The 56,691-nt window shown below is 68.6% G+C and carries 53 protein-coding genes, 1 tRNA gene and 1 pseudogene (2 of these 55 running past the window's edge); 36 read left to right on the top strand and 19 right to left on the bottom strand.

Annotated features, from left to right (window positions below; translation table 11 throughout):
• Positions 1-430, bottom strand: partial view of a hypothetical protein gene (locus A3CU_RS54415; RefSeq protein ID WP_052371683.1) — the 5' portion only. Its footprint begins 35 nt before the window's first position; 430 of the gene's 465 nt are visible here — the first part of the coding sequence; the start codon lies at positions 428-430; its stop codon lies off the left edge, out of view.
• A gap of 233 nt (positions 431-663) precedes the next feature.
• Entirely contained in the window at positions 664-1,212 is a 549-nt protein-coding gene (locus A3CU_RS0113030) for a TetR/AcrR family transcriptional regulator (RefSeq protein ID WP_043840997.1), read from the bottom strand.
• Between the two features lie 135 nt (positions 1,213-1,347).
• Between A3CU_RS0113030 and A3CU_RS44640 the strand changes: the two genes are divergently transcribed.
• Complete coding sequence (locus tag A3CU_RS44640) at positions 1,348-2,865, top strand: flavin-containing monooxygenase (RefSeq protein ID WP_052371684.1); 1,518 nt, start codon at positions 1,348-1,350, stop codon at positions 2,863-2,865.
• On the opposite strand, the gene A3CU_RS0113040 is transcribed toward A3CU_RS44640, so the two are convergent.
• Both A3CU_RS0113040 and A3CU_RS0113045 read right to left on the bottom strand, forming a co-directional pair.
• On the bottom strand, positions 2,843-3,307 hold the full coding sequence (locus A3CU_RS0113040; protein ID WP_027942661.1) for a helix-turn-helix domain-containing protein: 465 nt from the start codon (positions 3,305-3,307) through the stop codon (positions 2,843-2,845). The two genes, A3CU_RS44640 and A3CU_RS0113040, sit on opposite strands and share 23 nt — an antisense overlap.
• 173 nt (positions 3,308-3,480) lie before the next feature.
• Positions 3,481-5,055 (bottom strand): LCP family protein, encoded by a 1,575-nt coding sequence (locus tag A3CU_RS0113045; protein WP_027942662.1) that lies wholly within the window; start codon positions 5,053-5,055, stop codon positions 3,481-3,483.
• Positions 5,056-5,200: 145 nt separating this feature from the next.
• Here A3CU_RS0113045 and A3CU_RS52380 point away from each other — a divergent pair, with 145 nt between their 5' ends.
• Positions 5,201-5,422 carry a hypothetical protein gene (locus tag A3CU_RS52380; protein ID WP_027942663.1) on the top strand — a complete coding sequence of 74 codons (222 nt, stop codon included), beginning with the start codon at positions 5,201-5,203 and terminating at the stop codon, positions 5,420-5,422.
• Between the two features lie 12 nt (positions 5,423-5,434).
• Here A3CU_RS52380 and A3CU_RS0113055 read toward each other — a convergent pair whose 3' ends face one another.
• Positions 5,435-6,850, bottom strand: a complete 1,416-nt coding sequence (locus tag A3CU_RS0113055; RefSeq protein ID WP_425388236.1) for a GGDEF domain-containing protein — start codon at positions 6,848-6,850, stop codon at positions 5,435-5,437.
• Positions 6,851-7,371: 521 nt separating this feature from the next.
• On the bottom strand, positions 7,372-8,559 hold the full coding sequence (locus tag A3CU_RS0113060; RefSeq protein WP_027942665.1) for an MFS transporter: 1,188 nt from the start codon (positions 8,557-8,559) through the stop codon (positions 7,372-7,374).
• 431 nt (positions 8,560-8,990) lie between these two features.
• On the opposite strand from A3CU_RS0113060, the gene A3CU_RS0113065 reads away from it, so the two are divergent.
• Positions 8,991-9,899: an SDR family NAD(P)-dependent oxidoreductase gene (locus A3CU_RS0113065; RefSeq protein WP_425388237.1), complete on the top strand. Its 909-nt coding sequence runs from the start codon at positions 8,991-8,993 to the stop codon at positions 9,897-9,899.
• A 43-nt stretch (positions 9,900-9,942) separates the two neighbouring features.
• Here A3CU_RS0113065 and A3CU_RS0113070 read toward each other — a convergent pair whose 3' ends face one another.
• On the bottom strand, positions 9,943-11,775 hold the full coding sequence (locus tag A3CU_RS0113070; protein ID WP_027942667.1) for an AMP-dependent synthetase/ligase: 1,833 nt from the start codon (positions 11,773-11,775) through the stop codon (positions 9,943-9,945).
• A 106-nt stretch (positions 11,776-11,881) separates the two neighbouring features.
• Between A3CU_RS0113070 and A3CU_RS0113075 the strand changes: the two genes are divergently transcribed.
• Positions 11,882-12,226, top strand: a complete 345-nt coding sequence (locus tag A3CU_RS0113075; protein ID WP_027942668.1) for a hypothetical protein — start codon at positions 11,882-11,884, stop codon at positions 12,224-12,226.
• Between the two features lie 111 nt (positions 12,227-12,337).
• Positions 12,338-12,952 (top strand): hypothetical protein, encoded by a 615-nt coding sequence (locus tag A3CU_RS0113080; protein WP_027942669.1) that lies wholly within the window; start codon positions 12,338-12,340, stop codon positions 12,950-12,952.
• 260 nt (positions 12,953-13,212) lie between these two features.
• Here the strand turns inward: A3CU_RS0113080 and A3CU_RS0113085 are convergent, their stop codons facing one another.
• Positions 13,213-13,713 carry a hypothetical protein gene (locus tag A3CU_RS0113085; protein ID WP_027942670.1) on the bottom strand — a complete coding sequence of 167 codons (501 nt, stop codon included), beginning with the start codon at positions 13,711-13,713 and terminating at the stop codon, positions 13,213-13,215.
• Positions 13,714-13,770: 57 nt separating this feature from the next.
• Positions 13,771-14,208 (bottom strand): MerR family transcriptional regulator, encoded by a 438-nt coding sequence (locus A3CU_RS0113090; protein ID WP_245617042.1) that lies wholly within the window; start codon positions 14,206-14,208, stop codon positions 13,771-13,773.
• Here A3CU_RS0113090 and A3CU_RS0113095 point away from each other — a divergent pair.
• Positions 14,207-14,902 (top strand): methyltransferase domain-containing protein, encoded by a 696-nt coding sequence (locus A3CU_RS0113095; protein ID WP_027942672.1) that lies wholly within the window; start codon positions 14,207-14,209, stop codon positions 14,900-14,902. The two genes, A3CU_RS0113090 and A3CU_RS0113095, sit on opposite strands and share 2 nt — an antisense overlap.
• A gap of 71 nt (positions 14,903-14,973) precedes the next feature.
• Here the strand turns inward: A3CU_RS0113095 and A3CU_RS0113100 are convergent, their stop codons facing one another.
• Positions 14,974-17,571: a bifunctional FO biosynthesis protein CofGH gene (locus A3CU_RS0113100; protein WP_084143240.1), complete on the bottom strand. Its 2,598-nt coding sequence runs from the start codon at positions 17,569-17,571 to the stop codon at positions 14,974-14,976.
• A 144-nt stretch (positions 17,572-17,715) separates the two neighbouring features.
• On the opposite strand from A3CU_RS0113100, the gene A3CU_RS0113105 reads away from it, so the two are divergent.
• On the top strand, positions 17,716-19,284 hold the full coding sequence (locus A3CU_RS0113105; RefSeq protein WP_027942674.1) for an IS1634 family transposase: 1,569 nt from the start codon (positions 17,716-17,718) through the stop codon (positions 19,282-19,284).
• A 364-nt stretch (positions 19,285-19,648) separates the two neighbouring features.
• Positions 19,649-19,900 carry a WhiB family transcriptional regulator gene (locus tag A3CU_RS0113110; RefSeq protein ID WP_027942675.1) on the top strand — a complete coding sequence of 84 codons (252 nt, stop codon included), beginning with the start codon at positions 19,649-19,651 and terminating at the stop codon, positions 19,898-19,900.
• A gap of 28 nt (positions 19,901-19,928) precedes the next feature.
• Here A3CU_RS0113110 and A3CU_RS0113115 read toward each other — a convergent pair whose 3' ends face one another.
• Both A3CU_RS0113115 and A3CU_RS0113120 read right to left on the bottom strand, forming a co-directional pair.
• A complete protein-coding gene (locus A3CU_RS0113115; protein ID WP_027942676.1) occupies positions 19,929-20,591 on the bottom strand; it encodes a response regulator in 663 nt (220 codons plus the stop codon).
• Positions 20,584-21,699, bottom strand: coding sequence for a histidine kinase (locus A3CU_RS0113120; RefSeq protein ID WP_245617043.1), 1,116 nt, complete (start codon positions 21,697-21,699; stop codon positions 20,584-20,586). Before A3CU_RS0113120 ends, A3CU_RS0113115 begins: the two co-directional genes overlap by 8 nt.
• A 117-nt stretch (positions 21,700-21,816) precedes the next feature.
• Between A3CU_RS0113120 and A3CU_RS0113125 the strand changes: the two are divergent.
• Together A3CU_RS0113125 and A3CU_RS0113130 are read left to right on the top strand one after the other, a co-directional pair.
• Positions 21,817-22,458: pseudogene (locus A3CU_RS0113125) on the top strand (ABC transporter ATP-binding protein); the annotation flags it as partial.
• A 74-nt stretch (positions 22,459-22,532) separates the two neighbouring features.
• On the top strand, positions 22,533-23,324 hold the full coding sequence (locus tag A3CU_RS0113130; protein ID WP_245617044.1) for an ABC transporter permease: 792 nt from the start codon (positions 22,533-22,535) through the stop codon (positions 23,322-23,324).
• A 33-nt stretch (positions 23,325-23,357) separates the two neighbouring features.
• Here A3CU_RS0113130 and A3CU_RS0113135 read toward each other — a convergent pair whose 3' ends face one another.
• Positions 23,358-23,666, bottom strand: a complete 309-nt coding sequence (locus A3CU_RS0113135) for an AzlD domain-containing protein (RefSeq protein WP_027942680.1) — start codon at positions 23,664-23,666, stop codon at positions 23,358-23,360.
• Positions 23,663-24,301 (bottom strand): AzlC family ABC transporter permease, encoded by a 639-nt coding sequence (locus A3CU_RS0113140; RefSeq protein ID WP_027942681.1) that lies wholly within the window; start codon positions 24,299-24,301, stop codon positions 23,663-23,665. The genes A3CU_RS0113135 and A3CU_RS0113140 overlap by 4 nt, the downstream gene beginning before the upstream one ends.
• A gap of 65 nt (positions 24,302-24,366) precedes the next feature.
• On the opposite strand from A3CU_RS0113140, the gene A3CU_RS0113145 reads away from it, so the two are divergent.
• Positions 24,367-24,924, top strand: coding sequence for a helix-turn-helix domain-containing protein (locus A3CU_RS0113145; RefSeq protein WP_027942682.1), 558 nt, complete (start codon positions 24,367-24,369; stop codon positions 24,922-24,924).
• Between the two features lie 90 nt (positions 24,925-25,014).
• Here A3CU_RS0113145 and A3CU_RS0113150 read toward each other — a convergent pair whose 3' ends face one another.
• Positions 25,015-25,440 (bottom strand): Hsp20/alpha crystallin family protein, encoded by a 426-nt coding sequence (locus A3CU_RS0113150; RefSeq protein WP_027942683.1) that lies wholly within the window; start codon positions 25,438-25,440, stop codon positions 25,015-25,017.
• Positions 25,441-25,600: 160 nt separating this feature from the next.
• On the opposite strand from A3CU_RS0113150, the gene A3CU_RS0113155 reads away from it, so the two are divergent.
• The 9 genes from A3CU_RS0113155 to A3CU_RS44650 all read left to right on the top strand — a co-directional run bounded on the left by A3CU_RS0113155 (position 25,601) and on the right by A3CU_RS44650 (position 34,233).
• A complete protein-coding gene (locus A3CU_RS0113155; protein ID WP_027942684.1) occupies positions 25,601-27,253 on the top strand; it encodes an NAD(P)/FAD-dependent oxidoreductase in 1,653 nt (550 codons plus the stop codon).
• 144 nt (positions 27,254-27,397) lie between these two features.
• Complete coding sequence (locus A3CU_RS0113160) at positions 27,398-28,846, top strand: ATP-binding protein (RefSeq protein WP_052371685.1); 1,449 nt, start codon at positions 27,398-27,400, stop codon at positions 28,844-28,846.
• Between the two features lie 73 nt (positions 28,847-28,919).
• A complete protein-coding gene (locus tag A3CU_RS0113165) occupies positions 28,920-29,501 on the top strand; it encodes a helix-turn-helix domain-containing protein (RefSeq protein ID WP_027942686.1) in 582 nt (193 codons plus the stop codon).
• Positions 29,502-29,524: 23 nt separating this feature from the next.
• Positions 29,525-29,980: a GNAT family N-acetyltransferase gene (locus A3CU_RS0113170; protein WP_027942687.1), complete on the top strand. Its 456-nt coding sequence runs from the start codon at positions 29,525-29,527 to the stop codon at positions 29,978-29,980.
• A 72-nt stretch (positions 29,981-30,052) separates the two neighbouring features.
• The gene (locus A3CU_RS0113175) at positions 30,053-30,607 is read left to right on the top strand and encodes a biotin transporter BioY (RefSeq protein WP_027942688.1); all 555 of its coding nucleotides are present in this window, start codon (positions 30,053-30,055) and stop codon (positions 30,605-30,607) included.
• A 32-nt stretch (positions 30,608-30,639) separates the two neighbouring features.
• The gene (locus A3CU_RS44645) at positions 30,640-31,854 is read left to right on the top strand and encodes an AMP-binding protein (RefSeq protein ID WP_245617045.1); all 1,215 of its coding nucleotides are present in this window, start codon (positions 30,640-30,642) and stop codon (positions 31,852-31,854) included.
• On the top strand, positions 31,851-32,951 hold the full coding sequence (locus tag A3CU_RS0113185) for a thiolase family protein (RefSeq protein WP_027942689.1): 1,101 nt from the start codon (positions 31,851-31,853) through the stop codon (positions 32,949-32,951). Before A3CU_RS44645 ends, A3CU_RS0113185 begins: the two co-directional genes overlap by 4 nt.
• Positions 32,948-33,622, top strand: a complete 675-nt coding sequence (locus A3CU_RS0113190) for an energy-coupling factor ABC transporter ATP-binding protein (RefSeq protein WP_027942690.1) — start codon at positions 32,948-32,950, stop codon at positions 33,620-33,622. The genes A3CU_RS0113185 and A3CU_RS0113190 overlap by 4 nt, the downstream gene beginning before the upstream one ends.
• Positions 33,619-34,233, top strand: coding sequence for an energy-coupling factor transporter transmembrane component T family protein (locus A3CU_RS44650; RefSeq protein ID WP_043840998.1), 615 nt, complete (start codon positions 33,619-33,621; stop codon positions 34,231-34,233). Before A3CU_RS0113190 ends, A3CU_RS44650 begins: the two co-directional genes overlap by 4 nt.
• Before the next feature lie 392 nt (positions 34,234-34,625).
• Here the strand turns inward: A3CU_RS44650 and kynU are convergent, their stop codons facing one another.
• Positions 34,626-35,861, bottom strand: coding sequence for a kynureninase (kynU, locus tag A3CU_RS0113200; protein WP_027942691.1), 1,236 nt, complete (start codon positions 35,859-35,861; stop codon positions 34,626-34,628).
• 142 nt (positions 35,862-36,003) lie between these two features.
• On the opposite strand from kynU, the gene A3CU_RS0113205 reads away from it, so the two are divergent.
• From A3CU_RS0113205 to A3CU_RS0113240, 8 genes are all read left to right on the top strand, one after another.
• Positions 36,004-36,079, top strand: a tRNA-Lys gene (locus A3CU_RS0113205).
• A 332-nt stretch (positions 36,080-36,411) separates the two neighbouring features.
• Complete coding sequence (locus A3CU_RS44655; RefSeq protein WP_052371686.1) at positions 36,412-36,780, top strand: hypothetical protein; 369 nt, start codon at positions 36,412-36,414, stop codon at positions 36,778-36,780.
• A gap of 30 nt (positions 36,781-36,810) precedes the next feature.
• Positions 36,811-37,536: a hypothetical protein gene (locus A3CU_RS0113215; RefSeq protein ID WP_063628821.1), complete on the top strand. Its 726-nt coding sequence runs from the start codon at positions 36,811-36,813 to the stop codon at positions 37,534-37,536.
• A 255-nt stretch (positions 37,537-37,791) separates the two neighbouring features.
• A complete protein-coding gene (locus tag A3CU_RS0113220; protein WP_027942693.1) occupies positions 37,792-38,853 on the top strand; it encodes a MerR family transcriptional regulator in 1,062 nt (353 codons plus the stop codon).
• Between the two features lie 144 nt (positions 38,854-38,997).
• Complete coding sequence (locus tag A3CU_RS0113225; protein ID WP_245617046.1) at positions 38,998-39,858, top strand: PHP domain-containing protein; 861 nt, start codon at positions 38,998-39,000, stop codon at positions 39,856-39,858.
• 87 nt (positions 39,859-39,945) lie between these two features.
• Positions 39,946-40,497, top strand: coding sequence for a hypothetical protein (locus tag A3CU_RS0113230; RefSeq protein ID WP_027942695.1), 552 nt, complete (start codon positions 39,946-39,948; stop codon positions 40,495-40,497).
• Entirely contained in the window at positions 40,494-41,117 is a 624-nt protein-coding gene (locus A3CU_RS0113235) for a hypothetical protein (protein ID WP_027942696.1), read from the top strand. The genes A3CU_RS0113230 and A3CU_RS0113235 overlap by 4 nt, the downstream gene beginning before the upstream one ends.
• On the top strand, positions 41,114-41,419 hold the full coding sequence (locus A3CU_RS0113240; protein WP_027942697.1) for a transcriptional regulator: 306 nt from the start codon (positions 41,114-41,116) through the stop codon (positions 41,417-41,419). Before A3CU_RS0113235 ends, A3CU_RS0113240 begins: the two co-directional genes overlap by 4 nt.
• Positions 41,420-41,643: 224 nt before the next feature.
• Here A3CU_RS0113240 and A3CU_RS0113245 read toward each other — a convergent pair whose 3' ends face one another.
• Positions 41,644-42,567, bottom strand: coding sequence for a phage baseplate protein (locus tag A3CU_RS0113245; RefSeq protein WP_245617047.1), 924 nt, complete (start codon positions 42,565-42,567; stop codon positions 41,644-41,646).
• Between the two features lie 235 nt (positions 42,568-42,802).
• Between A3CU_RS0113245 and A3CU_RS0113250 the strand changes: the two genes are divergently transcribed.
• From A3CU_RS0113250 to A3CU_RS55115, 6 genes are all read left to right on the top strand, one after another.
• Positions 42,803-43,630: a crotonase/enoyl-CoA hydratase family protein gene (locus tag A3CU_RS0113250; protein WP_156960348.1), complete on the top strand. Its 828-nt coding sequence runs from the start codon at positions 42,803-42,805 to the stop codon at positions 43,628-43,630.
• A 407-nt stretch (positions 43,631-44,037) separates the two neighbouring features.
• Positions 44,038-45,426: a type VII secretion integral membrane protein EccD gene (eccD, locus tag A3CU_RS0113255; RefSeq protein WP_027942700.1), complete on the top strand. Its 1,389-nt coding sequence runs from the start codon at positions 44,038-44,040 to the stop codon at positions 45,424-45,426.
• Between the two features lie 7 nt (positions 45,427-45,433).
• On the top strand, positions 45,434-46,861 hold the full coding sequence (gene eccB / locus A3CU_RS0113260) for a type VII secretion protein EccB (RefSeq protein WP_027942701.1): 1,428 nt from the start codon (positions 45,434-45,436) through the stop codon (positions 46,859-46,861).
• A gap of 21 nt (positions 46,862-46,882) precedes the next feature.
• Positions 46,883-50,842: a type VII secretion protein EccC gene (locus A3CU_RS0113265; RefSeq protein WP_027942702.1), complete on the top strand. Its 3,960-nt coding sequence runs from the start codon at positions 46,883-46,885 to the stop codon at positions 50,840-50,842.
• 99 nt (positions 50,843-50,941) lie between these two features.
• The gene (locus A3CU_RS0113270; protein ID WP_027942703.1) at positions 50,942-51,406 is read left to right on the top strand and encodes a hypothetical protein; all 465 of its coding nucleotides are present in this window, start codon (positions 50,942-50,944) and stop codon (positions 51,404-51,406) included.
• A gap of 27 nt (positions 51,407-51,433) precedes the next feature.
• A complete protein-coding gene (locus A3CU_RS55115; RefSeq protein ID WP_027942704.1) occupies positions 51,434-53,596 on the top strand; it encodes a hypothetical protein in 2,163 nt (720 codons plus the stop codon).
• Between the two features lie 91 nt (positions 53,597-53,687).
• On the opposite strand, the gene A3CU_RS0113280 is transcribed toward A3CU_RS55115, so the two are convergent.
• Entirely contained in the window at positions 53,688-54,332 is a 645-nt protein-coding gene (locus tag A3CU_RS0113280) for a hypothetical protein (RefSeq protein WP_027942705.1), read from the bottom strand.
• Entirely contained in the window at positions 54,326-55,828 is a 1,503-nt protein-coding gene (locus A3CU_RS0113285) for a hypothetical protein (protein ID WP_027942706.1), read from the bottom strand. The genes A3CU_RS0113280 and A3CU_RS0113285 overlap by 7 nt, the downstream gene beginning before the upstream one ends.
• Before the next feature lie 200 nt (positions 55,829-56,028).
• Between A3CU_RS0113285 and A3CU_RS44660 the strand changes: the two genes are divergently transcribed.
• Together A3CU_RS44660 and A3CU_RS0113295 are read left to right on the top strand one after the other, a co-directional pair.
• Positions 56,029-56,493 (top strand): YbaB/EbfC family nucleoid-associated protein, encoded by a 465-nt coding sequence (locus A3CU_RS44660; protein WP_084143243.1) that lies wholly within the window; start codon positions 56,029-56,031, stop codon positions 56,491-56,493.
• A protein-coding gene (locus A3CU_RS0113295; protein ID WP_027942707.1) for a hypothetical protein crosses the window boundary here: on the top strand, positions 56,490-56,691 show its start. The gene runs 227 nt beyond the window's last position; the window shows 202 of its 429 coding nt (coding positions 1-202); its start codon is at positions 56,490-56,492; its stop codon lies off the right edge, out of view. The genes A3CU_RS44660 and A3CU_RS0113295 overlap by 4 nt, the downstream gene beginning before the upstream one ends.

The following is a 56,691-nucleotide window of genomic DNA, read 5'->3' on the forward strand; positions in this document are numbered from 1 at the left end:
CCGCGCCGGCGGAGCCGAGCTCCACCTTCGTCCGGGTGGGCTTCGACGCGGTGAGCGCGTCGCCGATGTTGGTGGTGAGCTTGGCCTTGGGGCGCCGCGTGGATTTCGCTCGCGGCGTTCTTTCCGCAACGGCCTCCGCGACGGCGGGTGCCGGGGGTTCGGCTGCCGTCGGCTCGATCGGCGCGGGCTCGGGCCGGGTCAGGCGGGCCGTCATGTAGACCGACGTGAATTCGAGTGCGCTGCCGTTGAGCAGGTGCACCACCGTGGCGCCCTTGGCGGTCGGCCCGAGCTGGTCCACGAGCTGGTCGGTGTTGTCGCGCGCCGCGATGATTCCCGGCGCCTGGGCGGTCAGTACCTTGCCGTGGCCGGACACGGTGACCGTCCAGTCGTCGCCCTGCTGGGCGTAGGTCGCCACGATCGGTTCCGCCATTGCGTTTCACCCCTCGCTGGCAGCTCGCTCCGCCGTGCGAAGTCCACTACCGTCTTATGAGTGCCCGATATGGGTTCACCCGATCGGGCGCAGCCGTGCCGCTGTCTGCCAGGCTTGCTGCCCTCCATCGATACCTCACGCGACTCTGGGTGACAAGAGATGCGTTGGCTTATTCACTGCGTGACGATCGCAGTTTCAGTGCGTGTCCGACCACACGAGCGCTAATCCGGTTGTCACCGAACGCGCCCGGAAAGCCCTTTCCAGAGAATCTCCATCGCGTAATTTGTCGCCTGTTCAGGTGTCACCTCGTCGTTCCGCTCACACCAGATGGCGAGCCGTTCACAGGCGCCCACCATGAATTCCGCGGCGGCTTCCACCCGTAAGAGTGACCCTGTCTCGAAGTGGTCGGCCATCGACTTGACAATCAGGTCCGCGTGCTGCTGCCGGATGACCTCGATCTCCGCCCAGACGGAAGTGCCGATCAGCGACCCCTCGTGCCGCAGCAGGGACCAGGCGCGCCGGCGTTCCCGTACGAAGTCGAAGAACGCCCGCAAGCCGCGCCGTAGCGCCTCCTCGGCCGACGGCGCCCCGGCGACGGCAAGTTCGGTCGCCTCCCGCAGTTCCGTGCGCGACTGGGCGATGCACGCCGCCAGCAGGCCCTCCTTGGACCGGAAGTACTCGTAGAGCATCGGCTTGGAGACGCCGACACGTTCGGCGATGTCGTCCATCGACGCGGCGGCGTAGCCGCGTGATGCGAACACCTCCTCGGCGATCTGGATCATCTGGCGTTCACGGATTGCCCGCGGCACCCGCTGGCGTCGGCTCGGGCTGGTCACTGGTTCACTCTATCCGGAGCAAACCTACTCACAGTAAGATGAACTCTCGAGTAACACCTAACTCTCTGCGTGGAGGACCGAATGGGTGCACGGACCGAGACGGGTGTGGTCATCGTCGGGACCGGTTTCTCCGGGCTCGGCATGGCCATTCAGCTGCGCAAACAGGGCCGCGAGGACTTCGTGATCGTGGAGAAAGCCGACGACGTCGGCGGCACCTGGCGGGACAACACCTATCCCGGCTGCGCCTGCGACATCCCGTCCCACATGTACTCGTTCTCCTTCGAACAGAACCCGTCCTGGACGCGCGCCTACTCGCCGCAGCCGGAGATCTGGGACTACCTGCGCCGGGTCGCGAAGAAGTACGACCTCCACCGCCACATCCGCTTCGGCCAGGAGATGACCGGCGCGCGCTGGGACGCCGACGAGCACCGCTGGCATGTCACCACCCGCGCCGGCGACGAGTTCATCGGACGGTTCCTGGTCAACGGCATCGGAGCGCTGCACCTGCCCAACATCCCGGAACTTCCGGGCATCGAGGCGTTCGCCGGGCGGGCCTTCCACTCCGCCCAGTGGGAGCACGACTTCGACCTGCGCGGCAAGCGAGTCGCGGTGATCGGCACCGGGGCGAGCGCGATCCAGTTCGTCCCGCGGATCGCGCCCGACGCCGCGCGGCTGCACATCTTCCAGCGCACGCCTCCGTGGATCATGCCCAAGGCGGACCGGACCATTCCCGACTGGGCCCGCGGCCTGTTCGAGAACGTGCCGGGCGCCCAGCGGGCCTACCGGAACCTGCTCTACTGGTTGCTGGAGACGCGGGCGATCGGCTTCAACGGGCACCCGGGCCTGCTGAGGCTGGCCGAGCGACTGGCCAGGGCGAACATGGAACGCGTCATCGCCGATCCCGCCCTGCGTGCGAAGCTCACGCCGGACTACCTCATCGGCTGTAAGCGCGTTCTGATCTCCAACGACTACTACCCGGCGCTGAACCGGGACAACGTCGACGTGGTCACGGACGGTGTGGCCGAGGTGCGCGAGCACAGCATCGTCGACACGGCCGGGGTGGAGCGCGAGGTCGACGCGATCATCTACGGCACCGGCTTCCACGTCACCGACGCGTTCGAAAAGGTCGAGATCATCGGGGAGAACGGCCGGAACCTGGGCAAGGAGTGGTCGTCGGAGGGTATCCGGACACACCTCGGCATCACGGTTTCCGGCTTTCCCAACCTGTTCTTCCTGCTCGGCCCGAACACCGGGCTCGGCCACCACTCGGTCGTGTTCATGATCGAGTCGCAGATCCGCTACATCGGCGAGGCCATCGAGCTGCTCGACCGGGCCGGTGCCGGGGCGCTCGTGCCGCGGGCGGACGTCCAGGAGCGGTTCAACGCCGAGATCCAGCACCGGCTGGCGCGCGGGGTCTGGACGCAGGGCGGCTGCAAGAGCTGGTACCTCGACGCGAAGGGCGTGAACCGGACCGTCTGGCCCGGCTTCAGCTGGCGATACTGGCTCACCACGCGCCGGCTTCGGCCCGCCGACTTCGAACTGATCGGCACCGTGTCCGGCCGCGAACCAGCCGAGGTCAGGCGTTCTCGAACGCCTTGAGTCTGGCCATCAGCTCGCCGGGCGAGAGGCCGCACAGCTCGGCCATCCAGTCCAGCGCCGGCTGCTCCAGGCCGACCTCGGGCGCGGAACCGGGCTGGCGCAACCGGTCCTCGGCCCACCGGCGCAGCGACTCCAGCTCGGGCTGGGTGTCCGCGACGATCTTGGCCAGATCGAGCCGTACCTTGCCCGGCTCGTCGGTGAACACCCGCCGGTGCACCCGGGCCAGCAGGTCCGCCGGCGGCTCGTCCATGGCCACGCACAGCTCGACGAGCCGCACCACCGAACACTGGCGGGTCCCCAGTTCGTAGGTCGCCAGCGTCTGCAGCGAGATGTCGCTTTGCAGATGCCGGTTGAGCTCCTTCCTGGTCCACCCGCGTTTCCTCCGCAGGTTGCGCAGTTCCTCCCCCAGGACCCGCTGGTAAAGCTCGCTGTCCATGTGCACTTTCCGTTCCCTGCCTTGACTTCCGGCCTCGCCGAACCCCTGCTTCGGCGTGCGGTCGAATCTCAGCCGCCCACGCGTATGTAAGTCACTGGACGTCCGGCTCTTATGCGCCTCCCGGCGAGTCGTCGTTGATTAGGCCGAATGGACTAACGCAGGGGGACCGGAAAGAGTGGTCAGTTGACGCAAGTGATGCCGTCAGCCGTGATCGGCTTGTCCGTGTCGCCGGCGGGTGCGGTCTGGGTGGCCGCCTTTGGGGCCACCGCGTGACCGGCTATGCGATCTGGACCGGAGTAGTCGTTGCCGACCACCACCAGCACGTGGCCGCTGCGGACCGAGGAGTCCTGCGTCAGCGTTGCGTTGGCGCCCAAGGCGTCGGCGACGCTCTGGGCCGCGTCCTGCGCACCCGTCGGGTAGCGCACTACGGTCGTCTGGACGCGAGAGCCGGCGTTGCCGGTTTCGCCTGCGGTGAAACCCTTGCTGGAAAGCGCTTGCGAGACGCTCGCCGCGAGACCTTCTCTGGTGGTGCCGTTGTGCACGTCGACGGTGATCGCCGCACCGGGCTTCGAGGTGGTCTGCGCGGGAGCCCCCGGGGCCGCGGTCGTGCCCCGCACGAAGTCCCGCACCTGCGTGGGATCGACCTGCACCGCACTGCCGTCGTCCGGAGTGCTGTAGTCCACGTTCACCACGGGGATGGTGAGGAACTCCAGCTTGCCGCCGGTGAGGCCCCGGAGTTGCTGCGCGAAGCCGAAGATGTCCCAGCCCTGGTTGAGCACCACGGACTTCTGCACGGCGTCGACCAGCGCGGACAGCTTGCCCGGATCGGTCAGCGTGCCGGCGGAGAGCACCTTGTTGGCCATTCCGGCCATGAACACCTGCTGCCGCACCACCCGGTCCAGATCGCCGCGTGGGAGCCCGTGCCGCTGGCGCACGAACTTGAGCGCGTCCGGGCCGGACAGCGTGTGCCGTCCCTTGGTGAACTTCGCGCCGGAGTAGGGATCGTTGACATTGTCGAGAAGGCAGACGTCCACGCCACCGATGGCCTGGGTGATGTCGGAGAAGCCGAGCAGGTTGATCGAGGCGTAGTTGTCGATGGTGGAACCGGTGAGCTGCTCGACGGTGCCGATCAGGGTCTTCGCGCCCGCCTGTGAGCTTTTCAGCTCGACGTCCCGGGCGTCGGTGTCGCCGGAAGCCGCCAGGTTCTGGCGCGCGTTCGCCTTGCCGCGCGCGTAGGCCGAGTTGATCTTGTGCTGGCCGAAGCCCGGGATGCGCACGTAGGAGTCTCGGGGCAGGGAGATCGCCACCGCCTTGCTGCCGTCGTTGGGGATGTGCAGCATGATCAGCGTGTCGGTGTTCTCCTCGCCGTCCGAAGAGCCCGCGTTGAGCTGAGCGAGCAGTTCCTTGGGCAACGGGTTGCCCTGCGCGTCGGTGCGGCTGTCCATCCCGACCAGCAAGATGTCGATGGCGCCGTCGGCCGGCCGGTTCGGGTCGATCACGTCGGCCGTGGTCAGGCCGACCAGGCCCTGCAACTGCGCCCACGCGTAGCCGGTCAGTGCGAACACCAGCAGCGACACCACGCCGAGCGCCACCCTTGGCCTGAAGCGGCGTGGTGGGCGCGGTTCGGGCCGGGGCGGCCGGCTACGCGGGGGAGGACGGCGGACCGGGCCGTCGCGGTGCGCGTCGGACGCTCTCGACTGCCGCGGTGGTGCGGGTCGTCGGCCCCCACTCGCGCCCCGCGGCGAATATGTCACAACTGATCTCCCTTCCCGGCCGTTCTTCTGCCGGGGCGTAGCGTGGCATACCGGTCAGGCAATCCGGTTGACAACACCCGGTCAAGTGCTTTGAGCCACCGATCCGGGGGACGGGAGCGTACTCGTCCCGCCCGGCGCGGCGCTGGTGGCGCCGGTTTCGGCCGCGGTGAACCGTGTCCGGCTCCCCGATCCGGGACTCGGCTTCCCGGGCCGGGAACTCGGGTTCCTGGATCGGGAACTCGCGTGCCTGGGCCGGGAACTCGGGTTCCTGGATCGGGAACTCGCGTGCCTGGGCCGGGGACACGCGTGCCTGGGCCGGGGACACGCCGGGGGCGCCGGATTCGGTCTCGGGCCGGGGAACCCGTGAGTCGGCTCGGCACTAGCGCGTCAGGTGGTCCGGCTGGGCGGCGGGCGCCGGCCCGCCGGAGCCCGCCCGGCGCCCGCCGGCGACGCGGACCTGGTTCCGGCCGCCCTCCTTAGCCTCGTAGACGGCGGCATCCGCGGCCTGCATGAGCGATTCGAGCGAGGTGCCGTGTTCGGGGTAGACGGCGACGCCGACAGAAGCGGTGCGGTTGACGATGGTGGTCAGCTCGCCCCGCTTGTCGGTGGTCGTGATGCGCAGGCCGGCGACGGCGCTGCGGATGCGTTCCCCGGTTCCGGTCGCGCCGGCGTGGTCGGTGTCGGCCAGCAGTACCAGGAACTCCTCGCCACCGAACCGGCCGACCACGTCGCTGGGCCGGGTCACGTCATTGAGCAGCTGGGCCAGGTTGTGCAGCACGTCGTCACCGGCGGGGTGGCCGTAGGTGTCGTTGATCCACTTGAAGTGGTCGAGGTCGATCATCAGCACGGCGAGCCGCTGACCGCTCGCCTTCACCGTCCGCGCGAGCGCGCGCTCGGCCGACTCGGTCCAACCGCGCATGTTGAAGACCTGCGTCTTCGGGTCGGTGCGCACGTCGTCCTGCAACTGGTCGAGCTCGGCCAGGCGGTTGAACACCACGGTCACCACGGCCATGATCGCGACCGCCGGGGGCAGCACCACGAGCAGGACCGCGGTCACCGCGCCGAGCCCGATGGTGATCGCTTCCAGCAGGTTGTCGGCCTTGCTGCCGAGCACGTTGTGGATGGTGGGCCGGCCCGGGGTACTCAGCGCCAGGATGCCGCCGACGTACACGACCTGAACCGCCTCGAAGACGAGTCCGGCCACCACCACGATGCCGAACTCGCGCAGCGAGCCGAGACCGCTCGCGCCCCAGTGCTGACCGCCCAGTGCCGTGAACGTGACCGAAGTGAGCGCGACCGACAGGCCATGTGAAATCGAGGAGAAGACGAAGTTATGCGGAGGGCGGCGCGCGATGAACCAGTGCTGTATGCGCAACAGCAGGACCAGCAATACGGAGAGGGTCACCGGAAGAATAATCGCGGCCGGAAACGTCCACACTGCGGTGAGGTCGATCAGGACTGTGCGTGTCCGATTTCGTCGGCGTTCTTCCTGCCGCCGGGTTAATTGGATATGCACGGTGGCGCCGGCGGCCAGGATCGCCAGTCCGACCCAATCATGGGTTTGCGGCATCTTGGCGTTGGCGGTGATGGTGAGGCCGATCGCCGTGATCGCCGCCATTTCCGATAGCAGGAGGTAGCCGATGAATCGCTTCGGTCGCCGCCACAGTGCCCATTGCCGCGGATGCCATTTGGGGTGCCGAAGCGTGCCCGCGCCGTTACCTCCCGGCGCTGCCGGCCCGGCGCCGGTGGCGGAGGGCGCTCGGCCGAGTTCGCTGCGTGTGCGATCCCCCTGCACGGGCTTATGGATCCTTCCATTTCCACTTGGCGCACCGGGCTTGTGGTGGCGCGGTGACAGCGGCGGTAACAATGGCACTGCCTACCTCCTCTCCCCGGCGGTCGGCACCTATAGGTAACATCCTTGGTACTCGCTGGAGTTCCGGACGAGTTGTACGCCAGGTATCATTCCATCGCGCCGGATGGGTCGTGTCGGCGGGACCATCGCGGTAAGCTACCGTTGCTTCGCCTATTGTGAGAACCTCGATCGGAGGTGTTCTAATTGTCCAGCCGTGACTTCTGATCCGCGCCAGCAGGTTTGGGTCCGTTCGTTTTTCTGACCGTGGGAGGTGCGCCCGGTGCGTAGCCGTGACTTCTGATTCTTGCTGCTCAGTTCTCCCGTCCCCATATTCTGCCGCGATATGCGAGGTGTTCGTCTTGCCCAGCCGCGACTTCTGACCGCAGGTCACCGCTTGAGATGTTTCAGTCAGGCCCGTCGAGGAGGTGTACAAGGTGTCGAGCCGCGATTTCTGAACCGCCATGTCATACCTGAGCTTCTCGATTCTCGTGCCGCACGCGGGTCCACGAGAAGGCGACCGGGGCGCCGAGTACGACGCCCGCGGCGGCCGCGATGGTGATGGCGGCGCCGGCCGAACCGGTCCACTGGGCCAGGACGCCGCCGATTGCCACGCCCACCCCTTGGGACACCCGCAGCCCGGTCCGGTACAGCCCGCCGGCCCCACCGCGTAGGTCGTTGGGCACCCAGGTGATGAAGGTGGCCCCGACCGTGACGATGTACGCCCCCGCGGCGCCCGCCGCGGCGAGGATGACCAGCGCCAGACCCAGCGACGGCTTGCTCGCGAAGGCGAGCAGGACGACCAGCGGAACGACCGCGAGCACCCCCAGCGCGGCCTTGCGAGCCTCCGCCGAGACGTAGCGGGACAGCAGGAAGACGCCGACGATGAAGCCGAGCGGATCGGCGGCGAGCAGCCACCCGACCGCTTCGTCCGGCGCGCCGATCTCCCGCGCCAGTGGCGCCACCAGACCTTCCGGGATGACCGCCAGTCCGACCAGCCAGGACAGCCCCAGCAGCACCCGCAGGCGCCGCTGCGTGGCGACCCAGCGGATCGCGCCGAACCAGGTCCCGGTCCCGTCTCCCGCGGCCGGCCGCGCGAGCACCCACCGGTGCAGGGCGGCGGCGCTGATCGCGAACGTGATCGCGTCGATACCCAGCGCCCAGGAAGCACCCGTCGTGGTGACCAGTATTCCGCCGCCGGCGAGGCCGAGCAGTTGCGCGGTGTTCGTGGTGATCCCGCGGATGTCCTGGCTGCGCAGGTAGAGCTCGTCGTCGGTGAAGATCTCCCGGGTCAGCGCGTTCTGGGCGGCGTTGGACGGAGAGCCCGCCAGCCGGGCCAGCACGAGGAACCCGCAAAACGGCACCAGCGGTATGCCGGGGACCGCCATGGCACCCACGAACACCGCCTGGATCAGCGCGGTGACCACCAGCACGGTGCGCCGTGGGTACCGGTCGGCGAGGTGGCTCAGGCCCAGGCCGCCGGCCAGCGCGGGGAGGAAGGTCAGCGCGTAGGCGACCGCCCCCAGCAGGGCCGACCCGGTGCGCTCGTACACGGTCAGCGACAGCGCGACCGTGGTCAGCTGGTCGCCCAGCACGGACTGCGCCTCGGCGAGCCAGACCGTCCGGAACTCGTGGTTGGCGATTGTGGCCCGCATGGCCGGACGGGTCTTGGTCATCACCGTTTCCCATCTCCCCCCAGTCGGTGAACGCGCTGGCCTACGCTCACAGACTCCTCCACCCGAACGTCTGGTTCCCGGCCTTCACCCAACCGGTAGGCGAGAACACCCTCAGTATGACGCTTACTGCATGAAGGCGACCAGTCACAGTCGGGCAGTCCCCGTCTTTGGGCCCATCCGGCCGCAGTAGGCGTGGCTCGAGCTACGACGAACGGCGGATTGCCGTGGCCGCGCTGACCGGTCCGGGGGGAATGTCCCACTGGTCATTGACGCAGCGCTCAGCGCAATCAGGCCACCGTTCGTCGTCGAGGGAGTCGCTGTCCACTCCGGACGGCGCGAAGACTGGGGCTGGCCGGCGGGAGCCCTCACGGCTGCGTCGGGGCCGGCCAGTGGGAGTGAGGAAGATGAACATGCAGTTGCGGGACTTGCAGGACCGGGCGGTCGTGGTGACCGGGGCGGGCCGCGGCCTCGGCGAGGCGTTCGCCACGCACCTCGCGCAGGCGGGCGCCGCGGTGGTCGTCAACGACGTCGACGAGGAGATGGCCTGGCGTACGGCGGAGAACATCCGCAAACACGGTGGCCGGGCGGTGGCCAGCGGCCACAGCGTGAGCGACCCGGCACAGGCGCAGGCGATCGTGGACCTGTGCGTCGCCGAGTTCGGCTCGATCGACGGGCTGGTCAACAACGCCGGGCTCAACTACGAGGCCCTGCCGTGGCAGGAGGAGCCCGACCGCGTCCGCGAACTCGTCGAGGTCAACGTGCTCGGCGTGATGTACATGGGGATCGCCGCCGTGAAGGCGATGATCGAGCAAGGGCGGGGCGGTGCGATCGTCAACGTGTCTTCGGGCGCGTCGCTCGGGCAACGCAAACTGGGCGTGTATGCGGCGAGCAAGGGCGCGGTCGCGTCGCTGACATACTCGTGGGCGCTGGATCTGGAGGAGTCCGGCATCCGGGTCAACGCGATCTGCCCGCTGGCGCACACCCGGATGGTCTGGAAGTCCGAGCGCTCGTTGCGTGGCTGCCCGCCGGACCGTACGCCGTCGCGCATCGCGCCGGTGGTGTTGTTCCTGCTCTCCGACGCTGCCGAGGGGATCACCGGCCAGTTGATCAGGTGTAACGGTCCGCAACTGCACATCGTCGGACAACCGTATCTGAAGGCGCCGATCCTGGAACGCCAGGCGTGGGACGCCGAGACCGTGAGCCGGGCCTTCGACGAGATCTTCGGCGCCCACCTGGAACCGTACGGGCTGGAAAAGCGCGTCCCGCCACGTCTCCGCAAGTGGACGGAGGGTACTTCCACCCCGCTGCGCTCCGCGTGACTGGATACTGTTGTGGACTGGTTTGCGTGGCGGTGCGGGGAAGTCAGGAGGGGGTGTAGAGGGCCTCGATGTCAGTGGCGTAGCGGGCGTTGATGATCCGGCGCTTGAGCTTGAGGGTCGGGGTGATCTCGCCGGACTCCGGGGTCCATGGCCGGGTGAGCAGGTGGTAGCGCTTGACCTGCTCGACCCGGGCCAGCCGGGAGTTGGCGGCCGCCACCGCGCGGTCGATCTCCGCGCGTACCTCGGGGTGGTTCGCCAGCGCCGCGGGATCGGCGGTGTCGATGCCGCGCGTGGCGGCCCAGCCCGGCAGGATCTCCTCGTCCAGCACGATGAGCGCGGTGACATAGGGGCGGTTGTTGCCGATCGCGACGGCCTGGCCGACCAGCGGGTGCTCGTTGAGCAGGCCCTCGATCCGCGTGGGCGCGATGTTCTTGCCGCCCGAGGTGATGATCAGTTCCTTCTTGCGGTCGGTGATGGTGACGAACCCGTCCTCGTCGATCGAGCCGATGTCCCCGGTGGCGAACCAGCCGTCGGCGTCGGTGGCGGCTTCGATCGAGCCGTCCTCGCGGAGATAACCAAGGAACACTAGAGGGCCGCGAACGAGTAGCTCGCCGTCCTCGGCGACCTTCACCTCGGTGTCGGCCACGACCTGACCGACCGTCCCGGCCCGGAAGGCGCGCTCGTGGTTGGTGGTCACTGCCCCGCTGGTCTCGGAAAGGCCCCACACTTCCCGGATTTCCACGCCCAGGCCGGCCATGAAGTACAGCACCTCCAGCGGCAGCGGGGCCGCCCCGCCGGAGCAGAAGCACAACCGGTCGAGCCCGAGCAACTGGCGCACCGGGGCGAGCAGCTTGGCGTCGGCCTCCTCGATTTTCGCCGTCAGCTCCTCAGGAACCGCTTCGCCCGCGTTGCGCAGCCGGTAACCGCGTTGCCGCAACTCGCTGGCCTCGAGCAGTGCGTTGCGCCGGTCCTCCGGCGCCGCGGCGAGCATGTTCTTCAGCGCGGCGACCATCTTCTCCCACACCCTTGGCACGCCGAAGAAGCCCTGCGGGTGCACGCGCGCCAGCGCCGCCGCGACGGTCGTCGGATCGGCCAGTGTGTGCACGTGACCGGCGTAGACGATCGGCATGTAGATCGAGATTTCGCGCTCGGCGATGTGTGCCAGGGGGAGGTAGGCGATGTTGGACATGTGCATCGGGCTCTGGTGCAGCTCCTGCACGGCATACGCCTCGTGAATGACGTTGCGGTGCGAGAGCACGACGCCCTTCGGCTCGCCGGTGGTGCCCGAGGTGTAGATCATCGCCAGTGGGTCGTCGGGCCGGATGCCCGACCAGAACAGCTCGAAGACGTCCGGGTCCGCTTCGTGCGCTTCGGCGCCCCGCCGCCGGAGCTCGGCCAGGCTGACGAACCGGTCGTCGGGGGGCATCGCTTCGGCGTCGATCAGCACGACGTGCCCCAGCGCCGGGAGGGCGTCGAGTGCCGGTGCCCACCGCTTCAGTTCGTCCGTGCCTTGAAGCACCACCACCCGCGCGGCACTGTGCCGGGCGACGTAGTGGATCTGGTCCGGACTGAGAGTGGCGTACGCGGTGCAGGAGATCGCGGCCAGGTGCGCGGCGGCCAGGTCCACGACGAGGTGGTCGGGGGTGCTCGGCGCCATGATCAGCATCCGGTCTCCCCGGCCGAGACCGAGTCCGGCCAGCCCGCGGGCGGTGAGTGCGATCTCGTGCCGGAGCTCGGCCCAGGTGAGCGTCGGCCGGGTTTCGTCGTCCAGTGAGGTCAGCGCCGGAAGTTCGCCGTATTCGGTGGCATTCCGGCGCAGCAGCGCGGGAATCGTCTGGCCTTCGACCTTGCTCGCGACGGACGGCTGGGTGGACATCTTTGGCCTCCCTGGAGACGGTTACTCCGGATGGAACCACCGTAAGTGGTGCTTACCATTACGGGAAGCCGAAAGCGCCAGGAAGCCGAAGGGGAGGTACACCGCCATGGACCAACCAGACTATTGGCTCCGGCTCGAGTACCGGATGTGCCGAGAACTGGCACGATTCGAAGACGACCGTCTCCGCCATCTGTGGTGCGACGGCATTGTTCCCGAAGCGTTCGATCTTCGCGGCGAGCAGCCCCGCATACGTGGACGTGCGTGGATCGGTGATGGCGAAGGCAAGCAAGAACAGTGGGACTTCACGCTTCTCCTCGATCGAGCCGCCGCATCCTGCGAGGATCTCGACTGGTCAGCCCTGCTGCCCGACGAGGACCTGACGGGTTGGCTCACACCCGACTTGGAAACCAAGACCCTGACCATCGCTTTAGGCTCCGCAAGCCAAGGCTGAGCATTCATGAAAGGGCCGCCGGCTCATTGGGAAATTCACTGCCTGACAGTGGTTTCAAACGTGATGACAGGCCAAGGCGGAGGTCGCCGCCGGCGGCGTTAGGGTTCCGGTGTGTCGAGAAGCGGGGGCGTCAGCCTGGGAGTGGCGGCTGCGCGCCGTCTGGTTGAACTTGGTTGCTGCGAGATCGCGCCGGGGTTGACCGACGCGGAGTTCGCCCGCATCGAAGGCGAACATGGGTTTGAGTTCGCCGATGATCACCGAGCGTTCCTCGCGGCGGGTTTGCCGATGAACCGCCCTTTCGAACCGGAGCCGGGGGTCATTCACGCCTGGGAGAAGCCGTGGCCGGAGTGGCGTGGCGGTGATCCCGAGGAACTGCGTAAACAGCTCAACTGGCCGGTTGAGAGCATATTGTGGTCGGTTGAGACCAATGGGCATTGGGTTGGTGCCTGGGGTGCGCGGCCGGACACACCTGAGGCAGCGGTGGCGGTGGCTCGGCGTTTGCTGGCGGACGTGCCCAGAATGATTCCGATCTATGCGCATCGGTATCTGCCGGCAGGACGCGGCACGTTCGGACACCCGGTCCTGTCCATATGGGGAACGGACATCATTTACTACGGGACTGACCTGGCCGACTACGTCAATTACGAGTTCGAGGAACCCCGGCCCGAACACCCGGAGGACTGGTCACCGCACGCCACCGTGTCGTTCTGGCGCGACTACCTGTGATCGCACAGTCAAATTGTCAGTGGAAGGGAATGGCGTTCAGCGTTGTGCCTTTGTGCTCGATACTCGGCAGTCGTCGCACCAGGAGCAGTAGATGATCCCGCCGAAGTCGAGGGGCTCGAACGGGCTTCGGGTGCTGTCCAGGAAAGCCATGAACGGCATGGCGTTTCGGCATTCGGGGCATCGTGGATGGTTGTCCGGGCGGTGCCATCGAGGTAATCCGCCAACTTGGTGCATGGTCTCTTCACCCAGGGCGCGAAGACTCACTCCTCGCTGGTTGGGATGTTGTTCGAGAACCAATCGCCGACCAGGTGTGGGCTCTCTCCGGCGTCGGCCACGAAACCCATGAACGCCGGCTGATGACTTGCCCTGCCTTCCCGGTCGGGGAGCCCTCCGGCGAGTTCGACGAGCATCTCCCAGGTAGGCTGATCGAGGTCCTCGCGGAAGGAACGCACGCGGTCCAAGGCGTAGCCGGTCCGGACCAGGGCCAGTTGGTGCAGCGCGTCCAGTTCGCCTGCGCTGCGCCAAACTTCGGTGAGTTCGTCGACGGTGCGATCGGAAGCGCCGGATCTCAGGCCCTGTTGTACGTGTTCATTGCCGATTTGATCCTGGAACGGGCGCAAGCGCTCGGGCGTGTAGACCGCCATTTCGTAGCGCACATTGGACACTGGCGACTTGGGCTCGCCGATGGCCAGGTAGTCGGCGATGAAGCCGTCGAGTAGTTCGTCGGGAAGCCAGGGGACCAGACGTGCCGCCGAGCGCAAGGTACTCAGCCACGTGCCGGTGCTCGGTAGTGAGGAGCCGGACGCCGCTGGGGCGGTCTACACCGGGTCCTGAAAGTCCGCCGGCTTCGTAAGGTGTGCCCGGTAGTTCGGGCAGGTGGTGATGTCCTCGTGTGCGCAGTTCAGGCCGGCTTCGAGGAGGTCGAGTGCCGACTGTAGCGCCGTCATCCTGACCTGCAGCGCGCGGTGGTTGCGGCGCAGTACGTCCTTGCCGGCGGGGGTGTGGATGGAGGTGAGGAACTCCCGGATGTCCGGTAGTGGCAGGCCGGCCTGCTTCGCGACCACGATCGACGCCACCCGGACCAGGTCGTCGCGGGTGTAGCGGCGGCGGTCGCCGGCGACGCGGGCGGGGGAGAGCAGGCCGACCGATTCCCAGTGCCGCAGTACGTGCGTCGGCAGGTTGAAGTGGTCGGCTACCTGGCCGATCGTCATCGGGCTTGACTTCATGTCGACATTAAGTCCGATCATGGCGGGCATGTCCAGTCTGCTTGCTGTCCTTGATGCCGGCGACGCGCAGCCCGCGGCCGTCGAGCTGCGTGCGCGTTCCTACGAGTTGCTCGGCGACCTCACCGGCCGCACCGTGGTCGACGTCGGCTGCGGGGGTGGCCGCGCGGTCGCCGAGCTGGCCGACCGCGGGGCTCGTGCGGTCGGTGTCGACCTCGACCCCGAGATGATCGCCGTGGCCCGGCAACGTTGGCCGGCGGCTGAGTTCCACGTCGGCGAGGCCTGCGAGTTGCCGCTGGAGACCGGGTCGGTTGCCGGTTACCGCGCGGACAAGGTGTTGCACCTCCTCGACGATCCGGCGCGAGCCGTGGCCGAGGCTCGCCGGGTGCTCGCGCCGGGCGGTCGGATTGTGCTGCTCGGCCAGGACTGGGACGCGATCGTCATCGACTCGGACGACCCGGAGACCACTCGCCGGCTGGTTCACGCGAAGGCGGACTCGTTGCCGTCGCCGCGGGTCGCCCGCAGGTACCGCAACCTGCTGCTCGACGCCGGGTTCACCGACCCGGTCGTCGAGGTGCGCACCCTTGTGTTGACCGACGACACCGCGTTTGCCCTGCTGCGCCGGATCACCGATGAGCAAAGCTGGCTCGCCGAACAGGCCGAGCGCGCCCGCACAAACCGGATCTTCGTCGCGGTGCCGATGTTCCTCGTCGCCGCACAGAAATAGCGTCAAGCTCGGGCCGAGGCTAGTTGTGGGGGCGATTTCCCTTCCGTGCCGTGGAAATCGCCCCGGTCGGTTCAGGTCGCCAATGGGAGGGAATGGCGGACGGCGGGCGTGACCCCGTCGTTCGCGCGCGCGGCGGCGACGCGCTCGGCCGGCGGCCGTCCGTAGGTGGTGGTGCGCTGGACCAGCGGGCGGCCCAGCGGCGCGACCAGTTCCTCGAAGCCCGAAATGGTCTTGTAGGAGCCGTTGCTCGCGCCCGCCATGCGGCTGATGGTCTCCTCCATCAGCGTGCCGCCGAGGTCGTTCACGCCACCCCGCAGCACTGCCTGGCAGGTCTCGTCACCGAGCTTCACCCACGAGCACTGGATGTTGTCGATCAGGCCGTGCAGGAGCAGGCGCGACAGTGCGTGCACCGCGCGGTTCTCGCGTACGGTCGGGCCGGGGCGGGCCAGGCCGGCCAGGTAGATCGGCGCGTTCTGGTGGATGAACGGCAGCAGCACGAACTCGGTGAACCCGCGTCGGCCGGTGGTCTCCAGCGCCCGGCGTTGCAGGCCGGCGATCAGCTTGAGATGACCCACCCAGTGCGCTGGGGTGTCGACGTGGCCGTACATCATGGTCGACGTCGTCGGGATGCCGAGCTTATGCGCAGTGGAGATCACCTCGATCCAGCTCGAGGTGGGCAGCTTGCCCTTGGTGAGCACCCAGCGGACGTCGTCGTCGAGGATCTCCGCCGCCGTGCCCGGCAGTGAGTCCACTCCGGACTCTCGCGCCCTGGTCAGCCAGTCGGAGATGGACAGATTCGTGCGCGATGCGCCGTTGACCACTTCCATCGGACTGAAGGAGTGCAGGTGGATGTCCGGGCGGCGCCGCTTGACTTCGGCCGCGAGGTCGAAGTACGCCGTGCCCGGCAGGTCGGGATGAATACCGCCCTGCATGCAGATCTCGGTCGCGCCGGCCGCCCACGCCTCCTCCACCCGGTCGCCGACCTGGGCCAAGGAAAGGGTGTAGGCGTCGGCGTCCGTGCGACGCTGAGCGAAGGCACAGAACCGGCAACCGGTGTAGCAGACGTTGGTGAAGTTGATGTTGCGGGTGACGATGAAGGTCACGTCGTCGCCCACGATGTCCCGGCGCAGGCCGTCCGCCAGCTCCGCCAGCGCTTCGAGTTCGGCGCCGTCCGCGTGCAGCAGCGCCAGAGCGTCCTCATCGGACAGTCCGACCGGGTCCCGTTCGGCGCGGCGCAAGGCTTCCGCGATGTCGGAGTCCATCCGGCGCGGCGCCTGGGCTTTGGGAACCGCCGCGGACAGCTCGTTCCAGTCGCCGTAGACCGAGTCGAAGTCGCCGCGACGGTCGTCCGTGCGGCCCACGGTGTCGACCTCCACGTGCAACCCGGTACGGCCCTGCTCCTGCCAGCCGCCATCGGGTTCCTGCCAGGGCCGCCCCTGCGGCCGCGCGTCTTCGCGGGCGAGACCGGTCTCCGGGTCGGCGAGCGCGGCCACGTGCCCCGCCACCCGCGGATCGAGCCACGGCTCTCCGGCCAGCAGGTACTCCGGGTAGATGGTCAACCGCTCCCGCAACTGGAACCCGGCCGCCGCGGTCTGCCGGGCCAACTCGTCGATCTGTGGCCAGGCGCGTTCGGGATTGACGTGATCGGGGGTGAGCGGCGAAACCCCGCCCCAGTCGTCGATGCCCGCCCGCACCATCAGCCCGTACTGGTCACCGATCAGGTTCGGCGGCGCCTGGATCCGTGCCTTCGGGCCGAGCACCAGACGTGCGACGGCGATCGTGGCCGCGAGCTCGGCCAGGTCGGCGTCCGGGGTGGCGCGCATCTTCGTGTCCGGTTTGGCCCGGAAGTTCTGTACGATGACTTCCTGGATGCCGCCGTAGGCACGGGCCACCTTCCGGATGGCGAACAATGCGTCGGCGCGCTCGGCGAAGTTCTCCCCGATACCGATCAGGATTCCCGTGGTGAACGGCACCGACGTGCGCCCGGCGTCTTCCAGCACCCGCAGTCGCACCGCGGGGTCCTTGTCCGGGGAACCGAAGTGCGGGCCGCCGCGCTCACTGAACAGGCGGGTGGCCGTGGTCTCCAGCATCATGCCCATCGACGGCGCGACCGGCTTGAGCCGCTGGAAGTCCTGCCAGGTCAGCACGCCGGGGTTCAGGTGCGGCAGCAGGCCGGTTTCCTCCAGCACGAGGATCGCCATGGCCCGTACATAGGACAGCGTGTCGTCGTAGCCATGCGCGTCCAGCCAGTCACGGGCGGCCTTCCACCGGTCCTCGGGGCGGTCGCCCAGGGTGAACAGCGCCTCCTTGCAGCCCATGGCCGCGCCTTGCCGCGCGATGTCGAGCACCTCGTCCGGTGACAGGAACGGACTGTCCACTTTGCCCGGAACCGTGGCGAAGGTGCAGTAGCCGCAGCGGTCCCGGCACAGCCTGGTGAGCGGGATGAACACCTTTCGGCTGTAGGTGATCACGCCCGCCCGCCCCGCCGCGGCGAGCCCCGCGTCCCGGACGCGGCTCGCGTGCTCGGACAAGGTCTCCAGATCTTCGTCGCGGGCGTGCAGCAGCACGGCGGCCTCGGCGACGTCAAGGGTCTTGCCGTCGCGGGCGCGGGCCAGCGCACGGCGCATCGCGGACGCCGTCGGAGGTGGCGTGCTAACAGTGGATGCCATGACCCAAACGCTAAGTCCGCGTGGCGATACTTCTCCACACACGGTTGGGTCGATTTCCCGATAACCGGGCGGCGGCGGGTGTTTCCGCTGTTCATGGCCGGGCGCGCGTTGCGTGGAACCGGTGGTGACGGTATTACCTAAAGTATGGCTTCGGTGGTCGGCAAGCGTGTCAACGGACGGACCTACTACTACCTCGTGGAGTCGGCACGGGTGTCCGGCCGGCCACGGATCACCGCCCAGCGCTACCTCGGTTCCGCCGAGGACATCGCCGCGGCCATGGACGCCCGCGGCCCCGTGCCCGAGCACACCACGCATCTGGCCTTCGGTGACGTGGCCGCGGTCTGGGCGACCCTGGAGCGACTCCAGCTCGTGCCCGCGATCGACGAGGCGGCGGGCCTGCGCAGGACGCCGGTGGGCCGCTACTTCGCGCTCGCCGTGCTGCACCGGGCGACCGCGCCCGGTTCCGGCCTTGCCGAGTGGTGGGCCGGCAGCGCCGCCGCGAGGTTCGTGCGGCCCCGGTTGTCCGCTGACGCCGTGCGTGATGAGGAGTTCTGGCGTGTCACCCGTCGGCTCACCCCATCCCAGCTGGAGCGCATCCAGGATGCCGTCGCGGATCGGCTCGGCTGCGCCGACCCGATCGCGCTCGCCGTGGACCTGCCGAACTTCGCCACCTATGCCGAGTCCGACACCGCCGCCGCGGTGCTCTCCGGGATCACCGCGGTCGTGACCCGGGACGGCGCGATCCCGCTGGTCTCGAACGCGTATCGGCGCGGCGAACCGGACGTGGTCCCATTCGGCGTCGCGGTCGACCGGCTTGCCCGTCGACACCGCGGAACGGTCACCCTCGTCTTCGACACCGGCCAGCACGCGCAACTCGATCTGGACGCCGGCCTGCCATTCGTCGGTGCCCTTCCGCCCGCGGACTATCCGGACCTGCTGGCCTGGCCCGCGTCCGCCCGGCGGCCGGTCGACCCGGAGCGCTTTCCCGGACTGACCGCGCTGGACACCCGTGCGTACGTGTCCGGTGCGAACCGGCGGGTCGTTCTCACCCACTCCGCGCGGCTGCACGCGGCGCAGGCCCGTGGCTTCGCCCAGGCCCTCAGCAGCGCGACCCGCCAGCTCGACGGGCTGGCACTCGCGCTGGCGGCGAACCCCAACCGGCGGCCCCGCGAAGAGTTGCTCACCGAGATCTCCCGGATCACCCGCGTGCGCTGGGTGGACCGGGTGCTCACGGCCCGGCTCACCGGCACCAAGCCGGGGGAACTGCGGCTGGAATCGCGGCTGGACGAGGCCGCCCGGGCGCGGCTGGACCAGGAGTTCTTCGGCAAGCAACTCTTGGTCACCGACCGCGACGACTGGCCGGTCGCCGATGTGATCACCGCCTACCGGGCGCGCTACCACCTCGACTCGACGTTCCGAGTGCTCAACGGGTCGTTCGTGGAGGGCCGATGGAACGAGCACCGGATCGCGGTGCATTCCCTGGTGACCGTGCTCACCACCGCTGTCACGCACCTGATGCGGCGGGAAGCGGACCGGGCCGGGCTCGACCTGTCCGTCCGGGAACTGCTCGACCAACTGTCCGGGATCGGCGAAACGGTGCTCCGGTATTCCTCCACCGGCGGCCGTCCCCGCACGCGACGGATCCTGACCCGGCGGGACGCCACACAACAGCGTCTGTTCGACCTGTTCGGGTTGGCCGCCTATGCGCCGTGAGTGTTTTCTGCCTCACCAGCGCGGGTCTTGAAAACGCTTGACTCGTCGGTGGACGGCCTGAGCGAAGACACCCCTGTTCCAAAGTGGACTCGACTCTCAGCTGGCTGACCAGCGAAAACGGGTGGTGTATGTCATAGGGTTCCGCTTGCCGGCCGACGGTAGGCTGCTGGTGAGTTGGGTCTTACCGGTTTTTGCCGTCGGACTGCCCGGAAAAAAAGCGGTTGGGGTCGAGGCTGACTGGGTAGGACCATGTGGGCGGGAACAACGGCCCGGTGGGAAAGCGTTGAAACAATCCGGGACCCCCAACGAGCTTTCCCGTAGCGGTGAAGCTGTGCCCCGAACGCGCCGGAAGGAGGCGGCATAAGTGAAGCGAGTGATCGTTGATTGGCGGCATCGTGCCGCCTGCCGGGAAGAGGACCCGGAGTTGTTCTTTCCCGTGTCCGAGCTGGGCCCGGGAGCGCGGCAGGTCGCGCAGGCGAAGTCCGTGTGCGCGCGCTGCCCGGTGCGCGCCGAGTGCCTGGAGTACGCCCTGGAAAACGGGCTGGATCATGGGATCTTCGGTGGGCTGACCGAAGAGGAACGCCGCCAGGTGCGCAGCCGCCAGAACGTGGCCTAGTTCGAACGGGGCACGGGGGTTTCGGGCTTCAGCGCGCAGCGGAGACCAGCCCGCTTTCGTAGGCGGTGATCACCAGCTGTGCTCGATCCCGGGCGTGGAGCTTGGCCAGGAGATGACCGATGTGGGTCTTCACCGTTGCCAGACTCAAGTTCAGTTCGGTGGCGATTTCGTTGTTCGACAGGCCGGTGGCGATGAGCGTGAGCACTTCACGCTCTCGCCCGGTCACGCCTTCGAGTGTGGGGGCCGTGGCACGGACCGGAGCCCTGGCGAACTGCTCGATGAGCCGCCGCGTGACGCTCGGCGCGAGTAGCGCCTCTCCGCCGGCCACGACGCGGATGGCGGAGAGCAGGTCCGCGGGCTTGGCGTCCTTGAGCAGAAATCCGCTCGCCCCCGCCCGTAACGCCGTATACACGTAGGAATCAAGATCGAACGTGGTCAGGATGAGTACCCGCACCGGCCCCTTTTCGCGCCCGCCGCAGATCAGCCGGGTCGCCTCTAGCCCGTCCATCTCGGGCATCCGGATGTCCATCAACACCACGTCCGGCCGCTCCCGCCGCGCCAGCCGGACCGCCTCGACGCCGGTGCCGGCCTCACCGACCACGGACAGCCCCGGCGTGGAGTCCACCAGCATGCGGAAACTTCCGCGCAGCAGCGCCTGATCGTCCGCGATCAGCACGCGCACCTCACTCATAGGGCAGCACCGCGGTCACCGCGAATCCGCCCTCCGGGCGTGGTCCGGCACGGAAAGCGCCGTCGTAGAGCGAAACCCGCTCACGAATCCCGATCAACCCGTGGCCGGGGTTCCCACCGGTCACGCTGGGGCCGTCGTTGGTGACCTCGACCCGTACCACGCCCTCACCCACCCCCACCCCGACCCGGCATTTCGCCGGGCCCGTGTGCTTGACCACATTCGTCAGCGCCTCCTGCACGATCCGGTAGACCGACACCTCGACCCCTTCCGGCAGGGTCTCGGCAGACACCTCCAGCGCAACGTCGACGCCGGCCATCCGCGCCCGCTCGGCCAACTCGCCGAGCCCGGCCAGCCCCGGTGCCGGAGCCAGCTCGCCGGCATCCCCGTTCGACCGCAGCACACCGAGAATCTGCCGCATCTCGGTCAACGCCTCCCGTGCCGTGTGTTCGATGACACCGAGTGCCGTCTTGGCCTGTGCCGGGTCCTCGTCGGCGAGGTGATGCGCCACCGATGCCTTCACGGTGACCAGGCTGAGACTGTGCGCGACGACATCGTGTAACTCTCGCGCGATCCGGAGTCGTTCGCCGGTCACCGCCTCGCGCGTCCGCTGTTCCGCGGAGAGCGCGAGGTAGTGGCGGCGCTCGTTGGCCGCGCGGCCGATCAGCCAGGCGGAGCAGAGCACCGTCCAGCCGAGCCCGACGGCACCCAGGATGCCCGTCGACGGCGTCGCCAGGTTCACCGCCAGCGTGAACGCGAGCGTGATCAACAGTGCGGGCAACGACAGCCGGCGCGACTCGCCGAGTGCCAACGTGTACACCGGCAGGGCCAGCGCGAAATAGGTGACCCAGGCGCCGCCGCCGAGCGCGCACAGGACCGATATCGCCAGAGCCGCGGCGAACGCCTGCCGCGGCCAGACCCGCCGGAGGGCCACCGGCACGCCGATCGCGAACGCGGCGAACCAGGTCAGCCACGCGGGCAAGTGACCGGGCTCCCACGCGCCGGCGGCGAGGTTGGCCACCCCGACCAGGACCAGCACCGCGGCGACCAGGCAGTCGAGCGCGATCAGGTGGTGCCGGCGAAGCTTCGCGGCCAGTGGTGGTCGATGCACCCCTCGCACGTTAATCGCCGAACCGCTCGCCGCCCTCAGACCACGGTCTGATTTCACGTCGAATGTCCAGACCCTGCTCCGATGCGACGGGGGCCGGACCGCGGGACCGTGAACGGCATGATCGAAGTGCGGCAACTGACCAAACGATACGGCGCCACGCCGGCGGTGGACGGGCTCACGTTCACCGTGCGGCCAGGCTCTGTCACCGGCTTTCTCGGCCCGAACGGCGCGGGCAAGTCCACGACCATGCGGGCCGTCCTTGGCCTCGACAAGCCGACCTCGGGCGAGGCGCGGGTGAACGGCCGCTCGTTCGCCAACAGCACCTGGCCCTTGCACGAGGTCGGCGCCCTGCTCGACGCGAACGCGGTGCACGGCGGGCGCACCGCGTTCGACCACCTGTACTGCCTGGCTCGCAGCAACCGGATCGGGCGCCGGCGCGTGACCGCCGTGCTCGACCAGGTCGGCCTCGCCGAAGTCGCCCGCAAGCGGGTCGGCACCTTCTCGCTCGGCATGAAGCAACGGCTGGGCATCGCGGCCGCCCTGCTCGGCGACCCCGGGGTCCTGCTGTTCGACGAACCGGTGAACGGCCTCGACCCGGACGGCATCCGCTGGATCCGCGGCGCCCTTCGCGGACTGGCCGCCGAAGGTCGCACGGTCCTGGTGTCGAGCCACCTGATGAGCGAGATGGCGCTGACCGCCGACCAGGTGCTCATCGTCGGGCGGGGCAGGCTCCTCGCGGAGACCTCGATCGCCGAACTGACCGCACAGGGTGAGTCGCTGGAGGACGCCTATTTCGCGCTCACCGGTTCCGATGTCGAGTACCGGGCGGCGCGATGAGCGAGCAGTCACGACAGACCCTGCCCGACGTGATCGCCGCGGAATGGGTGAAGGTTCGTTCCATCCGCTCGAGCTACTGGCTGCTGGCCGCGGTGCTGCTCATCTTTCTGGGCGGCTGCCTGGTTTCATCGCTGATGACCGCGGACTGGGACCGTTCGTCGCCCGCGGACCAGGCCGCGTTCGGCAGCGCCGACCCCTCGGTCGTCGTCCTGCCGTTCGCCCAGTTCTGCCTGGCCGCGCTGGGCGGGCTCGCGATCACCTCGGAATACGGAACGGGCATGATCCGCAGCTCCCTGGTGGCCGTGCCGAGGCGATGGCTCATGCTCGCCGGAAAGGTGACCGTGGTCGGGCTGGTGACCTTGCTGGCCGGTCAGGCGCTGGCGTTCCTGCTGTTGCTCGCCGTGGCACTGATCATCGGTGATCGGCCGGTCCCGATCGCCCCGTGGCCCTCGCTGGCGGACGGGATACCGTCGGCCTTCAGTTCGGGGCTCGTCCTCATGGTGATCGCTCTGGTGGGCCTGGGCGTCGGCGCGATCATCCGGTCCGTCGCGGGCATGCTGGTGACCATGGCCGGGTTGCTCTTCGTCCTGCCGGTCGTGGTGAACTTCCTGCCTTCGCCATGGGGGGAACGGGTTTCCGCGGTGATGTTGCCCAGCCTTGGCGCCCAACTTTCCGGGACCGCGTCCCATCCCTTGCTGTCGCCGGCCGGAGCGGCGGCGGTGCTCGTCGGTTATCTGGTCGCCGCGCTCGGGACGGCCTCGATAGTGCTGGCGAGGCGCGATGCCTAGCTCTGCCGTATGCGGCGCGCTCGGGGGTGTCGGCTAGGTGATTCCGGCGACACGCAGTAGGGCGGTGGTGGCGGCGGCCGCCACCACGACCAGCGCGAAGGGGGCCTTTCGCCAGGCGAGGAGCCCGCCGACCAGAACGCCCGCCGGCCTTGCCCAACCGGCGAAGCCGTGAGCCTGGGTCAGTGCCGAGGTGACCAGCAGGGCGACGAGCAGCACACCCGCTCCGGCCGTGAGGAGGCGGCGGATGCGGGCGGGAAGCTCGAAGCGGCGGTGCAGCATTGGGCCGACCAACCGGAAGCCGTAGGTCCCGGCGGCCAGGACGATGATCGCGGCGAGCATCATGCGATCACCAGGGCGACCAGTGCCGCCAGGACCGGCAGGCCCGCGGGCAGGAACGGCGTGGTGGCCAGCGCAATGGCCCCGCCGAGCAGCGCGGCGCGCCGGGTTCCCCGATCTCGCAGCGCGGGCAGGACCAGGGCCAGCAGCACTGCCGGGTACGCGGCGTCGAGGCCGAGCGCGTCGGTGTTCCCGATCGCTCGCCCGACCAGCGTTCCCGCCAGGACACAGAGGTTCCACACCACGAACAGGCTGAGACCGGAGGCCCAGAACGCGGTGCGGCGGCGGGCGGGGTCGGATTGGGCGAGGGTGAAGGCGACCGACTCGTCGACGATCAGGTGCGCGCCGGCGAACCGAAGTTTGCCGAGCACGTCCGCGACGGCGAAGCCGAAGGGCACGTGCCGTGCGTTGAGCAGCAGCCCGGTCGCGGCCGCGGCGATCGGCGTGCCACCGCCGAGCAGTACCCCGACCGCGCTGAACTGCGCGCCGCCCGCGAACACCAGCAGCGACATCAGCACCGGTACCCAGATCGGCAGCCCGCCGGCGACCGTGAGCGCGCCGAACGACAGGCCGACGATGCCGTCGGCCAGGCATACCAGGGAGACGTCCCGAGCCAGCGTTGTTCGGAATGGCGAACGCATGTTCTTTAGAATGAACAGAGACCCTAGTGTTCGTCAAGGCGAACGTTTGTACTTCTGGAGCGAACATGACCGATGCTCGATCTCCGCTGGACCGCATCGCGGTATCCCTGCGCCGAGAGCGGACACGTGCCGGGCTCTCCCTCTCCGAGCTGGCCAAGCGTGCGGGGATCGCGAAATCCACGCTGTCCCAACTGGAATCGGCCACCGGTAATCCCAGCGTGGAGACCCTGTGGGCGCTCGGGGTGGCGCTCGGCGTGCCGTTCAGCGTGCTGGTCGACCCACCCCGGCCCGCCGTTCAGGTGGTCCGGGCCGGGGAGGGGGCGGGGGTGCCCTCGGAACGGGCGAACTACGTCGCGACCGTGCTCTCCGCCAGCCCGCCCAACGTGCGGAGGGACATCTACTTTCTTCAGGTGGAGCCAGGGCCCGCGCGCGAGTCCGATCCGCACATGCCGGGGACCGTCGAGCACATAGTGGTCGGCACGGGACGCGTGCTGGCCGGGCCCGAAGACGAGGCCGTGGAACTGGGCCCCGGCGACTACCTCGTCTACCCGGGCGATGTGCCTCATATCTGCCAGGCGCTCGAACCCGGCACGACCTGCGTAATGGTCATGCAGCACATCTGAGGTCGCTTCGCGCACCGGCCCAGCCCGGCCGCTGGCCAGCGGACGCGCAGGGCGGCAGGTGCCGGCTGGTACCTGCCGCCCCAAGGTGGGTTACGAAATGGCGATCCGGCGCGGCTTGGCGGACTCGCTCTTGGGCACGCGGACGGTCAGCACCCCGTCGGACAGCGACGCGTCGACCTTCTCGCCGTCGACGCCGCGCGGGAGCGTGACGCGGTAGGCGAACTGGCCGGTGCGGCGGGTGCGGCGGTGCAGCACGCCCTTGCGCTCCCGCTCCCTGATCTCGCCGGTGATGGCGAGCTGGGTGCCGGTCAGGTCGATGGTGACGTCGTTCCGGCCGACTCCCGGCAGGTCGAGTTCGATGACGTAGGAGTCATCGGTTTCCGAGACGTCGGCCAGCGGCGACCAGGTCGCCGCGTTGGTCCACCGGTTGAGCTGGTCGAAGAGGGCGTCGAAATCACGGAACGGGTCCCAGCGAAACAGCTGGGCGTTGGATGAGCGCACGGCGGGCAGTGCCATGGCTGCACACCTCCTATGGAGAAATCTCGAAGTTGGACCCTTCGCCGTGTACTACGAACTTGAGCCTGGTTTTGTTCCCAAAGTTGAGTCAGCCACACTCAAGCGTGTGCATGGCCTCGGTACCCGGGATTCTAACGTCCTCTGGACGTAGGGTTCACTTGTGAGCCTGCCGATTCTGCTGACCGTTGACGACGATCCCGCCGTCTCGCGGTCGGTCGCCCGTGACCTTCGCCGCCGCTACGGCCAGGAGTACCGCGTCGTGCGTGCCGGCTCCGGCGCGGATGCCCTCGACGCGCTGCGTGAGATCAAGCTGCGGGGCGAGGCCGTCGCGGCGATCCTCGCCGACTACCGGATGCCGCAGATGGACGGCATCGAGTTCCTGGAACAGGCCATGGACCTCTTCCCCGACGCGCGCCGCGCGCTGCTGACCGCCTATGCCGACACCGACGCCGCCATCCAGGCGATCAACGTGGTGGACGTCGACCACTACCTGCTCAAACCGTGGGACCCGCCGGACGAGAAGCTCTACCCGGTCATCGACCAGCTGGTCGAGGCGTGGCGCACCGCGCCACGGAGCGCGGTCGAGCAGACCAAGGTGATCGGGCATCGCTGGTCCGCGCCGTCCTACCGGGTCCGCGACTTCCTGGCCCGCAACTCCGTGCCCTACCGCTGGTATTCGGTCGACGAGCCGGAAGCCGGCCGGCTGCTGGACGCCGCGGACGCCACCAGTGACGAGATCCCCGTGCTCATCACGCCCGAGGGCGCGGTGCTCCGGAAGCCGGACGGCGCGGAGATCGCCGACGCGGTCGGCCTGTCCACGCGCCCCGCGGAGTCCTTCTACGACGTGATCGTCGTCGGCGGTGGGCCGGCCGGCCTGGGTGCCGCCGTCTATGCCGCCTCCGAGGGCCTGCGCACGGTGCTCGTCGAGCGGAAGGCGACCGGCGGTCAGGCCGGCCAGAGCTCGCGGATCGAGAACTATCTCGGCTTCCCCGACGGGGTTTCCGGCGCGCAGCTGACCGACCGGGCCCGGCGCCAGGCGCAGAAGTTCGGCGCCGAGGTGCTCACCACCCGCGACGTCGTCGGGCTCGAGGTGCGCGGTTCGGCGCGGGTCGTGAAGTTCGGCGACGGGACCGAACTCGCCGCGCATGCCGTCGTGCTCGCCACCGGCGTGTCGTACCGCGCGCTGGAGGCCGACGGCGTGCCCGAGCTGACCGGCCGCGGCATCTACTACGGTTCCGCCTCCACCGAGGCGGCGGCGTGCGATGGTGAGCACGTCTACATCGTCGGCGGGGCCAACTCGGCCGGGCAGGCAGCGGTGTTCTTTTCCCGGCACGCCAAGGACGTCACACTCCTGGTGCGCGGTCCCGATCTGCAAAGTTCGATGTCGCACTACCTCATCGAGCAGCTTGACGCGATCGAGAACGTGCACGTGCGCACGCACACCACGGTCGTCCGCGCGCACGGTAAGGATCATCTCGAAGCGCTGACCCTGTGCGAAAAGGGCGTGACCGAGACGGTGTTGGCCGGGCACCTGTTCGTGTTCATCGGCGCGGCCCCGCGCACCGACTGGCTCGGCGACAGCATCGTGCGCGACGACCACGGATTCGTCCGCACCGGCGTGGATCTGCTGGTGGACGGGGGACGTCCGCCCGGCTGGCCGCTCGACCGCGACCCGCTGCACCTGGAGGCGTCCGTGCCCGGGGTGTTCGTGGCCGGCGACGTGCGTTCGCAGTCGGTGAAACGCGTCGCCTCCGCGGTAGGGGAAGGAGCCATGGCCGTGACGCTCGTGCACCGTTACTTGGAGGTCCAATGAGTGACAATGGCGGAGCCCCACTCGTTGGGACCGACCGGGTGCGGGTGTCCCGCAAGGCACTGGAGGTCCAATGAGTGACAATGGCGGAGCCCCACTCGTTGGGACCGACCGGGTGCGGGTGTCCCGCAAGGCACTGGAGGTCCAATGAGTGACAACGGGGCGAACAACAACATCGAGCCCGAGCTTTCGCGCGGGTTCCTGCGCGGCCTCTTCCTGTTCGAAAGTCTCGACGACGACCAGCTCGACTGGATCCTGGCGCATGCCAAGGTGGAGCACTACCCGGCGGGCACCACGGTGATCACCGAGGGCGAACCGGCGACCTGCTTCTACGTGCTGCTCTCCGGCGCATTGCGGATGACCCAGACGGTCAGCGGCGCCGAGGTGGAGACGACGCGCAGCGACCAGCGGGGCGCCTACTGCGGCGCGACGCGGTTCTTCTACGGCCAGAACCAGGAACGGTACACGGCGTCGGTGCACACCCTCAGCGACCTGACCTTCCTGACCCTGCCCGCGGCGGAGTTCGCGGACCGGTTCCGCACCTGGTTCCCGATGGCCACGCACCTGCTCGAAGGCCAGTTCCTGGGATTTCGCAACGCTGACGCGCTGATCGGCTCGCGCCGTCGCCTGCTCGCGCTCGGCGAGCTTTCCGCCGGGCTCACGCACGAGCTGAACAATCCGGCCGCCGCGGCGGTGCGGGCGACCGCCGGGCTGCGCGAGCGGGTCGGCGGGATGCGGCAGAAACTGGCCGTGCTCGCCAAGAAGGAGATCGAGCCGGACCTGCTGGTGCAGCTGCTCAACATCCAGGACCACATGGTCAGCAGCGTCCGGAAGGCGCCGGCGCTGACCGCGATGCAGCAGTCCGATCGCGAGGACGAGGTCACCGACTGGCTCGAAGACCACGACATCCCACAGGGCTGGGACCTGGCGCCGATCTTCGTCTCCGCGGGCCTGACCGTCGACGACCTGGAAGACGTGTTGGGCCGGGTGGGCGACGAGTTCATCGACGGCGCGGTGCGCTGGATCGCCTACGCGCTCGAGACCGAGATGCTGATGCAGGAGATCGAGGACTCCACCAACCGGATCACCGCGCTGGTGAGCGCGGCCAAGCAGTATTCGCAGATGGACCGGGCGCCGCACCAGTGGATCGACGTGCATGACGGCCTCGACTCCACGCTGGTCATGCTCGCCAGCAAGATCGGCTCGGAGATCAGCGTCGTGCGTGACTTCGACCGATCGTTGCCGGCCGTGCCGGCTTATGCGGGCGAACTGAACCAGGTGTGGACGAACCTCATCGACAACGCGGTCGGCGCGATGAACGGCAGGGGCACGCTGACCGTGCGAACCGCACCGGGAGACGGCCATGTCATGGTCGAGATCGGCGACACCGGGCCGGGTATCCCGGCCGAGAACCGGCAACGGATCTTCGAACCGTTCTTCACCACCAAACCGGTGGGTGAGGGCACTGGGCTCGGACTGGACATCTCGTGGCGGATCGTGGTCGACCGGCACGGCGGCGACCTGCGGGTCGAGTCCGAACCGGGGAACACGCGGTTCCAGGTCCTGCTCCCGCTGACCGAGCAGCCTCAGACCTGACCGGCGCCCCGGTCCGCTGCTGACAACGACGTGTTGACGACCATTTTCCCTGATATGGGATATCCTCTCGGATATGAGTCAGACCTCGAATCTGGACGTCGTTGAGCTCGAGACGCGCCTGGCTGCCCGGCTGGCGAAGTTGCGGGCCGAGCACGGGTGGTCGCTGGACGAACTGGCACAGCACTCCGGTGTCAGCCGTTCGACGTTGTCGCGGTTGGAGCGCAGAGAGATCAGCCCGACGACGGCGGTGTTGAGCCGGCTGTGCGCGGCGTACCGCCGGACGATGTCACAACTGCTGGCGGAGGTGGAGCCCGAGCCGCCGCAGTTGGTCACGGCTGACCAGCAGGCGGTGTGGCGGGACGAGTCGGCCGGGTTCCTTCGGCGGTCGGTGTCCCCACCGCATCCGGGGATGCGCGGCGAACTGGTCGAGGCCGTTCTCCAGCCCGGTGCCGACCTGTCCTATGACGAACCGCCGATTCCAGGACTGGAACATCACATCTGGGTCCTGGCCGGTGTGCTGGAGGTGACCATCGACGGTCGCCGGCGAGAGGTTCGGCCGGGGGACTGTCTGCGGTACCGGTTGTGGGGTCCCGCCCGGTTTCGCTGTCACGGGGACGAGCCGGTCCGCTACCTGCTGATGACGGTGCTCCCGTGAATGACCGGACAGAGGTTCACCGAATGGAGATCGTGCGAGACGATCTGTCCGGTGGGGCGATCATCGAGTTGCTTCGCAGCCATGTCGAGGAGATGCGGGCGATCACGCCGCCGGAAAGCGTGCACGCGCTCGATCTCGACGAACTCCGTAAGCCGGAGGTCACGTTCTGGTCGGTCCTGGATGGCGGCGTGCCGGTTGGCTGTGGTGCGATCAAGATGCTCGACGCCGAGCACGCCGAACTGAAGTCGATGCGTACCGCGCCGGCGCGCAAACGGACCGGCGTCGGGTCCCTTCTGCTGGCGCACATCATTACCGAGGCCAGGGCCATGGGTATTGTCCGGTTGAGCCTGGAAACCGGCGCCGCCGATTTCTTCGCGCCGGCTCGGAAACTGTACGGGAAGTTCGGCTTCGCGCCTTGTGAACCCTTCGCCGACTATCGCCCGGACCCGCACAGTGTGTTCATGACAAAAATGATCTGACTCCGCCTGCTTAGCCGTCGGATGTGAGCGATGGCACTGTGAACAGCCAGAACCGCGGGTTACCGTTCCGACGTGCCTTCACGCCCTGGCCTGCCTGCCGCCGACATCGCCCGAACCGTCGTCTTCGCGGCGTTCATCGCGGTGCTCGGCCTCTTCCCCGGCATCTACATCGGCGGCTCCGGGGTGCCGATCGTGGTGCAGAACGTCGGGCCGCTGCTCGCTGGCGGGATCCTCGGCGCGCGGCGGGGTACCGCGGCCGTCGTGCTGTTCCTGGCGTTGACGGCGATCGGTTTGCCGTTGCTGTCCGGCGGTCGCGGCGGGGTCGGCGCCTTCCTCGGCCCGAGTGGCGGGTTCCTGTTCGGCTGGATCGTCTCCGCCCTGGTCGTCGGCCTGCTCGTGGCGCGGGTGGAGCGGCCGCGGCTGGTCCTGCTGTTGCCGGCCTGCCTCGCCGGACTGCTCGCCGACTACGCCGTCGGCGTCCCGTGGCTCGCCGCCTACAACGGTGACCTGCGGGCGGCGGCCGTACAGTCGCTGGTGTTCGTACCGGGTGATCTGGCGAAGGTGGTCATCGCTTCGCTGATCGTCGTCGTGGTGCGACGCGGAATGACGGTGAACCGGGCGAGGTGAGGCCCGGGCGGAGAGGAAGGGCAAGACTCGAGGTGATCGCCGACGGCACGATGTTGGCGCGGGCTCATGGTGCCGCCCGTGAACTCGCCGCGCGAGGGGTGGTCGAGGGGGCACGGGTCGCCATCGACTCGGCCGACGCCCCGGATGTGCTCGCCTGGTTTCTGGGCGCCGACCTGCTCGGTGCGGCGACGTTGGTGATCGAACCCTCATGGACCCCGCGTGAGCGCGAGGCGGTGCTCGCCGACGCGCGCCCGGACGTCGTGGTGTCCGGCAGCCCCCGGCCCACTGCGGAGAGCGTGCCACGAGCCGGCGACGAGGACACCGACTTCTACCTGCCCACCACGTCCGGCAGCAGCGGCCGGCCGAAGGTGCTGACCCGCACGCGCGGCTCGTGGTCGCGCAGTTTCGCCGCCCTCGGGCGCTTCCCGCATGCCGGCCCAGTGTTGGTGCCCGGACCGCTCAGCTCGTCGCTGTTCCTGTTCGGCGCGCTGCACGCGCTGTGGGCCGGACAGGAGCCGAGGCTGCGGCCCCGGTTCGAGCCCGAGACGGCCTGCGCGGAGGTGACCGCCGCGCACCTGGTTCCCGCGATGCTGGCGCGGCTGCTCGCCGTGCTGGAACGCCGGCCCGACCTGAGAGAGAGCTGCGTGCTGCGGACCGTCGTGTGCGGCGGCGCACACGTCGGCGAGGAACTGCGTGCGCAGTGCTCGCGCTTGCTCCCGCGCACCGAACTGATCGAGTACTACGGCTCCGCCGAGCATTCGCTGATCGCCATCCGCCGTGGCGAGGGTGGCTTGCGTACGGTGCCGGGCGTCGAGATCGACGTCCGCGAAGGCGCGCTGTGGGTCCGTTCACCGTTGAGCTTCCGCGGTTACCTCCGGCGAGGCGCGCTCGACCCCGCACCCGAATGGTCCACTGTGGACGACTTGGTCCGGGTGGACGACACGGGTGCACTGGAAGTACTCGGGCGGGCCGGCGCCATGGTGTCCTGCGGCGGCAAGCTGGTCGCCGCCGAGGAGGTCGAGTCGGTGCTGCGCCGGGTTCAGGGGGTGGTGGACGTGCTGGTCACCGGCACGCCGCATCCGACCCTCGGCTCGGTCGTGACGGCCATCGTGGAGGGTTCCCCCGAACTGCGTGACCTCCGGGCGGCGGCGCGCTCCGGCCTCGAACCGGGCAAACGGCCGCGGCGCTGGGTCATGACGGACGCCCTGCCCCGTACCGCGTCGGGCAAGCTGCGCAGGTCGCTGTGAACCGGACACCGGTCGTCGTCGCGGCGCGGCGCACACCCATCGGCAACGCGGGTGGAGCACTGCGTCGGTACACAGTGGACGAACTGGCTGCGCCGGTGCTGCGCGCCGTGCTGGACGGCGCCGGATTGGACACAGTGGACGATGTAGTGCTGGGAAACGTGTTCGGACCCGGGGGAAATCCGGCTCGCGTGGCGGCGCTGCGCGCTGGACTGGGGGAGTCCGTGCCTGGGGTGACCGTCGACCGGCAGTGCGCGAGCGGGCTGGCCGCGATCGTCATGGCGGCCACGATGATCCGCGCGGGCGAGGGTGAGGCGTACCTGGCCGGCGGCGTGGAAAGCGCTTCCACCGCGCCCTACCGTGCTTGGCGTACCGAGCCGCCGGCCTGGTACACGCGGGCGCCGTTCGCGCCGAAGGACATCGGCGACCCGGAGATGGGCGAGGCCGCCGATCTCGTCGCGGCCGAAGCGGGCATTTCCCGGGAACGCCAGGACTCCTTCGCCGCGCGCAGCCACGCCAGGGCCGTGGAAGCCCAGCGCCAGGGCCGGTTCGACGCCGAACTCGTGCCGCTGGCCGGCACCGATCACGACGAGCGGCCACGCAAGAACTTCACCGCGGCCCGCCTGGCTCGGTTCCCGCCGGCCTTCACCCCGGACGGCACCACCACCGCGGCGAACTCGTGCGGAATCAACGACGGCGCGGCGGTCGTGCTGGTGGTCAGCGAGGACGTCCGGCGCACGCTCGGGCTGCCGGGACTGCGGCTCGTGGCCTCGGCGACCTCGGCGCTCGACCCGAACCGCTTGGGGCTGGGGGCGGTCCCCGCGATGCGGAAAGTCCTCGACCGCACACCCGACGTGGTCGAATTCAATGAGGCATTTGCGGGTCAGACGCTGGCGTGCCTGGACGCGGTGGGCATCGACGAGCACGTCGTGAGCCCCGATGGCGGCGCCATTGCGCTCGGGCACCCGTGGGGCGCCTCCGGCGCGGTGCTGGTGGTGCGATTGTTCAGCTCGCTCGTGGGCACCGGTGGCTGCGGGCTGGCCGCGCTGTCCGCGGCCGGCGGCGTGGGTGTGGCGACACTGTGGGAGGCGGTCGCGTGATCGAGTTCGAGCAGGTGGGGCACCACTACGGCGATCGGACGGTACTGTCCGATGTGGACCTCTCGCTGCCGCAGCGGCGGGTCGCGTTCGTCGGTGCCAACGGTTCCGGCAAGTCCACCCTCGCCAGGACGATCAACGGCCTGGTGCTCCCCACCGCCGGACGGGTACTTGTGGACGGGCGCGATCCGAGCCGCAACGGCCGCGAGGTCCGGCAGCGGGTCGGTTTCCTGTTCACCAATCCCGACAGCCAGATCGTGATGCCCACCGCCGGTGAGGACGTCGCGTTTTCCTTGCGCCGCACCGGTCTCAACGCGAAGGAGCGCGCCCGGCGCGCCGCCGAGGTGCTCGCCGAGCATGGGCTCGACGGCTACGCCGACCATCCCGCGCACCAACTGTCCGGCGGGCAGAAGCAACTGCTGGCGCTGTGCTCGATGCTGGTGCTGGAGCCCGACGTGCTGGTCTGCGACGAGCCGACGACCCTGCTGGACCTGCGCAACACGCGCCGGTTCGTCGAGCTGCTCGGGCGGCTGCCGCAGCAGGTCGTGCTCGTCACGCACGATCTGGACCTGCTCGGCGGCTTCGACCGGGTGATCGTGCTCGACCGGGGGCGGGTGGTCGCCGACGACGAGCCCGAGCCCGCCATCCGGTTCTATCGGAAGCTCGCCGAATGAACCCGCTGGGCTGGTACGAGCCTGGATCGAGCCTCCTGCACCGGCTGCCGGCGGGCGGGAAGTTCGTCGCCCTGCTCGTCCTCGCGGCCGTGGTGTTCGTGCTGCACTCGCCGTGGTGGCTCGGCGGGATCTGCCTCGCCGTGCTGCTCGGCTACGCGCTGGCGCGCATTCCGCCGCGGCGATGCCGGCAGCTGGCGCGGTCGCTGGGGCTGCTGGTGGTGCTCGTGCTCGCCGTGCAGTGGTGGCTGCTCGGGCCCGGCGAGGCGGTGCTGACCTGCCTGCGGATAGTGGCCGCGCTGGCCGCGGCGAACCTGTTCACCCTCACCACCCGCGTCGACGACGTGGTGTCCACTGTGGAGCGGGTCACCCGCTCGGCGCGGCTCGGGCTGTTGGTGGGGCTGACCATCCGGGCCATCACCGCGCTCACCGCCATCGCCGTCGAGGTGCGCGAGGCGGCCAAGGCGCGCGGCATGCAGCGGTCGCCGGTGGCGTTCGTGGTGCCGTTCCTGGTGCGCACCCTGCGCCACGCCGACGAGCTTGGCGAGGCCCTCGCCGCCCGCGGTTTCGGCGACCCCGACCCGGACTCCCCACCCCGGGACTCGGACGCCTGAACCCGGAACTCGGACGCCTGAACCCCGATTTCGGGCTCCTGAATCTGGTTCTCGGGCTCCTGAACCCGGTTCTCGGGCTCCTGAACCCGGAACTCGGGGAACCCGGTTCTCGGACGCCTGAATCCGGATTTCGGGCTCCTGAACCCGGTTCTCGGGCTCCTGAATCCGGAACTCGGGTGCTTGAACCCGGAACTCGGGCGCCTGAGCCGGGGACACACCGGAGCCCGGCGTGTCCCCGGTTGGGGCGGGTGAGTTCCGGACTCAGGCGGTCGAGTTCCCGGCTCAGGTGGGGTGAGTTCCGGGTTGGGCGGGTGAGTTCCGGATTCAGGCGGGTGAGTTCCGGCGTGAGGAATCCGAGTTCTGGGTTGGGCGGGCGAGTGGGTCGGGCGGCCTTAGGTGACCCGGCCCCGCTCGGCGGGGAAGCGCAGGTGGTCACCCTGCTCCAGGATGGTTCGCAGCCGTTCCATGGCGTCGAAGACGTCGGTGAAGCGGGTGTAGAGCGGCGCGGGCGCGACCCGGAGGACATCGGGGGTGCGGAAGTCGCAGATCACTCCGGCCTCGACGAGCGCCTGGCTCAGCTGCCACGTTTCCGGCCCGCGCAGGCTCACATGGCCGCCACGCCGCTCCTGGTCACGGGGCGAGGCGACGGAGATGCCATACGGAGCCAGCCAGCGGTCGGCAAGCTCGATGATCAGCTCGCACTGCCGGACGCTCTTCCGCCGGATCCCATCGATTCCCGCGTCGGCGCAGATCTCCAGCGCGGGCTGGACGGCGGCCAGGGACAGGATCGGCGGCGTACCGACCAGGAACCGCTCGATACCGTCCACCGGGTCGTAGTCGGGGCCCATCGCAAACTGGTCCTGCTGCCCGAACCAGCCCCAGATCGGCTGACGCAAGGCGGACTGGAGGTCTCGCCGGACGTAGAGGAAGGCGGGCGCACCCGGTCCGGCGTTGAGGTGCTTGTACGTGCAGCCGACGGCGAGTTCCGCGCCCGACGCGGCGAGTTGGACGTCGACGGCACCGGCGGCGTGACTGAGATCCCACAGCACCCTCGCTCCGGCCTCTCGCGCCATGGTGTTCACTCGAGCCATGTCGTGCAGCTCCGCCGTGCGGTAGTTCACCAGGGAGAGCACCACGAGCGCGACATCGTCACCGAGCGCGCCCGGCAGTTCGGACGGGTCGACGCTCCGTGCAGTCAGCCCGCGTTCGGCGACGAGTCCTTGCACCACATAGCGGTCGGTCGGGAAGTCGGTGGCGTCGTACAGGATGGTGCGCCGTCGGGAGTCACTCGCCGCCAGCGCGGCCGAGGCGAGCTTGTACAGGTTGACCGTCGTCGAGTCGGAGAGCACGACCTCCCCTTCGGCCGCCCCCAACAGCCTCGTACCCAGCAGGTCGCCGAGCCGGCCGGCCAGATCGACCCAGGACGACCAGGAACGCACGAGCCCGGCGCCCCACTCTTCCGTGACGACCTTGGCCAGGAAATCCGGTGTCGCCGCCGGCAGCCTGCCGAGTGAATTACCGTCGAGATACAGCAGCTTCTCGTCGGCGATGGCGAACCGGCCACGGAAGGGCGCCAGCGGGTCGTTCGCATCCCAGGCCGCGACGGATTCGCGGGTCAGGTTCGGCATGCCCTCACCCTATGTGGGGACCCGGACAGCGTCACTCCGCTACCTGCGCGAACCATGGTCGGGGACCCGCCTGCTAACAGTCTCGAGGACGCGTGCTAGTCTTTGCTTCGTCGCTCAGGGAGACCTGAAGCGGCCAGATCCGGCGCCATTAGCTCAACTGGCAGAGCAGCTGACTCTTAATCAGCGGGTTCGGGGTTCGAGTCCCTGATGGCGCACCACCACCCCAGGTCGGAAGACCTGGGGTTTTTTCGATCATGGTGCCGTTACGGCCTTCTCCGCCTTGGCCTTGATCAGCGGCGTGTATCACGTCTTCCCAGCGCGTCCGCGTTGGTTTGGTTCGCCACCGGATGCTGGTAGTAGCGACTCTCACGACATTGGTTCCGAAGCGTCCGGTTTGTTGAGAGTGAACTGGGGCAGGGGTGCTGGCCTTTCTGATCACCATGCGGTGTCGTTGAGCTGTCAAAACCTGTCGCCGACCGGAGTTGGCAGTTGCGAGACTGGCCGGGTGCGATGGATCAATTCGAGGGCGTGGCCGGAACCCTTTCGTGCCATGGCCTGGGACGAGGTAGCCGGAAGGGCGCGCGACTTCGAGGGTTGTCCGGGCATCCATGCCCTCGTGGATGTGATCGACAGTGTCCGCGATTGCAAGGCCCGGGAGCGGCTCGCGGGTGTCTGGACGTTGAACGGGCTTGTGGTGACGCCCTTGCCGATTCCGGACAAGCCGCCGATCCAGCACGTGATCGTGTCCCCCGGCTGGGGGCGAACCGGTGACGCGGTGCTGATCGAGCACCGTGCGATCAGCGGCCACGACGACCGCATCCTCCGTCCTTCCACCGAGGCTGTGCCCCTGTTCTGGCGATTCGTGATCGAGAAGTTCGGCATCGCTCCAGTTCGGCCGGATCGTTTGCTGGTCACGTGATCTTCACGATGCCACCGGCAGGATGGACGGATGTCCGATGCTGGGGTTGATGACTCGACGGTTGCGCCGTTGTGCGGGCGTCTGAGGGAGAACTGGTGGCGTCTGGCGTTGATCGCGGCGACGCTGGTGATGGCCGCTTTCGCCTGGTACGAGCCACTTGTCGCAGTGTTCACCGTCATCCCGGTGCTGACCTGGTGCTGTGGCCTGGCACGTTCGGACCGGACCGGGTTGGTCGTCGGCGCGATCCTGCTGGCGTTGGCGGCATGGATCCTGCTGCCGCGTGACCTGGGGTTGTCCGGACAGTGGGTGCCGTCGGTCTTCGATGGCTGCCTGTTCCTGCCGATCCTCACCGCGGTCATCTGTCTGGTCGGCATACGGGGTGAGCGGTCACGTGGCTTGCCCGCCATAGGGTTCTGCGCGTTCGCTGTCGCAGGGCTGGCCCTGGGCGGTTACACCGCGGTCTGGTATTCGGAAGGTGACACCGGTAACGAAGGAGTGTGGCCCGGCCCGTCGGGGCTGCGGGTCGTCGAGGGCGAGAGGGAGGGCGGCTCCGGCGGCTTTTCACGGCAGTTGGACGCGACCGGAGACCGCGCCCCGGAGCGGATGCGCGATTACCTCTCCTCTCGGGGCTTCAGTTCCCAGGGGAACGACAGTCCCTCCATATGCCGGGTCAACGGGGTCGTGCTGACTTACAAAGTGTGCGCGGTGGTGGAGGACATCTCGCCGACGATGGTGCGGGTGTCCTGGTGGATCTGATCGAACGCTACGCCAAGCCCACGTTCGCGGACGACGCCGTGGCGCAGGCAGCGCAGTCGGATTGATTCAGCGATCTGGATCGGGCTCCGGGCCGGACCTCCATGATTTCAGTGGGTTCTCACTGACTGTCTATTGTGGTCGGTCTTGTCGCCCTACGGGCAAAGGCGGGTATTCAACCGTCTTGACTTTGACCTTTGGGGAAGCCCCAGTCTAGGTCGTGCCGGTCACCGTGACCGGCACGAGGAGGATGTCGACGTGGGGTTGTTGACCATCGGGGCGTTCGCTCAGGCTGCCGGGCTGACACCAAAGGCACTGCGCCTGTACGACGAGCTGGGACTGTTGCCGCCGGCTGCGATCGATCCCGATTCCGGATATCGGCTCTACGACCCGGACCAGTTGGGACAGGCCCGGCTGATTGCTCAACTACGCCGCATCGGCATGCCGTTGGCCGAAATCGCCACCGTGTGCCATTCGGAGCCTGTCGTGGCGGCGGAGCTGATCAGCTCCTACTGGCGGAAGGTCACGGCCGAAACAGCGGCTCGCGGGCGACTGGCCACCTTCCTCGTCGACCAAATGTCCGGAAAGGGATCCACCATGTTGGAGACGATTGATTTTCGCTACGCCGTCGGCTGCGACGCCGGGACGGTGCGCGAAACCAACGAGGACGCCGTGTACGCCAGTAGCCGACTTCTGGCCGTCGCCGATGGTATGCGAGGACCGGGCGGTGCCGAGGCCAGCGCAGCCACCATCGATGCCCTCAAACCGTTGGAACTGGCCGACCTGCCGGCTGCCGAACTGCTTACGGTGCTCCGAGATGCCGTCGCCGAGGCCGATCGCCGCGTGCGCAGGGCAGCGACCGATGACCACCGGCCGATCAGCACGTTGACCGCGATACTGCGTTCCGGTGCGCAACTGGCCTTGGTGCACATCGGTGACACGCGGGCATATCTGCTCCGTGGCGGCGAATTGTTCCAGCTGACTCAAGACCACACCTACGTGCAGTCCCTTGTCGGCCAGGGCAAGCTCAGCTGTGACGAGGCTGCCTCACACAAGCAGCGCACCCTGTTGGTGCGGGCTCTCGGCGCGGGCGGCCCCCAGATCGAGGCGGATCTGGCACTGCGGACCGCCCTGGCCGGCGACCGCTATCTGTTGTGCTCCGACGGACTGTCCGCCGTCGTCAATCGCGCGGCACTGTACTCAACCCTCAATACGGCAGCGGATCCCGAGCACACCGTGCAGCAGTTGATCGAACTCGCGTACGCCCACGGAGGGCCCGACAATATTGCCTGCGTGGTCGCCGACGTGGTGGCGGTGTAGATCCGTGGATCGTGTCGCAGTCGCAGTCGTAGACGACGCTGGCCGATCCGGTCAAGCACTATATTGCGCATTCGTGAACCCCGATGGGACAGGCGTGCGCGCGTTGGTGAAGTGCTGCACAGCCAGCCGGCGAAGGTGCGGCAGGTGTGGATCGGTAGTGCTGTGGTGAGCCTGCCGCAGGATGGCCATGTTCATACCGAATGGTCATGGGACACCGTCACCGGCTCGATGATCGACTCTTGTCAACGGGCGATCGAGATCGGCCTGCCGTCGTTGGCGTTTACCGAGCACGCCGATCTCACGCCGTGGCTGATCCCCGAGCCTGTCCGGCCGCACCTGCCCGAGCACTTCCGGGTGCGGCTGCGGACCGACGGTGTGCTGGAACCGCCAGACCTCGACGTCGAAGGGTACTTCGCGGGTATTCAGGAATGCCGGGAGCGGTTCCCGGAACTGCGGATCCTGTCCGGCGTGGAAATGAGCGAGCCACATTGGCACCGCGACCGTGCCGACGCGTTGCTGGCGGCCCATGACTTCGAGCGCGTGCTCGGCTCCGTGCACTCGCTGCCGGAGGGTGGCCACCATTACGAGGTAAGCGTGCTCTCTATGTGGCCGGCAGCGGATGTCGTACGCGGCTATTTGGCGGAGGTGCTCGAACTCGTCGAGTCGACGGCGGATTTCGCCGTGCTCGCGCATATCGATTACGGTCTGCGCTCGTGGCCCGCCGACAAACCGTTCGCGGCGGCGGACTTCGAGGAGGAGTTCCGCACGGTGCTTCGCGCGCTTGCGGGCAGTGGACGGGTCCTGGAGGTCAACACGAAGGTGCCGCTGCCGCGCGAGATCGTGAGCTGGTGGTTCGAACTAGGCGGCGAGGCCGTCGCCTTCGGTAGTGACGCGCACGAGCCGGGACTTGTCGGTCATGGCTTCGCGCAGGCTGCGGCTCTCGTCGAATCCTGTGGCTTTCACCCTGGCCGAACGCCGCACGACTTCTGGAGCCGCCGACCCTGACAACGCCGGCCCATCGGACGAGGTAACCCACGTTTGACTTTGCGCCACAAAGTTAGGTAACTTTGCAGCGCAAAGTAAGGAGCCGACATGACGGTAACCATGGCCACAAGACAGGCGACGGCGCGAGACCTCTCGGTGAACGCAGCCGTCCTCGGGGTCGCAGCGACGGTATGGTTCGGCTGGGCACAGGAAGCACCACCGGAAGGCTGGTCGCTGCCACTCGGCATCGGGTCGGGAACAGGTGTGCTGATCGCGGTGCTCGCGGGAGTATCGGCGTGGCGGAGCTGGCAAAGTGGCTCGGCAATGGCAGACGCGTCCGGTCGGCGCACGTACAACTGGGCGGTCGGTGCCGAAGTAATAGCGATCGCGGTGGGCGTTGTCGCGCTGGCGTTGATCGGCCAGTCGGCATACCTCGCGCCGTGGATATTGTTAGTGGTGGGCACGCACTTCGTGCCCCTCGGTGACCTGTTCGCGATCCGAAGCCTGAAACTGGCAGGCGTTTTGCTGGCCGTGGTCTCGGCGGTCGCGGTGGTCGTCGGTCTGGTGTGGACGGTGACACCGAGCGCGGTGGCAGGTGGCGCCGGTGGTGTGATCCTCGTGGCCTTCGCGATCTGGGCACTACTGAAGGTCTGGCGATGACCCGGCCCGAGGATGACTTCGACACCAGCGCGGCTGCCGCGCTGATCCAACGCACTACCGACGATACCCAGCGCTCGCTGACGATTCAGGTCCCGCAGTTGTACGCGGGCTGGGGTGTCGCATGGCTGGTCGGCCTGTTCGTGATGTGGTTGTCGGTCCGCAACCAGGAGCCTTATAGTGGCCCTTCGGCAGCGCCCGTGATCCTGCTCAGCGTGTTGCTGGTCGCGGCACTGGCCGTCACGATGGTCACGATCGTCCGCGCGACCAGGGGGGTGCACGGACACTCGGCGACGCAAGGCAAGATCTTCGGCATCGCCTGGCCGATCGGGTTCGCCACACTGTACATAGTGGAGGGTGCGCTGGCGCACCAGGGCGCGGACAGCACGATGCTGGGCTTGGTCAGCGCGGCGGGCCCGCTGCTCGTGACGAGCATGATGTACCTGGCTGGGGCGGCGATCTGGCTGGACAAGGCGATGCTCACGATGGGTGTTTGGCTGGCGTTGGTGGTGGCAACGGGTGTCTGGACGGGCCCGATCACCGTACTGCTGGTGAATTCGCTGGCCGGTGGCGGCGGCTTCCTGGCAGTGGCAGGGTATCTCGCGTGGCGGAAGCGCAGATGACCGAGCTGGACCCCGTGATCCACGCGCCCACCAGGCTGCGCATCATGGCAGCACTGGCGGTCCTGGCGGAGGGAGACAGCTTGTCCTTCTCCCGCCTGCAACACATGTTGGACCTGACGCCGGGCAACCTGATCACGCACCTACGCAAACTGGACGAGGCCAACTACATCACCAGCGCCAAGACGAAAGGCAACGACGGCACCCGAACGTCGATCCACCTGACTCACACCGGCAGAGCGGCGTTTGAAAGCTACTCGGCAACGGTCCAAAAGCTACTGAACCCGACCCCGGACAAGACGTAACGATCATTGATTCAAGGTGGGGCGATCGGCTGCACCTACAGGTGCCGGTTCATACGTTTGACAACCACGCCCAGGTAGCACGGGACTGGTGATTATGCCGATATCGACGTGGTTATCGACGGAGCCACGGACGTTCGCTGGGTCGAACGCGCCAACTGTTCCTGCTGGTAAGGCGATAAAGGTGGTCTTCGGGAAGGACCCGAAGACCACCTTTCGTTTGATCGTCAGATCAGGACGTTCTTGTAGAAGATGTTGGCCAGCCGAGCCCCGGCGGTCGTCCCCGAGGCCATTCCGAGAAACAGCCGGGTTTCGCCGGCGACGGTGCGGTAGACCGCCATTCCCTCCGGCTCTCGGTAACTCAGGCTGCCGCCCGCGTTGGTGACCGCACGGGTGAAAGCGCCGGTGTTGAGGTTCAAACTGCTGACGTGTGCGTTACCCGGCGGAGGGTTGGTGCCGCTGTAGGCGTCCCCGTCGAGCATGTACACATACTCGCCGTAGACCGCGTAGCCCTGAAATGTGCCCAAGCCCGATGGTTGGGCAATGTCGGCGAGCCGATTGCTGTAGTTGCCGGCGCGCACGTCGGCGATGGTGTAGGCGGCAAAACGGAAAGCGCCGCCGGTGCGGTAGCGCATCACCAGTCGTTGGTTGACCGGGTCGGTCGCGCAGGTGACCGTGTCCACCCCGGCGATCGGCAGGTGTTTGTTCAGCACCGGCGAGGTGTGGTCGAGCGTCGTGCCGCTGGTGAAGGGAAACCGGGCCAGCCGGGTGCCGCGGGCATTGACGGAATCGACTTCGGTCCAGAGGTAGGAGGTCGATCCGACCGGCTCGACACCGATGGACACGCCGTGGCCGAACCCGTTGAGGAACATGTGACCGATCTGGTTGCCGGCGAAATCGAGTTGCGTGATGCACAGATCGCCGGCGGCGTCGGAACCGCTGCCGTTTCTTAACTGTGCCACGAACAACCGACGGTTCACGTTGTCGAAGGTGAAGGACTGCATCACGGTACCCTGGTACAACGACTTGCCCCGGAACAGATCATATGACGGCTGCGTGAGGTCGAAGCGCTGCGAAGACGGCACACTGGCCGATGCCGTACCGATTCCCACGCTACCGGCCACCGCCGCGGCGGCCAAACCGCTGCCCATCGCAAGCACTCCACGGCGGGTTACGCGTCGCTGCTGCGACATCATTGCTCCCTTCTGCGGAAAACCCTCAAAGCTTCGGTTTACCGGCCTGGTCTGGTCCATGGCACCGTAGTGGCCCACCGGTCCACGGGGTGTTAGGTCGCGGCTGCACGGCACTGTACTTGCATCGCATCATATTGATGCAAGTATGGTTGTATCAGAACAAAGGCGCGGTCGATGCGGAGAGGAGCCCGGGATGGCGAGCGAGGTCCGTGGTGAAAAGGCGGTGAACGAGCCCGTTCTCGTCTCCAAGCGGGACGGCGTCACCGTGCTGACCCTGAATCGTCCGGAATCGCGCAACGCTCTTTCCGACGATGTGGTCGACGCCGTCGAGGATGCGGTGCACGCGATCAATGCCGATCTCGGCGTTCGGGCCGTCATCCTCACCGGGGCCGGCAGTGTCTTCAGTTCGGGCGGCAACGTCAAGGACATGCGCCAGCGGCAGGGCATGTTCCAGGGCAGCCCGGCCGAAATCCGGGAGGGCTACCGGCGAGGAATCCAGCGTATCCCCCGTGCCCTGTACCACTGCGAGGTTCCGACCATCGCCGCGGTCAACGGCCCGGCCATCGGTGCCGGTCTCGATCTTGCCCTCATGTGTGACATCAGGATCGCTTCGACGGCCGCGACGTTCGCCGAAAGCTTCCTCAAGCTGGGCATCGTGCCGGGAGACGGCGGAGCGTGGTTTCTTCCCCGCGTGGTCGGGCTTTCCCGCGCTTGCACCATGACCTTCACCGCCGAGGCCATCGACGCCGCGACGGCGGAGCAGTGGGGCCTGGTGTCTCACACGACTGAACCCGGCGATCTGCTCGACGCCGCCCACGATCTCGCCCGGCGCATTGCGACGCACCCGCCACATGCCCTGCGGATGACCAAGCGGCTTCTGCGCGAAGGTCAGCACCAAAGCCTGGAGAGCACACTGGAGCTTTCCGCGGCGCTGCAAGCCCTGGCTCACCACACCGGTGATCACCAGGAGGCCATCGAAGCCATGTTCGGCAAGCGGCCCCCGCGTTTCACTGGGAAATGACCGTTTCGCCCCAATCTGCCGTATTTGATCAACTATTCGCCATCACCGGGGCGTCGGATTGACGAACCCAGCGAGCGCTCGGGCCTGGGCCGGGGCACGGGCACTCGCCGGGTCCACAAAGGAGTTCCGAAAAGCCTTGGTCATCCGGAAAACTCCTTCGACGCGGTGAGGCCGACTGGGTCGGCTCCAACACGCCGGCGGTCGCTATGGCCGCGGAAACCATGATGCAGCAGCGGGCTCACCGATCGCTGTCACCGGCACGGCCCGGCCTCACCAAACGCTCACCGATTCGGATCGGCACCGAAATTCACCGCCGTGGTGGCCGAAGATAACGGCAGCCTGGGTGAACGGACCGCGCCGGGACGCGCGGTGCCCGGGCGATCCCGGGTGGAGGCAGGAGGTGCTGGATGGTCAGAAGTATCGGCCTTGGGCTGGCGCGCGTCACCGTGGTTGCGCCGCACAGTCGCATCGACGTCGCGTTGCCCGAGCACGTTCTCGTCGCCGAACTCATGCCGGGCCTGCTGCGTCACGCGGGTGACGAACTGGCCGACACCGGTCAGCGGCACAGCGGCTGGGTGTTGCGGCGCGACGACGGGACCGGGCTGGAGGCCGGCCGTACGCTGGCCGCACAGAACGTGCTCGACGGCACCACGCTCTACCTGGCCCCCCGCCGGACGGACTGGCCTGAGCCCGAGTTCGACGACCTGGTCGACTCCATCTCGGTGGCGGCGCGGCGCAATGCGCGGGCGTGGTCAGCCGCCGCCAGCCGGGCCTTCGGGCTCGGTGCCTCGGCGACCTTCCTCGCCGCCCTGCTGATCCTGCTGATGCTGGCCGGGCCCCCGTGGACGACGTCAGGCGTGATCGCGCTTTCGGTTTCTGGGGCATTGTTGCTGGCCGGCGTACTGCTCGCCCGCACGATGTCCGATGTGGACGCCGGGACGATGCTCGCGGCGGCCGCGCTGCCCCTTGGCGGGGTGGGCGCGATGTTGGCCTCGGCCGGTCCGCTTCCGCTGGCCGGGTTCGGCGCTGCGCAACTGCTCGCGTTCTGCGGCGGCCTGCTCGCGGTCGGCGTCACCGCGGATCTGGGCGTCGCGAGTGAACGGCCGCTGTTCGTGGCGGCAACGGTGATGGCCGTCTTCGGCGGCTTCGCGGCCTTGCTCACGGTCGCGGGGCTGACCGCCGCCGGTGCGGCGGCCGTGCTGGCCGGCGTGATCGTGGTGTTCACCCCGGCGGTGCCGCTGATCGGCATGCGGCTGGGCAAGCTGCCCACCCCGAACCTGCCGATGTCCGCCGAAGACCTGCGCAAGGATGATGACCTGCCCAAGGCGGAGTTCGTGCACGCTCGCGTGGTCCGCTCGGACCAGCTCGTTTCCGGAATCCTGCTGGGCGCGAGCGTGGTGCTGGTGGGTTGTCAGCTGGAACTGGCGATGGACCCGACGATCGGGTCCACCATCCTGGTCGCGCTGGTGGCGGCCGGCACCGTCCTGCGTGCCCGGATCTATCCCACCTTCCGGCATCGGTTGCCGCTGCTGCTGGCCGGGCTCGCGGGAGCCGTGACACTCGGCATCACCGCGCTACGGCTGCCGCCCGGCTGGATGCTCGGAATGGGCACCGCCGGGGCGACGGCGCTGGCCCTACTGTCCTTTGTGGCCGGGCTCGTACTGAGCCGGCGCAAGACCACGCCGTCGATGGGCCGGTGGGGGGACGTCGCCGAATCGGTGTGTGTCCTGGCGATCGTGCCGGTGGCCTGCGGCGTGCTGGGTGTCTACGGCCAGATCCGCGGACTGGCCGGGTGAGGGACCAATGCTCACCCGCCGGGACCAGGTGCAGTCCTACCAATTCCTGATCCAGCGTGTCACGTCCGCGCTCACCATGCGCGAAACCGACCCGCTCACGCCGCCGTTTCGCCGCTTCGTGATCACCGGTTTCGGAAGCATCGTGGTGGCCTGCATCGTGATGGCCGTCGCGGGGATCTACGGCCTGCTCAACCCCGGTGGGAACGAAAGCTGGCGCACCGGTGACCAAGTCATCCTCGAACGCGAGACCGGGGCGCTGTACGTGTTTCGTGACAGCCGGCTGTACCGGGCGGCCAACTACGCTTCTGCCCTGCTCCTGCTCGGCAAGAACGCGGGGACCATCGACGTGAGCCGGAATTCGCTGCTCGGCGTGCCACGCGGACCGGAGGTCGGCATCGCCGGTGCGCCGAACGGGCTGCCGCAACCGGAAAACCTTCTCCACGGCCCGTGGTCGCTGTGCTCCCGCCGGGTCACCGACACCAACGGGGCGCACCTGGCCAGCACGGTCCTGATCGTCGGCGATACCGCTCCCGGCCGTTCCCTCGCCGGTGAAGAGGGTTTCCTGGCGGACAACATCGAAACCGGCGACGAGTACCTCGTCGTGAACGGGTACCGCCACAAGATCACCGACTCCCGCGCGGCCAAGGTCGGGCTGGCGCTCAACCAGGAGCCACTCGTCCAGGTCGGCTCCGCGTGGCTGGACGCGCTGCCGGCCGGGGTGGACCTCGCCCCGATGCCGATTCCCGGCCGGGGCGGCCCGTCGGCGTTTCCCGGGGCGCTGGTCGGACAGGTCATGGTCGTGCGCACGGTCGGCGGCCCGCCCCAGTACTACGTCGCCCTGGCCGAGGGATTGCGGCCGGTCAGCGAGGTCGAGTCCGCTCTGCTGTTCGCTTCCCAGGACACCGCGGCCGCCTATCCGGGCGGGATGCCGGCCGGCCCGCGCGAGATCGACCCGGCACAGGCGGCCGCGATGACCCTGCCCGCCGCGCCCGAATCGGGACCGGAGCAACTGCCTCGGACCCGGCCGCGCATGTCGGGGCTGGCCGCACCGGACGCGGTGGTGTGCGGCTCGTTCCAAGGCGTCCAGTCACCCGCTCCTGCCACGATCGCCCTGGGCGCCGCGCTGCCGGTGTCCGACAGCGATCTGGTGACCGCGCGCCGGACCCGGGCGGGAACGTCGCTGGCGGACCGAATCCTGATCGCGCCGGGCAGCGGTGCGCTGGTCGAGTCGATGCAGGGCACGGAGGGGCCGGGCACCGTCCAGCTCATCACCGAGCAGGGCGTGCGTTACCCGTTGGCGTCACGGGACGTGGTGGGAATGCTCGGCTACTCCCCGTCGGACGTCGTTTCGCTGCCGGCCGCCCTGGTCGCTCGCGTTCCCGAAGGGGCCGCGCTGGACCCGGCGGCGGCCGGCACGGTGCTGTTGCAGAACTAGCTGGTTGACAAGGAGACCGTCGTGGCCATCGTCGTGGTGAGGCGTCCGGTGCGGACCCCGGCGCCCGAACTGCCGACGGGCGAGCTGATCCTCGAGCCGCCGCCGGAGATCCCCCCGCCCGGGGGGCGACGGCTCAGCCAGACGCTGATGATGCTGCCGATGCTCGCCGGTTCCGCCGGGATGGCGCTGATGTTCGCCGGCGGCCGGGGTGGCGCGCTGACCTACGTCGCGGGCGGCATGTACGGGATCGCCGGCGTCGGCATGATCGGCATGTCGGTGTTCGCCAACGCGGGGCAGCCGACCAAGCAGGAGATGGCCAACAACCGCCGCGCCTACCTGCGACACCTCGGTGTGCAGCGGCAGCGCGCGCGGGAGGTGATCCGGCGCCAGCGGGAAACCCTGTCCTACCGGCACCCGGATCCGGATACATTGTGGACGGTCGTGGCGAGCCATCGCCTGTGGGAGCGGCGTCCCACCGACCTCGACTTCAGTGTGGTGCGCATCGGGCTGGGCCCGCAGGATCTGGCGACCCCGCTGGTGCCGCCCAAGACCGAGGATGTCGGCAAGCTGGAACCGGTGTGCGCGGCCGCGCTGCGGCGGTTCATCCGGACCTACGCGGTCGTGCCGGACCTGCCGATCGCGATGGCACTCAACGGATTCGCGCGGGTCTACCTGCACGGTGACCCGGATCGCGCCAGGGCCGTGGCGCGGGCGCTCGTGGCGCAGGCGGCGGCCTTCCACTCGCCCGACGACCTGCTGGTCGCGGTCGGCGCGGCACCGGAGAACCGGGACGTTTGGGAGTGGGTCAAGTGGCTGCCGCACGGGCTGCACCCGGAGCGGCGCGACCGGCTCGGCAACCTGCGGATGGTGGCGCCGACGGTGGCTTCGCTGGAGGTGATGCTGGACAGCCTGCTGACGAACCGGCCCCGGTTCGACCCGACCGACCCCGCCCCGCAGCTGACCGGGCCGCATCTGATCGTGATCGTGGACGGCGCCGAAACCGCCGGCTCGGACCACCTCATGACCGACACCGGGCTGGAAGGGGTCACGCTGATCAACCTGAGCACCCCACCGCCCACCGTCCTGGACCGCTCCAGCATCGCGTTGGAGGTCACCGCGGACGGCCGGCTGCGCAGCCGGACCCTGGACGGGGAGAACGATCTCGGCGTGGGCGACCAGTTGGACGTCGGCACCGCGGAGGCATTGGCCCGGCAGCTCGCGCCGCTCCGCCTGGTCGCCACGTCCCGCGGTGACCAGCCGCTCACCGCGGACCTCGGCCTGGCCGAGTTGCTGGAGTTGGGCGACCCGTACGAGTTCGACCCCGTCACCGGGTGGGGACCGCGGCCGGCGCGGGCGCGCCTGCGGGTGCCGTTCGGAATCACGCCGGACGGCACGTCGGTGGACCTCGACCTCAAGGAGTCGGCACAGGAGGGGATGGGGCCGCACGGGCTGCTGATCGGCGCGACCGGGTCCGGGAAGAGCGAGCTGCTGCGCACCCTGGTCCTGGCGCTGGCGGTCACGCACAATCCGGAGACGCTGAACCTCGTGCTGGTCGACTTCAAGGGCGGGGCCACCTTCACCAAGCTCGACCGGTTGCCGCACACCAGCGCGGTGATCACCAACCTGGCCGACGAGCTGCCGCTGGTGGACCGGATGACCGACGCGCTCAACGGGGAGATCATGCGCCGCCAGGAGTTGCTGCGCGTGGCCGGGAACTACACGTCGTTGTGGGAGTACGACAAGGCGCGTGCGTCAGGGGCCGCGTTGCCTGTGGTGCCGAGCCTGCTGGTCATCGTCGACGAGTTCAGCGAGCTGCTGTCCGCCAAGCCGGACTTCATCGACATGTTCGTCCAAATAGGACGAGTGGGCCGCTCGCTCGGTGTGCACCTGCTCCTGGCCTCCCAGCACCTGGAGGAGGGGCGGTTGCGCGGGCTGGACAACCACCTGTCGTACCGGATCGGGCTGCGCACCTTCTCCGCGGTGGAAAGCCGGGTGGTGCTGGGTTCACCGGACGCGTACGAGTTGCCCCGTGCGCCGGGTAACGGTTTTCTGAAGTACGGCACCGAGCCGATGAACCGGTTCCGCGCGGCGTACGTGTCCGGCGTCCACCGCCGGCACGGGTCCGGGCTCGACGCGGACGGTCCGGGTGACGGCGCGGGTGTGCTGCCTTTCTCCACGTACTACGTCGCGCCGAAGGTGGAGAAGACGGGTGAGGACGACTCCTCGCGCGACGACGAGGCGGTGGGGGAAACGCTGCTGGACATCCTGGTGGACCGCATGGAAGGCAAGGGAACGCCCGCGCACCAGGTGTGGTTGCCGCCGCTGGCGGAACCGCCCACTTTGGACGGTTTCCTCGGCCCGCTGGCCGCCGACTCGCGGCGTGGTTTCGGCAGCGGCAACGAGCGGCTGTGGGGCGCGCTGCGGGCCCGGATCGGCGTGATCGACCGGCCGTTCGAGCAGCGGCGGGACATCCTCGAGCTCGACCTGTCCGGCGGCGCCGGGCACGTCGCCGTGGTCGGCGGACCGCAAAGCGGCAAGAGCAACGCCGTGCGTTCGCTGATCTGCAGCCTCGCCCTGAGCCACACGCCGCAAGAGGCACAGTTCTACTGTCTCGACTTCGGCGGCGGCTCGCTGCGCGGCCTGCGTGACCTCCCGCATGTCGGCGGGGTCGCCGGCCGGCTGGATGTCGAGTTGGTGCGGCGCACCATCGCCGAGGTGCGGACCGTGCTCGACCAGCGGGAGCGAACCTTCGCCAAGCACTCCGTGCCGAGCATCGCGGACTACCGGCGAGCCAAGCGGGACGGCCAATTCACCGACGACCCGTTCGGTGACGTGTTCCTGGTCGTCGATGGCTGGGCCACGGTCCGCAACCACTTCGACGAACTGGACCAGACCATAACCGACATCGCTGCGCGTGGTCTCAACTACGGGGTGCACGTGGTCGTCGCCGCGACCAGCTGGATGGAGCTACGGCAGTCCATCCGGGACATTCTGGGCACCAGGGTGGAGCTGCGGCTCGGTGACCCGAACGACTCCTACCTCGGGCGGCGCGCGGCGAACAACGTGCCGGACGGGGTGCCGGGGCGCGGCATCACGCCGGAACGGTTGCACATGCTCACCGCGTTGCCCCGGATCGACGGCCGGCCGGGCACGGACGATCTCGCCGAAGGTGTGGCCGATCTGGTGGCGCGGGTCGGGCAGTCGTGGACCGGCCGTCCCGCACCCAGGGTGCGCCTGCTCCCGTCCAGTGTGGACTATCCGGAGATCCGGCAACCGGAGGGTCCGCACCGGTTCGCGGTCGGCCTCGCCGAAAGCGATCTGCAGCCGGTGACCCTCGATTTCACGGCCGATCCGCATTTCCTGCTGCTCGGCGACACCGAGTCGGGCAAAACGGCGTTCCTGCGCGCGCTTGCGACCGGAATCGCCGATCGCTGCACACCGGAGCAGGCGAGGATCATCCTCGTCGACTACCGGCGTGGCCTGCTCGGCGCCGTGCGGACCGACCACCTGATCGCCTACGGCACCTCCGCCGCGTCCACCGAGAGCGCACTGGCCGAGGCGGCCGCGGTGATGGAGTCACGGCTGCCCGGCCCCGACGTGACCCAGGACCAGTTGCTTTCCCGGAGCTGGTGGACCGGCCCGGATCTGTACGTGCTGGTCGACGACTACGACCTGGTCGCCGGCGCGGAAACCAATCCGCTGTTGCCGTTGCTGCAATTCCTGGCCCAGGGCCGCGATGTCGGGCTGCACCTGGTGGTCACGCGCCGTACCGGTGGCGCGGACCGTGCCTTCTTCGACCCGGTGCTCGGCCGACTGCGAGAACTCGGCACGCCCGGAATCCTGCTTTCCGGCGACCGCAACGAGGGGCCGCTGCTCGGCAACACCAAACCAATGCCGTTGCCGCCGGGCCGGGGCATTCTGGTCACCCGCCGGACCGGCACCGAACTGGTACAACTCGCCTGGGTGCCGCCGCGCCGCTGACCCCCTTGGCTCCGCATCGCCGGGCCGGTATCATCACGACAGTTCTTTGTCGGGCGCCGCGGGCCACGGTGCGGAGATTCGCTCTCGAAGGAGTACGCCGTGGCCGGAACTCACGTCGATCCCGAGTCGCTCCAGGAATTCAGCCGGAAGGTTTACGGTTTCGCCGGTGACCTCGCTCATTCGCGTGCTTACGGAACCAGCGCGGCGACCGCGGCGAACGGGGTCATCGGCCAGTACGGATACCACCTCACCGGCCAGGCACCGATCTACGAGGGCGGCGGAACGATACCCGCGCTGCCCGAAGCCGTCGAGTTCTGGAAGAACCACGCGAAGATGGTCAACCTGCTCAACAATTTCAAGAACAAGGTGGAAATGTCGGTCCAGGCGATATCGGCCGCCGCCGGCGCGGCTGCCGGCCTCTACGACCACACCGATCGCGTGAGCGGAAAGCAGATCATGAACTCGGCGTTCGTCCCCCAGCCAGGGCAGGGTCAGCATGCCCCGAAGGGGACACTGCAACACCTCTGGGATCTCCAGCAGAAAAAGCATGGCGGACAGGGCTGACCGCGGACACGTTACTGAGGATCGACAATGGGTGTACCCGGCGATGTCAACGCCGCCTCCTTCGAGGACCTCCAACAGTACGTCGCCACGGAGAACAGTGGCGTGACGCTCGCTGCCATGCGCATGTGGCAGGACGCGGTTCGCGCCTTCAACAGCCTGCACGGCGATCTCACCGGAGCTGAGCAGCATTACCTGAGCCAGCCTTCCTGGCGGGGTGAGGCCGGCGACGTGTTCCGCGGGAAGGTGCTCGAGACCAGGAATTCGCTTGCCCTGTTCCAGGGCGATGTGTTCGTCCAGCAACTGGACCTGCTCGCGTCCAAACAGGACTGGGCGAAACAGAAGATGGCCGAGTTGCAGGCGCAGTGGAACCAGCGGATGGCGCAGGCCAGCGAGTCGAACGTCGCGGGCATGATCGGGGCCCTGTACGGGAAGTCTTCGGCTCCTGGGACCCAGACCTACACGATCTCCGTGGACGGTCATTCGTTTCCGGTGCATATCACCCACAGCGACGGGCAGGACACCCCCGCGCAACAAGCCCAGGGCAGGGCCGGTGAGACCCAGGCACAGGCGCATGAGATCGCCCAGGCGGCCCAGCAGATGATCCGGGACGAGTTGACCAAACAGGCCAGGGCCACGATGGGGCAGCTGGCGACGGCGTATATCGACGCGAGCGTCAAGACCTCCGCGGCGGCGTCGACGTTGAACTTCCACGGACCGCTCAACGCCATGGCCAGCGGGCTGCCCGGGCCGGGCCTCAGTCCCGGTGGCCCGCCGCCAGGCGCCGGTCCCGGCGGGGGATGGCCATCAGGCGCGGTCAACTCCGGCGGCGGCCAGGGCGGTGGTCAAGGCGGTGGTCAGGGCGGCGGATGGCCGTCGGGGGCGGTCAATCCCGGGGGCGGTCAGGGCGGCGGCCAAGGTGGTGGTGGCCAGGGTGGGGCGGGGAACAACCCAGGTGGTGGAGCGGGGCAGTCCTGGCCGGCTGGAGCGGTGCAACCCAACGGTAATCAGGCACCGCAAGGTGGCGACCCGGGTCAGAATCCCGGCCTGGGCCAGAATCCTGGGCAGGGCCAGAATCCTGGCCAGACGTGGCCACCGGGCGCGGTCGATCCCAACGGCGGCCCCGCCACCAGCGGCAACCCGGGCGCCGGCGGAAACCCTGGCGGCTGGCCTGCCGGTGCGATAGCGCCCAGCGGCCTGGCCGTAAGCGCCGCTGGTTTGCGTGGCGGCGGCGCCGCACTCGCGAGGGGATGGCCCCAAGGAGCCGTCGATGCCTTGCGCGCCAACGGCTTGAGTCCGGCCTCGGAGAACAACGTGCTCGGCGGTGCCCGAGGTGCCACCGGCGCCGCAGGCGCCACCAGTGCCACTGGCGCCACCGGCGCTACCGGCGCGACTGCGACACCGGGCAAGGGCACGACGATGACCGGCGCCGGACTCGCCGAGGAAGGCTCCGCTATGAGCCCGCCGGTCGCGCCGAGTCAGCTGGCGAAGGGGACGCGAGGAGCAAAGTCCACTGTAGAATCGTCGCGATCGGGTGCGCTGGCGCCCGCGGCGGAACCGCCGCCAATGCTCGGTGGACGCCGTGACGCCGGTAAGCGGCACGAGCGTCGAGGCAACGGCAGGCCGGTGAGAATCGGCGCCAAGCACAGCGAACAACCGGGTGAGGTCGTCGCGCCACGGATCGCCGGCCGTACCGGAGACGCCGCCGTTGCCGCGTTGCGCACGCACGACCTGCCCGGCTCGCCCGCCGATTTCTTCAGTGGCACGACGCATGAACCGGAACCGTCCCTGCGTGGCCACCTCGGAAAGCCGGTCGAGGCCGCTGGGGCGCATGGTGGCGCCAGCATCGTCTCCCACGGCCATCCCGCCGCAGACCTGTCTACTGCGGATGGCTCGTCGCCTGGCGGCACCGACCTGGCCGGGCGTACGCGCCCGGCTGACGCCAAGATCCACCTGGTGCTTCCTGCCGGTGACGACGACACCAAGATCACCGGACGCGTGGCGGGGTATCTTCCCGTGGTACCCGACACCACCTTGCGCCGCCAGCGCGGTAACCAGCAGCCGGTGAAGGTCGAACAGCCGGACGAGGAGAACTGGACGACCGACAGTGGCGGGAAAGCGGTTGTCGACACCCCCGCCACCCCGGAGACCGAACGCACCCCAAGCCCGGCACTGGGCCGGGTCGAGGGGTAACGGTCCGGCCGGGTCCCATGTTCCGGCGCGCCTGCGCATACGCAGCCTCGCGTACGCCCAGGCTCGAACGGCGCCCTCAGAACCAAGTGCCTCAGGAGGTCTGGAAGGGATCTCCGATCAGGTGTCGCTCCACCATGGTCGGGGTCAGCCGGACCCATTGCACGTTCCGGCGGTGCACGACCGCCACGAATCCTTCCGGAATCGTGGAAAACGAGGAAGCGACGCTCTCCGGAAGGTTCAGCGCGTTCGCGAGCAGCGTCGCCTGACCGTCCGGCCGTGCCTGCACCAGCACCAGGTCGGCCCGGCCGAGTGGCTCCGCGTCCGCCGGTTCGATGTCCTGGCGCACGGATAGCACGGTCGACCACGGTCGAAGCGATGGGTTCGCCTCGATCGGCCCGGACGAGACGTTGTCGACGAGCAGCAGTTCCGGGCGCGGCCGAGCCCCCGGCTCGCCGCGCTGTTGGGTGAGGACGGTCCACCGCGTGGGGACCGGAGAGCGTATCGACAGGTGCGCGCCGAGCGCGAGCGCCCGGAAGCCGAGCAGCTGCGCGAACCGCAGCGACCCGATCACTACGACGTGCGTCGGAGCGGGCCGGAAGGCTTCCACGGCGACCGGCCTGCCCCGCTGGTCCGGACCGAGTACCAGGCCGGTTTGCACGGCGGGAAACCGGAACCGGTCCATGTCCTTACGGGTGGCCCGGATCAGGGCGAACGGGCTTCCGGTACGGGTCAGCATGGCGCGAAACCTCCGAGCGGGAGCGCTCCGACCAGCGCGGTGGCCTGGCATCCCGGCAACTTGCCCAGCTTCGCGTTGTACCGGGCGACCGCCTCGATCGCCCAGTCCGTCGCGGAGTCCAGCGTTTTCGCGTTCTCCGCGGTGAAGTCGACGGCGAACTCGATCTCGAAGCCATCGTCCGCGCGCCGGGCGGCCATCCCGATCGTGGTCGCCGCCACCGGCACCGACACCAGCGTGCTGATCAACGATTCGGTGTCGGCGTCGCTCATGCCGGTCAGGTGCAGTGTCCGGTGCGGCCGGCCCGCCGCTTCCCAGCGGTTCCACCGCTCATGCGCTACCGGGGCCGGTGTGTCCGTCGGTGTGCCGTAGGTGGCGGTGGGCTGCGCGGACAGGGTGGTGATCGAGCCGATGACCGGCAGGATTTCGTTGGCTCCCAGTGGAACCAGCGGAGCCCCCTCCTTGTTCATCCGGCGCAGCAGCCGGCGGGTCACGTTGGCCAGCGTTTGACGCAGTGCGTCGTCGGCGAACCAGGCGGCGTCGCGCTGCACCTGAACCGCGAGCCACACCGACTGCCGTATCGGGACCCGATTGGCCGCGAGCTGCCAGTAGGACAGGCGCACGTCGGTATCCGGGGTGGGGGTGGTGAGCGCCGGTACCGCACGGAGCACCAGTTGTGCGGTGACGGCCGGACCATCCAGTTCGGACTGTGGCAGCAGCGCGGCCAGCGAGGGCGGTTCCGGCTTGGCCGGCCTGAACAGCGCGGTGATCCCGCCGGTGTGCGTGATGACGCCGATCTCGGTGTCACCGACCGAAAGCGTGTCCACCCGCGCACCGGGCGACATGGCGTCCAGAAAGGCTTGAGCCGGTGCGAGATCGGTGGCGGCATGGTGGGTGCGGCGGTGGGCGAGGAAGCGCACCAGCGTGAAAAACCATTGGTACAGCCAGCGTTCCCGCCAGCGCACGGCGGTCAGTACCAGCAATACGGCGGCCGCGGCGATGGCCGTGGCCAGCACCGGCAACGATTCGTTGCGGGCGGCGGCGACCGTTGCCAGGGCGACCTGCCAGCAGGCCACTTGAATGATGAGCGCGAGCCGGCCGCCGAGCTGGGTGTGCCTGGCGAGCCGGTGTGGTGAGCCGGGCCGGTGCGCGGCCGGCGAGGCGGTGGCGGGCGCGGGAGCCTGCTGCCACGGCGGCGGCGGTGGTGCGTCCGGCACCACCGCTGCCTGCGCCTGAGCGACGGCGACGCTCGTTGCCTGGGCGGTGGCCAGTGAACCGGCCTCACGCGCCGCCTGGGGGGCGGCCGCCCGGTGCAGCAGAACCTCTGGGGCGTGGGCGCTGCTGGGCGCGGGAGCTCGGACGATCGCCGGTTCTGCCGTCCGGGTGTCCGGGGACCCGGTCTGGGCGAATACCGGCTCGGTGGTACGGGCGGCGGCTTCTTCGGGCTTCGCCGGTTCCGGGCGGGCCACCGCGGCGTTGCCACTTTGGGAAGCGGTCACGGCCTCTCCTTCGCGGGTTTGCGCGCGACCGCGATCGTGTCGACGGGGCGCACCACACTGCCTCGCATGCTCGCATGCCTTCCATACGTTGGAGAAGATCGGTGGCCCGCGCCCAGTTTAGGGTTGATCGCACTTGAGAGCCAGTGGGTGCGTGGTTATAGTCAAAGTAGACGTAACAGGTCTGGGGTTGCCGTCACCGCATGGGCCAGCATGGAGCGGCCAACCACCCGGGAGTACACGGGGTAGCGGTGGACGAAGTCGGTATTTCTCGTGCGCAGGCTTATGCCACGAGCCTCTACGACCAGGCGCGCGACACGCTGCGCGCTTTCGACGACATGCGGGCGCAAGCGCGCGACCTGAAGATCACCACGTCCTCACGGGACCGGTTGGTGACGGTGACCGTGGGACCGCACGGGGAACTGCTGGATCTTCAGCTCGACCCACGGATCTATCGGACGCCGGATTCGCCCCGGCTCGCCGCCACGATCCGGTCCACCGTCGAACAGGCTCAGGAGGAGGCGCGGCACAAGCTGACCGAACTGGGCCGGCGTGTCCTTCCGCAGGCGGAGCAACTCGCCGGTGGCGCCGGTGTGGACATCGCCGAACTGTTCGACGAGCCCCGGCCGGGTCCAGACCGTTCGGGTAAGAAAGGGGAGCGTGCGTGACGAATCCCGGCGGCGACAACGTATACGTCGATGATGGCGCGTTTCAGCATGTGGCTTACCTGGTCAACATCATCAACACCCTGCACCGGCTGCAAACCAAGGCACAGGCGAACATCGAGCACGGGATGAGCCTGCCGAACGTGTTCGTCGACAAGGCGGGCGCGGCTTTGCACGAGAAGTTCGCGGAGATGCCCCAGG

The sequence above is a fragment of the Amycolatopsis taiwanensis DSM 45107 genome (assembly GCF_000519205.1).
Classification (GTDB): Bacteria; Actinomycetota; Actinomycetes; order Mycobacteriales; family Pseudonocardiaceae; genus Amycolatopsis_E; species Amycolatopsis_E taiwanensis.

Coding starts and splice junctions, on each gene's coding strand:
- A3CU_RS0113030 (WP_043840997.1), bottom strand. CDS start 1,212: ATGATCCAGATCGCCGAGGAGGTGTTCGCATCACGCGGCTACGCCGCC.
- A3CU_RS44640 (WP_052371684.1), top strand. CDS start 1,348: ATGGGTGCACGGACCGAGACGGGTGTGGTCATCGTCGGGACCGGTTTC.
- A3CU_RS0113060 (WP_027942665.1), bottom strand. CDS start 8,559: ATGCGGGCCACAATCGCCAACCACGAGTTCCGGACGGTCTGGCTCGCC.
- A3CU_RS0113065 (WP_425388237.1), top strand. CDS start 8,991: ATGCAGTTGCGGGACTTGCAGGACCGGGCGGTCGTGGTGACCGGGGCG.
- A3CU_RS0113070 (WP_027942667.1), bottom strand. CDS start 11,775: ATGTCCACCCAGCCGTCCGTCGCGAGCAAGGTCGAAGGCCAGACGATT.
- A3CU_RS0113075 (WP_027942668.1), top strand. CDS start 11,882: ATGGACCAACCAGACTATTGGCTCCGGCTCGAGTACCGGATGTGCCGA.
- A3CU_RS0113095 (WP_027942672.1), top strand. CDS start 14,207: ATGTCCAGTCTGCTTGCTGTCCTTGATGCCGGCGACGCGCAGCCCGCG.
- A3CU_RS0113090 (WP_245617042.1), bottom strand. CDS start 14,208: ATGCCCGCCATGATCGGACTTAATGTCGACATGAAGTCAAGCCCGATG.
- A3CU_RS0113100 (WP_084143240.1), bottom strand. CDS start 17,571: ATGGCATCCACTGTTAGCACGCCACCTCCGACGGCGTCCGCGATGCGC.
- A3CU_RS0113105 (WP_027942674.1), top strand. CDS start 17,716: ATGGCTTCGGTGGTCGGCAAGCGTGTCAACGGACGGACCTACTACTAC.
- A3CU_RS0113115 (WP_027942676.1), bottom strand. CDS start 20,591: ATGAGTGAGGTGCGCGTGCTGATCGCGGACGATCAGGCGCTGCTGCGC.
- A3CU_RS0113130 (WP_245617044.1), top strand. CDS start 22,533: ATGAGCGAGCAGTCACGACAGACCCTGCCCGACGTGATCGCCGCGGAA.
- A3CU_RS0113135 (WP_027942680.1), bottom strand. CDS start 23,666: ATGATGCTCGCCGCGATCATCGTCCTGGCCGCCGGGACCTACGGCTTC.
- A3CU_RS0113140 (WP_027942681.1), bottom strand. CDS start 24,301: ATGCGTTCGCCATTCCGAACAACGCTGGCTCGGGACGTCTCCCTGGTA.
- A3CU_RS0113145 (WP_027942682.1), top strand. CDS start 24,367: ATGACCGATGCTCGATCTCCGCTGGACCGCATCGCGGTATCCCTGCGC.
- A3CU_RS0113150 (WP_027942683.1), bottom strand. CDS start 25,440: ATGGCACTGCCCGCCGTGCGCTCATCCAACGCCCAGCTGTTTCGCTGG.
- A3CU_RS0113160 (WP_052371685.1), top strand. CDS start 27,398: ATGAGTGACAACGGGGCGAACAACAACATCGAGCCCGAGCTTTCGCGC.
- A3CU_RS0113165 (WP_027942686.1), top strand. CDS start 28,920: ATGAGTCAGACCTCGAATCTGGACGTCGTTGAGCTCGAGACGCGCCTG.
- A3CU_RS0113170 (WP_027942687.1), top strand. CDS start 29,525: ATGGAGATCGTGCGAGACGATCTGTCCGGTGGGGCGATCATCGAGTTG.
- A3CU_RS44650 (WP_043840998.1), top strand. CDS start 33,619: ATGAACCCGCTGGGCTGGTACGAGCCTGGATCGAGCCTCCTGCACCGG.
- kynU (WP_027942691.1), bottom strand. CDS start 35,861: ATGCCGAACCTGACCCGCGAATCCGTCGCGGCCTGGGATGCGAACGAC.
- A3CU_RS44655 (WP_052371686.1), top strand. CDS start 36,412: ATGGCCTGGGACGAGGTAGCCGGAAGGGCGCGCGACTTCGAGGGTTGT.
- A3CU_RS0113215 (WP_063628821.1), top strand. CDS start 36,811: ATGTCCGATGCTGGGGTTGATGACTCGACGGTTGCGCCGTTGTGCGGG.
- A3CU_RS0113230 (WP_027942695.1), top strand. CDS start 39,946: ATGACGGTAACCATGGCCACAAGACAGGCGACGGCGCGAGACCTCTCG.
- A3CU_RS0113235 (WP_027942696.1), top strand. CDS start 40,494: ATGACCCGGCCCGAGGATGACTTCGACACCAGCGCGGCTGCCGCGCTG.
- A3CU_RS0113240 (WP_027942697.1), top strand. CDS start 41,114: ATGACCGAGCTGGACCCCGTGATCCACGCGCCCACCAGGCTGCGCATC.
- A3CU_RS0113245 (WP_245617047.1), bottom strand. CDS start 42,567: ATGGGCAGCGGTTTGGCCGCCGCGGCGGTGGCCGGTAGCGTGGGAATC.
- A3CU_RS0113250 (WP_156960348.1), top strand. CDS start 42,803: ATGGCGAGCGAGGTCCGTGGTGAAAAGGCGGTGAACGAGCCCGTTCTC.
- eccD (WP_027942700.1), top strand. CDS start 44,038: ATGGTCAGAAGTATCGGCCTTGGGCTGGCGCGCGTCACCGTGGTTGCG.
- eccB (WP_027942701.1), top strand. CDS start 45,434: ATGCTCACCCGCCGGGACCAGGTGCAGTCCTACCAATTCCTGATCCAG.
- A3CU_RS55115 (WP_027942704.1), top strand. CDS start 51,434: ATGGGTGTACCCGGCGATGTCAACGCCGCCTCCTTCGAGGACCTCCAA.
- A3CU_RS0113280 (WP_027942705.1), bottom strand. CDS start 54,332: ATGCTGACCCGTACCGGAAGCCCGTTCGCCCTGATCCGGGCCACCCGT.
- A3CU_RS44660 (WP_084143243.1), top strand. CDS start 56,029: ATGGGCCAGCATGGAGCGGCCAACCACCCGGGAGTACACGGGGTAGCG.